Here is a 57,671-nt window from a genome sequence, read left to right on the forward strand (position 1 = left end):
GTCGCATTCGGGGCTATTTATCCACCTTGCGCAAGCAGAATATCAATCTTTTAGACGCTCTCGTTGGATTGTTCTCGGGCAATCCTGTGTCGCTTAAACCACAGCCTGAGTAGTTACGATAAATGGCTATCTATTGAACAAGCTCTATGAAAACGCTGACGATCGATGTTTCTGCGGCTGGACTGACGGATGATCAGTTCTATAGTATCTGTCGGAAAAATGAAGTATTGCGCTTTGAAATGACAGCGCAGGGAGATTTGATTGTTATGTCTCCGGTGGGTGGTGTAAGCGGCGATCGGGAAATGTGGCTAGGTGCTCAGGTGTGGAACTGGAATCATGCCACCCAGTTAGGCAAAGTCTTCAGTTCTTCTACAATTTTTCGATTCCCCAATGGTGCAAAACGATCGCCGGATGTGGCTTGGATTAACCAGGATCGTTGGAACGAGCTACCTGCTGAGGAACAGGAAAAATTTCCACCCCTCGCCCCTGATTTTGTCATTGAACTGCGATCGCGCACGGATGATTTAGTCATCCTACAGTCCAAAATGCAGGAATATTTAGACAATGGCGTGCGGCTGGGTTGGTTGTTGAATCCCCAAGATCAACAGGTGGAAATTTACCAACCGGGTCAGGCTGTCGAAGTGCGATCGCTCCCCACCCAACTGTCTGGCGGTCAAGTTCTACCGGGGTTTGTTCTCGATGTCTCGCCGTTTTAACGTTCTTACAAATACCAATGGGACGAAATTTGTATAGTCAAGCTCTATCTTCCGTAGCCTAGAGTTTAGTAAGTGTAGTTTTTCTAAAATTTAGAGTTTTAGAATGCTATCCCGATTTCTTTTAATGACCAGCGCCCTTCTCGTAGCGCTGCCTGCGATGGCTTTTCCTGGGGTTTACAAAACCTCGACTGGGCAAACTCGCTTTATTTTTAATCCTCCGCAAATTGAATATATAACTCGTATCCAAGGCCGAATTTGGATGGGAAATGCTAAGGTGTCCGGGGTTCCTGTGCCTGAGACTGGCATTTACCAATGGCAAGGAACGTTTCAAGATTTTCGGACAGGCGGGGGTGCTGAACAAATTTGCACTGGTGAGATTCGTGTGACTCAAAATCTTCCCGCACAATCATTTTCTGCCACTTGGAAAGTTACCGGCGGCAAAGCTTGTCCAGCGATCGGCGCAACAACAACCTTATCGTTGGTAGATGCACTGCCCCGTCCCAATGCCCGTGGCGATTTTACGCCGGAGATTGTCAACCAGTGGAATGGTGGAACCCAATCGAGTACTTGGAAGGGGTGGCAAGTCGTTTCCGCCGATGGTGCTTTGAATTGCCGAACGAGTCCGAATGGGCCAATCAAACTGATTTATCAGAAGGGGCAAGGGATTCAAGCCCTCATCGATCGATCTGGCTTGGCAATGACGATGTCCAAGGGTGCACCTTGGTTGAAAACGACAGATAACTGCTTTGTCCGAGCCAATGCCCAATTCATTCAACCGACGAATTCTTTTTAATGACGAATTCTTTGCAACATTGAGGGGCGATCGTAGCTGGCAATAAAGACCTACGATCGCCCATGGCGTAGTCTAACGGCTAGTCTTAACCGCCGTGCTCCAAGAATTACTGAATTGCTGGAAAATAGCGGCATAGGTTGCAGATTGATGACTTGACTCATTCCATAACTTGCGGCATTGAATTCCGTCATTTGGCTCAGAGCGGCGGCGGCATAATCCTCCTCAATACCTTGATCAGGGCAGAGGTCGCAAAGGGTGAAACAGAAACATATGGGGATCTACGAAACGATAAGGGGCCGACCTTTTGCGGACTCAAATTGCAGACTCAAATTGCAGACTCAAATTGCAGACTCAAATTGCGGAATTAGCCTGTCCAATGCCCTAGGTTCGCGATCGCGGGATTGATGCAAGTCGAATGGGCAACCTTTGCAAGACGCTGTACCCACTGTGCGACCTGAGGCGGTTGGGTTGCGGTTCTGCAATCGATCGTGCCTAGGGGGATATTCCTGTAAATCTGAGTGAGCAGGATCTCGCAAACCATGCCAAGATCTAAAGATTCGCTAGATTTAGGATTTGTTAGACCCCAGTCAAGGCCATGCCGGATTCGCCCCTTTCCATCGCTCAGCACTATCACGAACGCACCAAGTACAGCCCAGAAAGCCTTCAACAAGGAAGTGCGATCGATTGGGACAAGCAACCTGTACCATTCAAGGACTATCCGATCGGCGTCGCCTTTGACCTCAAACCCTACCTACAGGAATCTACGATCGCAGACTATGTCCATGATCCCCATGAGTTATTTTGGTACCGTCTGTCTCGCTTTTTCGTGTGCAGCTATGGTTTGACTGGGATGATTCCCAATAATGGGGAACCGTATTATCTACGGGCGGCTCCCTCGGCGGGGGGGCTCTATCCCGCAGAAATGTATCTAATTTCGCGGGGCACACCTCAACTGCCAGCGGGTTTGTATAACTACCAAGCCAAAACCCATAGCCTGCTTCACTTCTGGGAAAGTGAACTGTGGACGGCTTTGCAATCGGCCTGTTTTTGGCATCCCGCCCTAGAAGGGACACAACTGGCCTTAGTCATTACGGATGTGTTTTATCGATCGGCTTGGCGTTATCAAGATCGGGCCTATCGGCGCATTTGTCTGGATACTGGGCATTTACTGGGCAACCTAGAATTGGCGGGTTCCGTTACTGATTTTCGGCCTCACTTGATTGGTGGCTTTGCCGATCGGGCTATGAATGATCTGCTGTACCTTGCCCCAGAACAGGAAGGTACCATGGCAGTGGTGGCTTTGGCCGATCGCCGATTGGTCAATCAAAATTTACCCCTGAGCAAAACCGCCCTCCCCAGTCCGACCCAAGCGGACTATCCCCGCAAAATCCCCGATGGTACGCTGCTGAGTTATTTGCACCAAGCCTCGGAGATTGAAATGTCCGAGGTTAAAGTAGACTGGACAGCTCCATCAGCCGAAGCAGATCGCGTTGATAAATATAACTTTCCCTTCTGCCTCAAGGTGCCCATGGCAACTACGCCAATTCTTTGGGGGCCAGAGTTGACGGGATTAGAAGATACGCTGTTGCACCGTCGATCAACCCGAGACTATAGCGGTGAACCGATTACGTTGACGGATCTTCAAGCGCTCCTTAGCTTTACCTACCAGCCTCAACAGTACATTGATCAGCAGTTGGATCGATCGCCGGATTTTTTTGATTTGAATTTGGTTGAGACATTTATAGCAGTCTCCGGTGTGGCCGGTTTAGAGGAAGGCTGTTATTACTACGCGCCCAAGGCTCAGGAACTGCGGCAAATCCGGTTTAAAAACTTTCGCCAGGAACTCCATTACCTCTGCTTAGGTCAAACCTTGGGACGGGATGCCGCAGCGGTGATTTTTCATACGGCGGATTTATCTGCTGCGATCGCGCAATACGGCGATCGGGCCTACCGTTATTTACATTTGGATGCAGGCCATTTAGGCCAACGCCTCAATCTTGCAGCAATTCGCCTTGGTTTGGGAGTCAGTGGCATTGGGGGCTTTTTTGACGATCAGGTCAATGAAGTGTTGGGTATTCCGGCGGATGAAGCGGTTCTGTACATCACCACCCTAGGACAACCCTGGCAAAAAACTCGGGAAAAACTTTGAAAAAGCACGGAGATATACATACTTTTTTGTAGAGGAATTACGGTTCTTCTGGGATTGATACGTTGTTTTGCGATCTTCGGCTCCCAGCGATTAGAGGCTCTTAGAATAGGGCTATCCAAAAACGCTACATCTTTGGGAGATATCGAGAATGCAAAATCCCAATCAAACTGTTCACCATGATGAGACAGTTAGTAACCTTCTCATTGTGTCTGTAATCCTGTTTACAGTGTTTACCTGTGTATTGTTAATTGGTTTGTTCTAATTGTTTTTTGTTTTGGTTGATTTGTTTTGATTGACTAATTGTCAGTGTTACAAGGCTTAAATAGTTTCTAGAGGATCGATCGTGGTATTTAAAGGGGGTGAATCATCCTTCGGTGGAGACGATCGTGCTAGAAAGGAGGGTCAGTCTTTTGCCCAAAGCTGATAGAGCGGTTCAAGGAATACTACGCTTCCCGGAAGGTATCCCATTGAGCTTTTCAGCATGCTTCCCTTGCATCAACGACGATTGAACTTTTTGGCAAAACTCCTCTGAGCCCCTGGCAACATTTGTCAGGGGCTTTTGCTAATCTTAAGCTGCTGATCTCAAGTTTTGGTTGACCTAGGGTTAATTGGGGCTAGGGTTAATTTAGGCTGAGGGGAATGACGTTAACAACGGCTTAATCACGGTTTAGCGTTGGGTTCGATCGCGCAGATAAAAGCCCAGGTGATTGGCAACGGGGCGTTCAGTCATGGGGATTTTATTATGAATCGGGGCGTTGAGCAGCCTAGGTTGTGGTGATGCTGCGGCCACCATCGTTGTAGACCCCCCACCATCTAAATTCACTGCGGTATCGGCTCCCAACTGCTGGGCGAGTTCTGCCGATTCTTGTAACGTAGAACCATGGCTGTAACCGGGTTGTTTGCCATCGGATAAAATCAGCCAGAGGGTGCCCCCCGATCGATCCAACGCTGCCAACAATCGAGGATAGCGCTGCTGATCCTGATAGGCAATGGGTAGCACTTGGCCCGATTGCAGCAGCAGGAAATTTCCGGCAACGGCATTCCACGTTCCGGCAGGACAGGCATGGGTACCCGGAATTTTGCCCCGATGCTGGCGATCGAAACAAATCACCTGACGATCGGGGACAGGTGGGGCGTATTCATGACCATTGGACATGGCTTGGCCGGACGTAATCACCCGATCTCCTGCTTGAGGGAAGTAGTCCCAGGGAGCTTCTTCGCGAAAGGGATAAAAAAAGCTGGCATTTACTGCCAATTGCAACTGGAATTCCTGCAAAAATGCTGAAGTGGTACGGGCTTGGGTTTTCTGGGGGCCGGTTCCGGGGAGGCTCGGTGTCACCAACACGCCGATCTGGCCTGATTGTAAATCGATCCGGGCAATGTGAAATACAACAGGTTGAGCAGTGTTTAAAAATAATCGCTGATAGGTGATACCGGGAGCGATCGAACCCGTGGTGGATGAACGATCGGGGCGCTGAAAATAGCCCCAGTTATGCCACCCAATGGGAATGAGTAATAGTCCAATGATCAAACTCCCCAAGCCCCATTGCCAACGGTAATTGGTTAAAACTTGCAATCAAAATGCCCCCTTCATAACTGTGCGATTGGATGACTTGCGATTGGATGACTTGCGATTGGATGGCTTGCAATTGGATGGCTTGCAATTGGATGACTGTGCTGTGGGGAATCACTACAATAAAAACTAGATGACTGTTCCAAACAACATTTGAGGAATCTACTGCATGAGTGACCGACTGCATGAGTAATTTACCGCGATTTTACATCAATGGGATGCCTTTATGATGCCTGAATCCCATTCCTCATCGTCTGATGCGCTTTTACGATGGCCGACTCTGCTATTGAGCAGTGGATTGACTATGACGATCGCGATCGCCTTTGGTGATGGCTTGTTTCGCATGATTTATGGGGCTTTGGGGCAATCCGTTGGCGATCCGGCTTGGAACTATATTCAAGTTTTGTATGGAGTCCTGGGGGTGGGAAGTTTGGCGGTGGGATTAGGACAGGGCTGGGCCTACAGGAAAAAATTACGAGTCCCGCGATCGAAGGCTGGGTGGATTACTCAAGACGTAGCCGTCTTGGCCGCAGGGGCGCTGTTTGGATTTGCCAATCTGGGACGCGCTCTAGCTTTGGTCTACTCCAGCCTAAACCAGCCGGAACTTGCGGTGCAATGGGAAAAAGATGCTAAAGTTGCGATCGTGGGGGCCTGTTTAGGGGCAGTCCTGGCTTTGGGGTTGCTCTGGGGGCGTCGTCGTTGGGATCGCCAACTCCGATTACAGGTGGTGTTTGGCGTAATGACCTATGGTGCTGCCTTTTTGTGCAGTGCGATCGCGGGTAATTTCCTCAGTCTCCAGCAGAGTTTGCTGGGCGGCAGCTTACTGATGTTGGCAATCCTGTACTTTTTTTGTACGATCGTTGCGCTTCGAACCTGCTTCCGACTGATTTACAGTCAACTCATTCAAAGGAACTTGCCAGATGCTCAACGGAAGCAATCTTCCTAGTGTTTGATCACTGTTCTTGCCTCTAGCCTTTTGATTGATTAAAAACTATGAATCTCATCCTTTTGCTGACTGTCCTTGCCATTTCTTTTCTGGTTTTTACCATTCTCATTAAAATTGTTCAAACCACGATTAAAACTGCAATTACGATCGCTCTCGTTGTTCTAGCCGTGCAATTTATCTTTGGCATTGGCCCCAATGGATTTCTCCAAGTTGCTTTCCAAGCCATTCAAAATATTTTTCAACAGAGTCCCAGCGGCCAGTAGTCGGTGTTGTAAATTTTTGATTGGATTCTTCGCTAATTCTCGATTAGACAGGTCGTTTGGTCAAAATGGACTTAACGGCAGGCGGTAATCTCCGCATAATTTTTCCATTTTCTCGATCGACCGCCACTAGTGTCACATTGGCAGTGACATGCAAAGTGGTGCGATCGAGGGATTGTAATTCGTAGACCCAGTTAATTCGCACGCCCTGCATATCCACTAGCCGCGTCCGAATTAAAATCTCTTCACCCATACGAACCCCACGATGGTAGCGCATGGACAGATCCACGACCAATAATTCACAGCCCATATTGACAATCTCTGAATATTCAATGCCTAGAGCGCGTAACGCTTCTACCCGTGCTTCCTCCATCCAAGTTAAATAGGTGCCGTGCCAGACGACGCCGCCATAGTCGGTGTGATGGGGATGCACTTTGACGGGGTACTCAAACCAGTCGTTGACCGAGAGATGGATGGCCTCTTGGCTCAGGTCGCTGGTGGGTAATGCAGGTTGAGACTTTGCCATGGGAAATGATTGAGATAGCAGATTAGTGTGAAATTATGTTCGTATGGAAAAGTATTTTATAGAAAGTTTTGTTACAGCTAGTTAGTACAAGCCGTTGATTGTGATCCGATTACAAGACAATCGCAGGCCGATTGCAAAAAGCGTTACATTATAGAACACTAAACATCAAGAATTATATCTTGCCTTTCTCAGCTAATCCGAGAAAATTCTGAGAATTCCTCCAGGCTAGTTGAGAATAATCAGGGAAACCTCTTAAGATTTGCACATAATCACGATCGAGAACCCTGAAAATTGTTAAGACCTGTTGCGAGTTCTATTGTGATAGTTGATAGTTCTTTATGTGCTGGGACATTCTTTCGGTCAAGTTGCGCGTTACACTCAAAAACTGTGGGCTGTGGAGATTCGATCGCGCAGCGAATTCATTACAATTCGTTTTGATGATTGATCAATCTCCAGAATGTACGGTCTATCCTAAGCATTAAGAGGGTCGCGGGGTTCAGGATTGAAGTTCCATCGTGTTTGATGATTAGTTGTCGAATGATTCTCTAGGGATTCCCTAGAAATGACCTGGCAATTAACTAATAATGCTGTGGATTCAATAAATGTAACGAGATGTAATACATCTTTGCCAGCATTCAAGCTTGATGTGAGCCAAGACTCACGGGTCTTTTGGATGTTTGCTGGTCAGGAAGTCCACTCTCTCACAACTGTTTCTTTCACAGTCTCTTTCACAACTGTTCTGAACTGCTTGCGCGTATCAGTGAGGTCATAAAAACCATGATTGAAAGAATTTTACTGGCTGACTCGGGAACTGGTCACTCCGAAGAAATGCTCAAAGCACTGCTGGCGATTCCATCCGTTCAGCGGGCCTTCGTGACGATTTTGCATGTGGTACCCCAGGAGCGATCGGCGGAGTCTATGGAAACGAAGCGCCAGGAAGGCGAGGCGCTGATGGCCAATGTGGTTGAACGATTGAAACTCGATCCCGCAAAAGTAACCACGATGCTGCGGATGGGGGATCCGAAAGGAATCGTGTGTGAAGTGGCTGAAGAAGTCAACACCGATCTGATCATCATGGGCTCTCGGGGATTGAAGCGGCTGACCTCAATTTTGAGTAACTCCGTGAGTCAGTATGTGTTTCAACTGTCATCTCGTCCCATGCTGCTGGTGCGGGATGACCTGTATGTCCGTCCCATCCAACGAATCATGGTGGCGATCGACAAATCCGATACGGCTAAGAGATGCCTGGATCTTGCGATCTTTCTACTGCGGGATATTCCCGGTGGACGTCTGCACTTAGTCCATGCCGATGCCAATGCGAAGGAAGATTTGAGCGGGGCGGCAGCGGAGAAAGACGCAATTCTGGCAGCGGCCTTGGCACAGGCAAAACGGTATGACATTGATACCCGTTGCTGGGTCGCTGCTGGGTCAGCCGGTCAAGCGATTTGCCGGACGGTGGAGGATGTCCGGGCGGATCTGCTGCTATTAGGATCGCCCGATCGTCGGCCTTCGATCGCCAAGAGCTTACCGGATCTCGATCGGCTGTTGGGTAGCTCGCTGTCGGACTATGTGCGGGTGCATGCCAACTGTCCGGTGCTGATGGCACGCACCGCAGGCTAGGCCCGCTCCTGATGGCGGTGGGTTATTGAATTGGTAAACCTCTCAACCTCAGTTGTTCAGGCAGATAGAACGATTTCGACGATCGAAATTTAGGGCTCTATCTGCCTTTTTTAATGGGATTTCGATGAATGGGTGGTGTGGCGCGATTGATTATTAGAACCGTGTTTCAAATTCCAGCACAGCCCGATTATCCCCCGAAAAATCGGTCGAACCCCGTAGCAGTAACTGTTCATTAATCCGATAGCGCAGACCAAACTGAGTGGGTTGATTGCCAGAGGTCAGAATGCGTAACACGGAGGCGGAAACAACGGGGGTACCATCGGCGGTGCGGAAAATATCGATCCCAGCCTCCGCCGCGAGTCCCAGCGTCGTAGATTTTTGCCGCTCATCCCCAGTAACTAGGGTGGGGAACAGGCGAAACTCACTGAAGCCGAGGGCATTGCCGATCGCCCCCTGAATATTTGTCAATAGGGCAGACCCCGCCAGGTTCGCGATGCCCAGGGGACTGTCGCCCCGACCCAGCGTATTAATAAATCCCCCGCCGAGGAGGGCGACAATTTCCGTAGGGGTACGGCTGGGGCTACTGGTCAGTTGCAGATTTTCCGATAGTTGGCTGGCGGGGCCTAGGACGCGGGCTTGAATCCGAATCGTTTGCAGACCGCCCAAGTTGGTCGCGATCGTGGGCGCATCATTAATTTCCGATGTGATGTTATTGGTGGGAATACGATTGCGCGTGACTTCCGGCACGGATGCAATCAACCGCACATCCAGCGTGGGATCCAGCCCTTTTTCAGGACTAAATTCCGCCCGATTTTTGTAACCGCGAGCGAGCACAAATTGGGTGGTAAATAAATTCACCTGCCCTGCTTGCAAATCGATGCGGCCATTGGGTTGCAGGTCATTCAACGGGCCGTTGAGCAGTAAATTTCCCGTGGCCACAAAGTTTAAAATGGGCGCTTTGACAATGCGAATATTATTGCCCAGAGCAAGTTTTAAATTACTAAATTCAAAGGATTGCTGAGGTTGTGCAGTGGGATCCGTTGCACCGTCAGTGGTGCCCGCCGTGGCCACCGCTTCATCGGAGAGCAAGACTTGTCCATCGGCTAGCCGGATTTCCCCACCGATTTTGGGGGCGAGGGCGCTGCCGCCTAGAACAACTCGCCCATTGACGCCCCCTTGGTACAGTCCTTTCAGGCTAATGGCGATGCGGCTGAGATCGATCGTCAGTGGCGGTTGGCCATTGGCGGCGCGGACTTCTTGGTTGAGATCTGGATCGGGCAGGGGGTTGAAAATGGGTAGTGTTCCCTTCGCCACCACTTGGCCTCGGCTGAATTGGCCCGTGAGATTCTCTACATCAATGTGATCTAGGTCAAATTTAATACGACCGTTAACCTCCGTCAGCGGTTCCGGCAATGCCTGAGCTTGAATTTTAGCTCCGTTTAAAACAATTTCGCCCACAGCCTTGGGTTGGAACAACGTACCGCTGACCGTTAGATTGACCTGGCCTTTGCCCCCAGCCCAACTGACGGGTTGTCCCAACAGATTCAGCAACGCTAAACCATCATCTTTCACCCGAACTTTCAGATCAATCTCCGAGGAACTTGGGGTAACTTGAGCGAAGGGTAAGTTTAATGGAATGGGAACATTCCCAGAAATCAGTAATGGTTCCTCTGAGTTGGTCAGAATGGTATTGCTAAAATTAAGACGACCGTCAATGTAACTGAAGTTACCTCGCGCTGCTTGAATCGGATTGCCATTGAGTAAGCCCTCTGCGAGATTGAGCGATCCAATCAAGTTGGGATTGTCCTTGGTGCCGGACAGCGAAACCACCGCATTCAATTTGCCATTAATGCCCAGGGGCTGTCCCCCGATCGCTAAGGGGGTAGGAATAAAGTTTTGAATTTCCTCAACGGGGAGGTTCTCAATTCTCAACTGACCCGTTTGTTCTTCGCCGCCGAATTGCACAGAAGAAAGGGTAATGCGCGTGTCGCCCGATCGAATTTGGAAGGGTCGCAACCCAATTACGCCGTTGTCAAATTCCCCTTGCAGAATCACTTCCTCGGCAACGAGCTTACGATTTTCGATCGTCTCCAATTGCCCTTTACGATTAACAGCTAAGTACGTGGGATAGGGATGCCACTCCACATTCTTTGCCTTCAGGTCAAATTCCGCCTTGACGCCTGATTTGAGGGAGGCTGACACTTTGATCGTGCCGCCGAATAACCCCCGCACATCAGCCAACTCCGGCAGCACCAAATTCTCCCGTTCAATGCCCAATTGGGTCAGCCATTGATTAATTTCTGCAAAGCGCTTGAGTTGGTTTTGAACCGAATCATCCGGTAAGCCCACGGAGGTCGGTTGCAGATCAGTGGCCTTGCTGTAGTTGGGGGGTTGCAGTCCCCGCCCTAAATCACTCAATTGGAAAATTTGCGCCGTGCCCAGCACATCCTGGAGCCGTCCGTCGGCAATTTCAATTTCGCCTTCAAATTTGGGATCCGATCGCCAATCCGCCGTGCCTTTGACTGCATATTGACTGGTGCCAATGCGTTGTTTGTTTCCATCCAACAACGGCAACGACAAGACACTTTTCTCTAAAACTAAACGGTTATTGGCAATGAAAAAGGGTGCGGATAATTTTTCGCCCACCAATGCACCGACCTTGGGATTGATCGCAATAATTTCTCCCCGTTGGCCGTCGATCGGGTTGCCCGTGCCCAGTTTCGCCGTAAATTGCTCCGCCCGGAAGGTGCCCGCTTGCAATTGGCTTGCCTGAATTGTGCCACCGTTAATGCGGCCTTGGGCCAAGTTGACCGCCCCAAAATTCGCCTGCACATCGGCGGCGGCAAAGAGGTTTCCTAGTTTTGGCTGGGCGATCGTCACGGTACCACTGCCTACGGTTTGCCGGGTTAAATCCACCCCTTGTAAGTTAGCGGTTAACTGCTGGCCTTGGAAGTTGCCCAAACGGGGTTGGGCGATCGCGATCGTTCCCGCATCCAACGTCTGCCGCTGTAAATTCAAAGCCACATTACCGGACAGCAATCCGCCCAGTTGCAGATTGCCCAATTGCGGTTTTAAGGCAGCCAGGGAAGATTCCAGCCCTAGGTTACGCAACTCGGCCAAGGGTACTTGCTGTATCGCCACTTGGAACAGTGAACCGGATTTACGCCCCTCAATTTCCATCGTCCCCCGCTTAACGGAAGCCGTCAGCGGTTGGAATTGCCCATCTAGCAGGAGTGCCACCCGATCGCCCGATCCTGCGAGGTTTAATTGCATTCCTCGACCCGTTTGCAGGTTGATTCCCCCCACCATTGGCGCAAAGGCAATGCCATTGACGACTAAACCGTTAACGCCGACGTTGCCGATCACCGTTGGAGCGGTGGGTGAACCCGTGAGGCGACCGTTAAAATCTGAAGAGCCTGTAATCTGCGCGATCGGTGGCAGGGCCAGGGGGAGATCGGTAATTTGTACGCCTTGGGCCTGGACGTTGAGATCCAAGCCCGTCAGTTCAGGTTTACCCGTCAAATTGGCAAAGACGGCCCCCGATGCCCGGAATCCCGGTGCCGTGGCTTGCCGCACGTTAACCTTTTGTCCATCCCAATCAATCTGCGCCACGATCGGCTGTTTAATGATTGAAATGCCCTCGGAAAAGCGAGTGTCACCCGTCAAACGCAGGGCTTCCGGTCGTAGGTTGGCCAATGCCCCCGTCAGTTGCAGCCGACCGCTGAAAATGCCCCGCAGGTCGGACGAAAAGCGATTTAAGGCGATGCCTTCGGTGAGAATATTCAGCGCTAATTTACCATCCGCGATCGTGCCGTCAATGTTGGCAATGCCGCCTTCCACCTGGGCGATCGTATTTTGTAATCGAGTGATCGCCCCTTGGATAATCACATCGCCACGGGCCGCGTAGGTCGCATTCGGGGCTTGCCATTGCATAACGGTGAGGGGATTCGTGAGTGCGCCAGTGACTGTGATGTTGGCATCGACGTTGTTAACTGCAATCGGTAAATCACTACCGCCACTGTAAATTCGCCCGATCGGATCGCCAGGAACGTTCTCGGCACGAAACGCGAGATTCAGCCGACCGGGGGCTTTCAAGTCGATCGTGCCGCCACCCGTGACTTGTCCGCCCGCTTGGGGCACAGCCAAGACATCGGTTAGCTGCAATTGCGCCGTTTTAGCGTCTAAACGGAAGTCAGCTTTAACCTGTTTTGTTGGCACCCGATCGGCCACGACTAATTTAGTATTGCGCGTAGTGCCCGTCAGAATCGGTGCCTCGATCGGCCCGGTTAATTTCACGTCCGCAGCCATTTCCCCGGTGACGGGTAGGGGAAATTTGATGGCAAAGGTTTTGAAGAAGGTGGGAATCGTGACTGCGGCGACCTTGGCGTTGAGGTTAAAGCCTTTTTCCAAATCCAACGTCCCTGCTGCGGTCACGGGAATCTGACCACCGAATAGGGCCTTGGTGGAGCCGAGTTTGATTTCCGTGCCTTGCAGTTGCAGTTCGCCCGTGGCTTTGCTGATCGGGTAGGGCAGATCGGGAACTTTCAAGGTCACATCTTTGAAGGTGGCGGTTCCGTTCAAGCTCGGTAACTTTTTCCCCGGTCGTAGCTCGATGCGAAGATTCCCATCGCCGCGCCCCACCGGAAGATCGATCGGTAACCGAATCAGGTTATCGACTTCGCTGAGCAGGTAGTTCTGGCCGCGCACCTGGAGGTTGGTTTCCACGCCCACCTCTTTGATGCTGCGGGATTGGCCTTCTAGTTGAAATTTACCTTCGCTGCGAGATTCACCCGCGACTTCGTAGGAAAATTGGCGGTTATTGTCAAAAATCTCAACTTTACCGTTCAGATCGTTGAGGTAGATCGATCGGCGCTTTTTCCCTTTTTCCGGGGAGGGAGAGAGTTCAACCTGGGCATTTTGCAGTTTAATTTTGGACAATTCCACCTTGACGGGCGGTTCTTCCTTCGATTCCTCAATCTCGGTTGTGACCCAGACCCCCGGCTTCGTTTCATCCAAAAATGCCGTTGGGCTAATCAGCGTTAAATTTAATTTCAGCTTGCGCGTCCAGAGGGTTTTCCAGAGGTCAAAACCCACTTCGATCGCTTCCACCGTGGCGGTGTCGGCATCGGTGGGGGTGGCAGGCAATGCACTGGGGCCAATCCTGAGTCCCGTCAATGAATACCGTTCCAGCTTTCCGACTTGAATGGGGCGCTTGAGTTGGCGACTCAGTTCCCGCTGAACTAGGGGCGTTAAATCTTGTTTGATGAAGCGATCGACGGCCCACAGCCCAACGCCAGCAACGGTGACTAGCCCTAGGGGAACGACAAACCGCCGCCAATGCCTGCGTCGAGGTTGGGGAACGTGGTCCTGGCCTGGATCGTCGTGGGTCATAGGAACGGTGGGGGCTGGCTATCGGCAAGCTTCATGTTGCCTATATATAGTTAACATACCTGACGCCATTTCGCTGGATGAGTTTCGCAGAAGACGGGAAGTCCACCTGGGGAGGGAGGGTTTTGGCCTGACCGATCGGGGCTAATTGGCGAGAAATCTGCTCTTACGGATCCGTCTCTTGCCGATCCATCCATCCTTCTGTCCCCGTCATGAAGTAACCTGATAAAGAAATCTACAGAAATTTTGAGTGTCGGTTAGCTATGCGTGTCTTCGTTTTACTTTTCAATGCCGGAACAGATAACGAAGGACTTCATTCGATCGATCTGGGTGGCCAGAACATTGTTTTGATGTTTGAGGAGGAAGATGATGCGACGCGCTATGCATTGATGCTGGAGGCGCAGGATTTTCCGGAGGCGTCGGTGGAGGCGTTTCCCCAGGAGGAAATTGAGGAGTTTTGTCGAGATGCGGGTTATGACTGCCGCTTGATTCCGCAAAATTTCCGGCCTGCTAATGAGTTTGAGCGCTTGCTGTTGGCTCCGCCGGAGCAGAATCGTGATGGTTTTGATTGGTCTGCGGAAGGGCCTGGGGCGGAGCCGACGGGGGCAACGTCGGATGATCCGGAGGAGATGAGCCGGGACGAGCTAGAGGCCATGCGGCGACGCCTAGAGGGCTTGCTGTAGGTCAGGGTTTCAGGAATTCAGGAATTGCGGTAGGCCGGGATGGTCGTTGGGAGAGGATGGGCTATGGAAACGCGCGGACATTTGCTGACGGAACAAATTAATCCGAAGAGTGCCAACTTGGATCAGTTGTCTGCGTTGGAAATTGTCGATGTCTTCAACCAAGAAGACGCCCAGACGATCGCGGCAATCGCCCAGGCGCGGGAGGCGCTGGCGGAGGCGATCGATCGCATTGCCAATGCGTTGCGCCAGGGGGGACGGTTGTTTTACATTGGCGCGGGAACCAGTGGTCGCTTAGGGGTGCTGGATGCGTCAGAATGTCCGCCCACCTTTTGCACGCCGCCGGAGATGGTGCAGGGTCTGATCGCAGGGGGCGCAGCGGCCTTGGTGAAAAGCTCGGAAGGGCTGGAGGATCGGGCCGATGATGGTGCGGCGGCGATCGCGGAACGGGAGTTGGGCGATCGGGATGTACTGGTGGGCATTGCCGCTGGGGGCACGACACCCTATGTCCATGGTGCGCTGGCGGAGGCAAGGCGGCGCGGGGCCACGACGATGTTTATGGCTTGTGTGCCCCAAGAGCAGGTGCAGGCGGCGGTGGATGTGGATATTCGCCTGCTGGTGGGGCCGGAGGTGCTGGCGGGGTCTACGCGGCTCAAGTCGGGGACGGTGACGAAGATGGCGTTGAATATCCTTTCGACGGGGGCGATGGTGCGGCTGGGCAAGGTCTATGGTAACCGCATGGTGGATGTGGCGGTGACGAATACGAAGTTGCACGATCGGGCGTTGCGGATTTTGACGGATTTGGCGGGGGTCGATCGGGCGACGGCAGATGAGTTACTGGTACGCAGTGGGCAGTCGGTAAAGTTGGCGCTGTTGATGCATTGGACGGGATTGGAAAGGGAAGCAGGAGAAGCATTGTTAGCGGAAACCCAGGGGGATCTTCGCAGTGCGATCGGGCAACACGAGCAAGCGAGTCCTTGAAACATCAAGCTTGCACGAGAAGGGCAAATCTAAGCAGTGTTTCGTTGTTAATTTTTTGTGTAACCTTTGTAGCAATCTTTGCGCTGTACTTAGGTATCTGCACTGCACGCCAAGAAGCTGTCCTTTGTTCGTTTCTAACATTAAAGTATTTCTTCAGTTACAACTATCCAGAATTTAGCTTCTTCATTATTTTCTTAGGGCATATTGCATAGGAAATGTCTTTATTAATGGGGACAGAGTACTACGCTTGGGTACGATCGCTCCAACACAATCTTTCAAAGCAATTTTCAACTATACATGGTGGACAAAAAGTACGTTTGTACTTATATTGAAGGGGGTGATTCCGCTACCTAATTTTTTTGTGATCGCTACTCAAAAAAACTAACTTCTTGCATCAGTTTTCAGATTTTTTTTGTCCTATTTATGGGAAGTGATCTTTCCCAGGAGATTTCCTATGCTGAATAGTAATCAGATGGGTTCCAACCAACAACAGTCAGGTACTAATTCTGAAATGCTTAAATTACTTAGAAAACCACTTTCGACTCATACCCCAACTTCTCGCCAAGAAGCAATTAAGCAAATTGAACTTGAAATTGCTCATGTTCAAACATTAGAAGGAAAAGAAGCCTTAGAACTAGTGGGAGTAAATCCTAGAGAGTTTCTAGCACTTCTTTACGAAACTCGTAACTATCTTCTGGGCTGAAAAATCCATATTTTAGCCTTGGCTCCAGTCTTAGCGAGAGGTTCAATAACTATGAACAAATGTGATGCAATTTTTCAGGAAATGCACCAAAAGATTCTGACTACTATGGAAAGTAGTATGACAGTTCCTCCTGAGTTACCAATTTATGCTCAATTCCAACCGTATATATCTCGAGGCACACAATTTTATCTGAGTGAGGAAGAACGTTCTTATTGTATTAACGAGCTAAAAACTATAGTGAGTAAGTATAGTAATGATTATGAATTTGCATCAGCATTACCTTTCTATAAAGCCGCTCTTTCTGTTTTAGAATAGAAATTATTAAGAAGAAGTTTTATTGAAATCTTGACGAATACGCTGAGCTATTTGTTGTCGTTGTTTTAATTGAAACTCCATATTTTGCTCTGAAAGAAGGTGTTCAATGATAAAAACAGAGCGGTCTCTTGATTGTAATGCACTTGCTCTTAATCTATCAATTCGATCACGTTCTTCTTGGTTTAAAGTTTCATCGTGTTTCTGATCATCCCTCTTAAGGCCTTGATCTATCTTTGCAATAATCTTTTCATACCTACTAATAGTTCTTGTAATACCTTCAGATATTACTCTAGATTTCGTTAATGCCTCTTGTTCTAAATATTTTACTTTCTCAGCATGCATCGATTCAAAGAAATTACCATTTTTGCTATCCTCTAAATCAGAAGCTTGATCATTGGAAAAGTCATCTAGAACAAGGTTTTCAGTTTTCTCATTTTTCTGTAAGGCGTTGCATGCAATTATTACACTGTTTGCTGCTACAAAAAGAATTAATAATTGAATAATCATTACTCCAAATAGCATAATCTCTTCCCCCTAAAATAGGCTATGCAAAATCTATTCAAGTTTAAGCGCTCTCAAGTTCTTTTAAGCGACTATTAATCACTTGAATTTCTTCATAATCCAATGTTGATGCTTTAGTAATGTAATTATTTACTCTGTCGACCAACAGTCTTCTTATTTTTTTATGTCTCTGTTGATCGTCACTAGACAGTTCTTGTTTCTCAATTTCACCTAAAAGTTGTTCAAGCATACTACATAAAGATTTTAATTCCTCTTTCAATTGGTTGTTAATATCTTTTTCACCCTCAACATCTTGAAGAAGATTACTTAAGATGCAAATTCCTCTACTCTTTTCTTGCAAAGCAATTGGATAGCTTAGGTGGCTTCCTTCTAAAGCCATTTCTGACGTAATAGTTGTCAATTCATACTCTAGCCACTGAATTATTCGATTCAGACTATTAACTTGGTGATGGATTGCTACAACGATTTTCTGTTGCTCCTGCTGTTCTCGTTTAAATCGATCTTGTTGTCGATACACTTTCCTTAATTCCAGATTCAGCAATTTTTCCATTGCATTTTTTACGAGTTCTCGATCTTGCTCTCTAGAAAATATATTTGCAAAAAAATTAATGCCAAATACAGCTAGAGCAATTGTTGCAACTGTTCCTAATAGTGCAAAAAATACTGTGATTAGTAAATCCTTATTGTAGTTCTTGGAAAATTCTAACAATTCTTTCTCTGTAGATTTTGAATCAGTTATATTTTGAGATCCTTGAGCTTTATCTAACTGTAGGGTCTGCAGTTGTTGGCTAAAAGCTAGAACATCCTGTTTTAGGTCTTTAGATTGCTCTAATATTTTAGATGCTTTGACTATTTGATCAAATAATTGGTAATTTTCTTGCTCAATCTTTTCAATTTTAGCATTTAACTGTTTAACTTGATTGTTAACAGAGTTAATCTGATCGAACAACACAATACTTCCCGAAATAACCATTGCCAAGCAAAGAGCGGTTAATTTCCACAGTGAGTTTTTCCCAGTCAAACGTTGGAACACGTTGTGATAATGTTGCGCTAAGCTCATCACTATGCACCTAAATATTTTCTATTCTTCTAGTAAATCATGAATCTCTAGTTCTTATCTTGGCAAAAATCTACGATATGTTTTAACAATTCGGGATGGGTCGATCGTGCTGCTTCAATCCGTGAAATCATGGAAGCGGCTGTATTTTTATTAACATTGATGATTCGAGCAAGCTGGCGCACCGTTACACCACGTTTGGCATGGAGAACTAGGGAAATCGCCTGAAACCAAAGGTTTAAGTCTAAATGGGTCTTGTGGAATAGTGTCCCTACAATCACACTGTATGAATTAAAACATTCATTGCAATGGTATCGTCTTTCCTTGTGAATAGGAGTTGAATGTGTCGAGCCACAGTATGGGCATCGAGGTGTTCCTTGCCACCTAACTTGCTCCAGGTAGGCAAGACATTCTTCATGATCCCATGACATACTGCAATACCCCAAAATTAAGCTTTACTTGGATTAAAAGCTCAACTTCAGGATTGCGACATTTATTAGAAGCAATAATCAATTTCTGCTAAACCAGCAATCACTCTCTCTGATCTGCAATTCGCTGAGTCTCCAAAACGTCTATTTCAGCTTGCAGCAATCTAGTGTTTTTGTTCTTCTTCTGTTACAACGCCCTAATGTCTATCTACCATTTGTGAACCAAATATCTCTAACTACGGTTTGCTGCAAACTGACGAATCAGCTTGTAGTTAGATTGTGATATCAAGTTTTTGAGCCATGACAGGGAACCCTAAAGATATTCAAAGGAATCCCGTGCTCAAATTTGTAATCATTTACAACCATCTAGTCCCTATGAAATTTCCCATTGTTGCAACGATCGTGGCGTTAGGCTTATTCACCGTTGGCTGTGGTGGAGAGCGTTCCGCATCCAATGCTAATAGTAATAATTCCCCTCAGCAACCAGCTGCGACGGAAAATGCACCCTCCAACAGTGCTGCTGCCAACAATGCCGCTGCGGTGGCCGCCCCCAACCCCGCCTCCCCGGCTGCCTCTGCACCGACTGCGACTAGCCCCGCCTCTCCCAGCAAAGTGGCTAACCAGTCTCCGCAAAGTGCCCCAGCCTCCTCCCCAGAAGGCACAAATGACAATACCTACTTTGTGAATACCAACGATGGCTCGGCGTTGAATGTTCGGGCTGATATTTCAACTAACGCGACGATCGTCGGTTCAATTCCCAATGGCACCCAGGTTTTAATGCACATCAGCGATCGTAGTGGTGAGTGGCTTGAGGTTTCGGCTCCTGGAAATATTCGAGGCTGGGTCTCCGCCCAATACCTGGTCGATCGCAATGGTAATACGGCATCTCCTTCTCTAACAGCAGCAGCGCAGCGGCTGGCCAACAGCACACGAGCCAATCAAGCCGCAGAGGCCCAATCCGCCAATTCGTCAGAACGTACCTACCGTGTGAAAACGGTGGATGGGACAGCCTTGAACCTGCGAGTGAAACCTCAGTTGGGGACTGAAGTTGTAGCTAAATTATCGAACGGCGCGATCGTGACCGAGGTCGGTACCGTTGGGCAATGGACAGAAGTGGTGACTTCGGATGGGTTGCGTGGTTATGTGGCCACTGACTATTTGGTCGAAAACTAGTGGGTCGAAGACTAGGTGCTCAAAGACTAGCTACTCGAAAACTAGCTACGCCTCTAGAGCCTGCTAGCATTGAAGGCGGTCTAATAAAAAAAACGACCGCCCTGCTGGAAATCAGCCTTGCGATCGTGTTCAACTTTGATCCTCTGAATATGCTTCTATAAGATACTCAATTTGTTGAGTGAGTGCTTCCCCCGATCGTCATCAAAATCTATGACTAAAGTCATGCTTCCGAAAATCAACCCAAGCGACACCTGACTTAAGCGACACCTCTAGGGGAACTGCGGTAGGATGGCAAAAGATTCCTACACAAAATTTTTCCTCCGTCTTGAGGTCTGTTGAGCAATGTCACCTTCCGCCTCCATGACCGAACGGGTGTCCACCTCACCCTCCATCCGCCGCATTCTTCGCTATGTCGAGTGGACGGTTTTGATCGTCATCTTGGTGATCCTGCTGGTCACGCCCTCGCTGACTTCCTGGAATTGGTTGCCGACTTGGATGATATTTCCCTTCCTAGGGCTGGTAACTGCTATGAGCTTTGGGATGCCCTTAGATCAGTCTGCATGGCAACGCCGTAGCTACGTTTTTATTGAGTTTTTATTAGTCTTTGCCTGTCAATTGGCGGGGTTTAATTTTGATATTTTATTGTATTTATTGATTGCTAAAAGTTGTTTTCTACTGAGTCGTCGTGACGTTGCAATTACCGTTCTAGGAATTGGTTGTTTTTGGCTGCCATTCCAAATAATGCTGTTCCCTAAAAATATTGAATTCATTCAACAACTGAATAAACCTCAAGATATTAATAAACTGGTCTTTAGTAGTGTTATTAATTATACCGGCTCCTATATCACGGCAAGTGTCTTTGTGTTGCTGTTTAGTTATGCGATCGTCGCTGAGTACAAAAGCCGCCAACGGGCAGAAACTCTAGCCCAGGAAGTGGAAATCCTGGCTGCGACCCTAGAACGCACTCGCATTGCCCAGGAAATCCATGACTCCCTTGGCCACACCCTAACGACCCTTGATATTCAACTGGAAGTTGCTCAAAAGATGCGCGATCGGGATCCGCAAGTCTCCCTGCAAGCGGTGGATACGGCCAAACAACTTGCCAGTCAATCCCTGCAAGATGTCCGCCATGCCCTGCAAACCCTGCGATCGTCCACCGTCAATCTCAACGAAGCCGTCATGGCCTTGGTGGAACAAACCCGTCAGCATAACTCCTTTACCATTCAGGCACAGCTTGATCTGCCGCCCTTACCCCTCCAAGCCAGTCATCAACTGTACTGTGTCATTAAAGAAAGTTTGATGAATGTCCATAAACACGCTGCGGCCAACCATGTTGTTCTCAACAGTCAAACCACCGCAGAGGAAATTTATTTATCCTTTTCCGATGATGGAGTGGGGTTTAATACAAGCTTGCCCTATTCAGGGTTTGGCCTGCGGGGAATGCAGGAACGCATTGAATCCTTGGGTGGCAAAATTCAGATTAAAAGTAGCCCTAATCAAGGAACTGAAATTACGATGATCCTTCCTCGTAGCAGTCTCTCCGCAGAATCTCCCTGTTGTTCTATGAACTGGTTGGCTGGTATTGCCCAAAGGGCTGATTGTGCTTCGGCTAAAAAAAATATCTCCAGTATTCTGATGATCATGGCAGGAATAACTAATTACTGGTTGTAAGCATTGGATTGATTTGTAAGCTGTTTCTGAATTAGTTTATTTAAGTATGATTCGTCTGTTATTAGTAGATGATCAAGATTTATTTCGTCAAGGGTTAGCTGCACTGTTGACGATCGAAGAGGATTTGCAAGTGGTTGGTCAAGCGGGAAATGGTCAAGAAGCGATTGACTTTTGCCGCGCGTCCCAGCCCGACGTGATTTTAATGGATGTGCGGATGCCCATTTGTGACGGGGTACAAGCCACTCAAGAGATCCACCAGCGCTATCCTTGGATTCGCATTTTGGTGCTGACAACGTTTGATGAAGATGAATATATTTGGCAATCCTTGCAAGCGGGTGCGATGGGCTATCTACTAAAAAGTACCCCATCGAACCAAGTCGCAAACGCAATTCGTTCTCTCCATCAAGGGCATAGTCAGCTTGGCCCCACGATCGCGCCTAAGGTCTTTGCCCAAATTAATCCCACTCCAGCCAGTAAAGAATCCCATCGTCACTTATTTAGTGAACGGGAGCTTGATGTGCTGATGTTGCTAGGCCAAGGCTATAACAATCGCGAAATTGCGCAAACGTTACACCTAACGGAAGGAACAGTCAAAAATCACATTACGCGGATTTTAAGCCAATTGGGAATGCGCGATCGAACCCAAGCAGCGCTTTGGGCTCAAAAGAACTTAATAGACTAATTTCATGGTGCAACTAGTCAGAGAAAATTAAATGATTGCCTGTCTAACAAATTCTAAAGACAATTTCTAAAGACAATTACCTAGGATGATGTGACTAGAACAGGATGACTTCACTTGAGTAGTACCATTATAGTTAGGACGAATCGCTGTAATAGTGATAGACCAATATGGAGCAAATGAATCACTATAGAGCAAATGAATCACTACGGTAGTGGCAAGCCTTTTTGTAGGATTGTAGTTGCACCTAATGGATCGGCGTTATTAAAGCGAGTATCCGCAACTACTTTAATTAAGTTGTCTCCCTTATTCTGATTGCTAACACTAGGATTTTCCGGGGATAGAGGCTGGATCGATCGGATAATAATGCCTGCTCGAATAAATGCAAATGCAACAATTTTAACGTCCTCAATGCTGACTTGAGAACCATACAGAATGGTATTAGGGGGTTGAGTTGATGGCAATATAGGCTGAATTTGCTGGTCAAAACCTAGCTTTGTAAATACTGTTTTGAAATGCTGAGCATCAATTCCGATCGGGGTATATTGCAATTGAATGGGTTGTCTGCGATCGAGGATGGGTTTTGCATTATTTTTGTTGGCAGGCTTCACTGCTTCCGCCGCAGTTGAACGAGGCAATGATGCAGTTTTTTCGACATCTTTCGAAATTTTCTGCGCTGTTCCAGCGACAGCATTATCTTGACTCTCATTGACTTGTTGTTGCAACTGCTTGAGGGTTTTCTGGTAGCAATCGTCGGCTAACTTTGCCTGCTGAAATTCCTGAGCCAGTACCTCTGGGGGGGCTTGCTGTAAGGTTTGGATTTTTTCATCGGAAAATCCTAGTTTCTTCAATTCCTGGCTTGCTGTTTGGGTGTCGCGGGCTAATTGTGCCCGTAATACGTCAATTTCCAGCTCTCTTCTAGCAATATCTTGGTTGAGTTGAGTAACTTCCTGCCGCGCCTGTTGCACCGTGAAAAATAATGTTAGCCCTGCCAGTACGATCGTTCCTAAGGAAACCACCGTACTGGTTTGGATAATTCGTTTGGCCCGCAGTCCAATCTCTGTAAGGCGTTGATTTGCAGATTCTACAATACGACTTTTAGTAATATATTGATGTTGAAGTTCCGTTGGTTTGGGATCTTTATTTTCTGATTCTGCATACCATTGTTCACTAGCTTCTAGATCCTTACCCCGCAGTAAAAAGCTGTCATCCCGATCGCGTTCCCATTCGATCGCCTTAACCAGCAATCGAGTATGTTGTTGAACATGATCCCAATCCGTTTCGATCGTTCGGGTGAGATCCTGAAATGCCTGCTGAAAATCATCGGACTCTCGGAAGAAGAGCCAATTGTGGCGGCTGACGGCAGGATGAACGAGTTGGGCATCGAATTGGTCATCTCGAACGACTGGAATCAAACGCTTATTGCACTGTATGGCATGATCAATTTCCTGTTTACACACCGTAGAGACAATGGAGTGAGGCGTTAGGATAAACAGAAAAATATTGGCAGATTCAATGCCACGCTCGATCGCTTGCCACCAATCTGCAGCGATCGGAATATCTTCCCAGTCAATCCAAATATCGCGCTGCTGCTGTGCCAAGGCTCCATGGAGTTGCTGGACAAAAGGCTTATCCTTCCGGGAATAAGAGATAAAAACGTCAGTCATGGTGGGGGCTCCAGAGCACAGAAATCATCCAGGGGGCAGAAACCGAAAAACCAACTCAAAACCACTGTAAAAACTAAAGTGGGCTACAGGAATCATAAAAGACATTTCTAACCCGGTGTGCCAGTTTGAAATATTGGCTCATTATGCCCTTGGGCTGTTGATGATTGTTGATAGTTGTTGATGATTGTTCATGAATGCTGCGTGAATGCTGCCGCTAGAACCGACTGACTTGTTTTGCGACGGGCCTGTCTAATGCTTGCCAATCACCCCTGCGATTCTTAATGGGATCGGGGCAGTGGCGCGATCGATTGATTTTCCTATCTTGCGTTGGGTATTGTGGGATGTATTGTGGAATGTGTTCTTCCAGTCGAGTCTATGCTGTCTTTTCTTTCTGGTCTCATTGTGGCTCAAGCAACCCCGGCTCCCACCCCACGGGAAATTTTACGGCCCCAAGAAATGCGCAGTTTGCCGGGGCAATTGGATAATATCCCCGTTTTTAACAGCAACAGCCCGGAATTGGTGTTGAAGGAAGGTATTCTTCTGTCTACCTTTCCCAAGGCGGGTAAGCGAGTCCCCGAGGCCCACCTCAACTACGCTTTTTCGGGACGCTTTGACCTGTTTGCCCACCACATTGCCAAAGGCACACCCGATAACCTGCGAACCCTCTACCTCGGAATTTTGGTGCAAAATCCAGGTTCCCAGCCTGTGACGATCGATCTGTTGCAAGCCGCCAGTTACCTGAGCCAGCCCGATGCCCCTTTCATCGATCTGCCGCCCTACGTCAATACGCCCGAAGGCAAGGTCTATTCTGGGCCTGGTAGTCGCATTACCCAAGATGTCTTGAGAGGTAAACGCCAGGACATTTTTCCACCGACGCTGACCTTGGCACCGGGCGAGAGTCAAATGTTGATGAATCTGCCCATTCCGGTGAAAACCTTAAATCCTCCCTTAAATGGCCGATCTAGTCTCCTGAAATTACGCAGTACTGGCCCCGTGTATATTGCGAGCCTGGCACTTTTTGCCAAGGATGACGCCAATGGCCAAGAACGGCCTCCCACCCTGTCAGAATGGGCTGATCTACTCCAAACAGGTGAACTCTCTACTCCGCGAGATCGGGTTCCCACGCCGATCGAGCAAACCACGGGGCAGGTCATCTACGGTCGAGTCGCGGGTGTATCTTTGGGCGCAGAATGGAAAGGGCTCATTACCGATCCAGGTCAGACAACTTTAACGATCCCCCAACCCGGAAATACGTTCTCCTATGGTCTCAGCTTGCTGAATCGTGGCACCCTAGGGACTCAGCAAAATCAAAGCGCTAAAATGCTGGTTCGCTATCCCGATACTGCCTACCAATCCCACGGCAATTACACAGTACGCTATAGCCTAACCTTGCCCTTGGTGAATCCCAGCGATCGCACGCAAGCAGTTGCAATTATGGTGGAAACGCCTCTCAAACGCGAAGATACTCAACAGGGTTTGCGCTTTTTTAACCCCCTCCCTCGACAGGTCTTTTTCCGGGGGGCGGTGCGCCTTCGCTATACCGATGATGATGGATTACCGCAATTGCGAGATGTTCATTTGGTGCAACGTCGTGGACAGGCTGGGGAACCCTTGATCCTCATGAATTTACGATCGCAGGAACGGCGTTTGGTTCAGTTTGATTTTCTCTATCCTCCCGACGCGACGCCCCCACAGGTTATTACCGTGCAAACCCTCAATGGGAACTAACTCAGTGATTGGCTTCCTGAATCCTGACTGACAAATGATGTTTAATGAACGGTTTGTTATGAATTGATTAATTACTGGATAGTAGGCTGACCCAATCATTAATCTTTGGCTGAATCGATCGGCTGGAAAATCGATCGTAACTTTTGTAATGCGGAGGTAATGCCTGCCAAGTCGGCTTCATTCAATTGATCGAACCGTTCTTTCAAGAACATCATGTGTTCCGGAAACACGCGCTGAAAAACACGGTCACCCTCTTGGGTTAACTTAACGATGAAGCAGCGACGATTGTTCGGAGGAACTTCACGGCGCACCAAACCTTTGGCTTCCAGACGATCGACAATTCCTGTGAGGGTTCCCTTCGTGACTAACGTTTTAGCCGCTAGCTCGTGCATCATCATGCCTTCGGTATTGCCTAGGGTGCAGATCACATCAAATTGGGGAGATGTTAAGCCCAGCGAACGAATGTGGGGCTCGTCAACAATGCAAAACGCTTGATAGGTCCTTACTAATTCGCGTAGAACAGCCATAAAGGGAAATCTATGTCCTTGTTTTGAATCTGTCAAGTCCCGAGTCGAATGATCGATGGCTGAATCCTCTGCACGTTTTGTCATCATCATTATTACCAGCACACTCCTTCAAGAGACGACTTGCACTCCCTGAAAACACGAGGGGAAGCCAATGATCAATTGATGGTGCAATTGATACATCAGCTGTTGATATAGATTAGTAAACCTTATCACACCTCGATAAAGTCCTTCTAAAGTTCAGTACAAGTTTCTTTCTAGTGAATTAATTAAGTACCAAATAGTCCTCAAACTGAAAATTCTAATTTGGTTGTAACTTCTAACTGGGTAATTTTTAGGTTTAACTTTTAATTTCTTCAGTTAATTTCTTGAGTTGGGTTCTTCTATGAGCGTCTTAAATAGATTGACTTTCACCCCGTCTAAGTGACCCTAGGTTGCGGATGTTCAACGCAAATCATTTAAATCGCCTTTCTTCCCTCCCAAGCAATTGACTACTACCAAGACTGATAGGAGGGAATTAAGAATGTTGGGAGGAATGCCCCCTATTATTTTTAATCAATTGTCGATCGACGCAAGGGAATGGCATCTGAATCAACTTATAAATGCATGGCATGACATAGGGTAAAACTAGTATCGCCAGAGTTCAACTGGTCAAGGAACTCAGCTTTCAAACTAGACTTAAATCAGTGCCATTTAATGAATAAATCAACTTTGTTGATAATGAAACAATTAGATAACAGAACTACCAGAATGATGAAGCGAGTGTTTTCGGGAAAATAGGCAATTTCGCAGCAAATAATCCGTATTAATTCATATCTTGAAAATATCTTCTTTAAGCATTGATTTGCGTACCTTTAAACAGTATATCTCCCTACTATAATTTCGCGTACTAGAATTTGAGCCTCCTGCTATTCACGACAACCCAAACTCTCCCTTGTATCAGCCCCTGTAATAGGATTTTTGCCCGTAGCTCGATCGCACAATTGTTTCACGACATAGCGATCGACAATGGCATCGGTAAAGTCGGCATTGGTTACATCCGCTTCATCCATAATGGTCAAGGTCATCGTTGCTCCCGTTAGGACGGCATTGTGCAAATTGGCTTTGTAGAACGTCACTCGATCGAGGAGGGCATCGGTTAAGTCAGCATTGCTGAGGTCAGCCCCTAACAGATTGGCTTTCGTAAACATCGCGCCCTTGAGGTTTGCACCTTGGAAGATGGCATTACGCAGCTCTGCGCCCACAAAGACCGCCCCTTCCAAATCTTCTTTGGAGAAGTCTCGGCCTGTTAGATCTGTGCTGGAGTAATTAATGGTTTTGGATTGGGCCAGGGCCAACGATCTGCCGTCTAGTAAAACGAGGGCGATCGCCAAAAGAAAAATCACCCCCGCCATCAGGAGTCGATGGAGCCATGAGCGCCCAGAAAAAAAGCCATTACCCGACGAAAAGCCTGCAAAAATTTCAGTGAAAGAGTGAGTACGAGACATAGGAGCCCTCGAAACATGCTGCTTTCATTATGGCGGGAATTTCCAGGTGCTAAGGTGTTTTCCGCGTTTAAACGGGTATGTTGCAGCTTATTTTGGGGCTGGAGCAATCTAGATCGTTAAAACAGTATGGTGCATACAGCGTTAGCGGGATTGGCTGGCTTTGTCTGAACCTGTGGTTTTGTGGGAGTTCCAGTCCTCCCCAATCCGGAGCGTTAAATCAGACTCCAAATCCCCGGTGGAACTGGCGTCTACAGTCCCCATCCGCAGCATCTGTTTTAGCGTCTCCGCTGATTCTAATTGGCCACCTTGCACAATGATTTGAGTTTGTTTTTGTGTCTCTGACCAGGGTTCGATCGTAAAAACATTGGTATAGCCCAACTGGAGCAATTCCCCAATCACCTCTTTGCTCGCCTCGGGATTACTGGAGGCATTTTGAACCGCAATGCGCAGGCTAGCGATCGAGGTTTCTTCGGACGCGCTAGTACCTTGATCGAAGTACTGCTGCATGACCCGATCACGTCCAGCATCATTCATGATCCAATAACTGGCACGAAATTCGTTGGGCCCACTAAACCGTCCTGGCAACATCACCATCTTGACGTTTTTTTGATCCAACTTGAGGCCAAAGTTAACCAAGGCCAGCATTTCCTCAAAGCTGAGGTTGGTATCGATGTGCTTTTGCATCGTGCTTAAAATGCCTGGAACACGGGGAAACACCAATGGCGAACTAATTTGCGATCGCAGCGCCTTCAGTAGTGTTTGCTGCCGCTGAACCCGGCCAATGTCCCCAAAGCTATCGTGGCGAAAGCGGGCAAACTGTTCTGCTTGGTCACCGTCCAAGGTTTGCCAGCCTTTCTTAAGGTCAATGAACAGTTTTTGGGTTTTGTCCTGGTAGGACATGTCTTCAGGGACGTAAACCTTGACCCCGCCCAACTGATCCACCAGTTCCTTAAAGGCGTCGGTACTGACCCGCACGTAGCGATCGACTTCAATATTATTCAAGGTCTGGCCCACGACCCGTTTGGCTAAGGCTGGCCCCCCGCTAGCGTTAGCTTGGTTAATCTTGGTGACCCCAATGCCGGGAATGTCCACTTGGGTATCCCGAGGAATCGAAAGCAAGTTCACCGTCTGCTGCTCCGGGTCAATGCGCAGAAGGAGCATGGTATCGCTGCGGCCAGAAAAAATTCCATCGCTGCCATCCTTCGCATCTGGCACCCGATCGATCCCCATCACCAGTACCGTCACGGGGCGGGTAATTTGATACTGAAAACCACTTTTGAGGAGATCTCCCAGAAGGCGTTGACCCTCGTGGGGGGAAATAGCCCCCGGAAGAGGCATCGTGACAGCCAGGAAGGATCCAGCTCCGGCGGCGGCCACTGCTGTGAGGACTAACGATAGCCCTTGCACAATGGATTGAGTCAGGGGTGAGCGCCATTTAGGAACCATGGACGACGAGCTAGTTTGTCGGGCAAATGGGTTGGAATTTCCCCGATTAGAACGAGATTGGGAGGATGAATGGTTCGCCAATGGTTTCACAAGCCTCATACCACATTGAAAATCTAGCGTATCCAACGTATCCAACGTTCCGACTAAGCAACCCTGTCAATCCTAACGAATTTCTTTAGAATTATCTTGAACTTTCAGATCCGATCGCACACTCCAGTAATCTGTCCAAGCAATTTACCTGAGCAATTTACCTGAGCAATTCACTAGCGTTTTGCCTATGAATGTTTTGCCTGTAAAGAAAATTCCCCGGTGGGAGCCATTGATCCGGACATTGATCCGGACATTGATCCGGACAACGAGCTAGACGGGATTTTTGCTGGAAAGTTTCTGCAGGAATTCCCATCTTTGACGACAGCGACGACAGCAAATCAACGGTTAGGGGTTCCATCGGTTCAGCTTTAGATCTGAATACTGCTGTGCCCTCAAGGGTGTTACCCTATCACGATTGGTTACTTTCAGGATCAGTTGCTTCCAGGATCGGTTGCTTAGAGCCACAGATCTAGAAGAAACAAATCTAGAGGAAACAGATCTAGAGAAAGTGGTCGATCGTGACCTCCACAGTTCTCCGCATTCTTCGAACGGAATTGCTCCAGCGAGATTTAGAGAGGCCAGAAGGCAAATCTTAAAGACAAATACCCTAAAACTCAATGGTGCAATCCATAACGGCCCTTCACTGGATGCCTGAAGGATTTGCTAAAAAATGTTCCCCCGACTCATCCACCCACCCATCCACTTGGGATTTTTAGATTGGAATGTTAGATGAACGATACAACGGACGGACTCTAGGTCGGACTGAGGGATGGACTGACTAGTATTAAAATCTGTTTGTAAAATAATCTTTTGTCTTAATTTACAATCAATCTTTCCACAATCTTCATGCATCCTTTAGGCATCGATCGTAAGATGCGGAAACCTAGGGAAAATTATTAAATATCCTGGTGTTTGCTAGGCGTATGTCCCATCTTCCCTAAGATAGGGGCGAATGGGGGGGCAAATCCTGACTGCTCCCGAATCTTGAGGATGTTAAATCTATAGGGAGACGCTCAATCCAAGGCTGAATCCCTGTGATGGGTTTTAGGCTGTCTGTGTCCCATGCCCTGCCCAAGTTCTTAATCTTGCAACGTAACGTTGATTAACTATGACCCAACCCCTAATTTCCGTAATTTTAGCTGGTGGAAAGGGTGAACGTTTCTGGCCCCTCAGCCGGAAGCATCGCCCCAAGCAGTTCCTCAGCCTAGATGGTAGTGGTGAAAGCCTCCTACAAACCACGGCTTACCGCCTGCTCAAGCCGGCCCAAGGTTGGGCAAACCTCTGGGTTGTCACTGCGTCGCATTTGGCGGATGGGGTGCGGGAACAGTTGCCCGATTTGCCGCCCGAAAATCTGCTGGTGGAACCGGAAGGGCGGGATACAGCTCCAGCGGTGGCGTGGAGTACGCTGGAAGTGGCTAAACGCTACGGAGATCAAGCAGTAATCGGCTTTTTCCCTGCGGATCATTGGATTGATGATCCCGATCGCTTCGCGGAAACGCTTCTGGCAGCACAACATTTGGCGTTACAAGAGTCGGCGATCGTCACCCTCGGGATCCAACCAACCTATGCTTCGACGGGCTATGGCTATATTGAGCAAGGCAAGCCGATCGCCCAGTACGAATCCACCACGGGCAATACCTATCCCGCTAGCCAAGTGGTGCGCTTTACAGAAAAACCCGATCGGGCCACCGCCGAGGACTTTATTCAGCAAGGTTGCTTTAGCTGGAATGCGGGGATGTTTGTGTTTCAGGCCAAAACTGCGCTGCAAGAACTCCGCCAGCACGCCCCGGACATTGTCAAACCGTTAGAAGCGGGGGGGACTGCTGCCTACCCCGAAGTACCGAAAAAAAGCATCGACTATGCGTTGATGGAAAAAACCCAACGGGCTTGCGTGCTCCCCGTCACCTTTGGTTGGGATGATCTGGGGGATTGGGGCGCGATCGAACGGCTGCTGAAAAGTGAAAATCCCAATGTCGAGTTGGCGCACCATGTTGGCATAGACACTCGCGGCGCACTGTTCTACGCCACCCAAGAGGACGACCTGATTGTGACGATCGGATTAGAAGACACTGTGATTGTGCGAGATGGCAAAGTGACCCTGATTGTGAAAAAGGATCGCACCCAGGAAATCAAATCGGTGTTGAAGACCTTACAGGAAAATCCGGCGTATCACGATTTACTGTAAGGGGCTAGTTAATTAGAGGGGATTCATGAGAGAGCCATTTATTAGGGAGCCATTTATTTAGAGACCACTTATTGGTTGGCATCTGATTGACAAAGCACGCCCCAAATCGGTATTTAATGTAAGGCCATGCGCGGTAACGGGCATGGTTTTTTATTGTTAAGATGAACCGCCAAAGACAAACAGCTCACTGTTTAGAATGATAAAGAAAGCAAAATAAACATGAGTTGTCGGTTCAAGCGTTCTCTTTTGTGGGATTTTGGGTCTGGGTCTTACCCCAATCCAGAAAACTATTGATACCTTTAATACCTTGGGGTTTAGTTAAACAATTGGCTTATGACTTTTGAAGGAACCGCTCAATCGACCTTTGCGATCACAACACCTCTTTACTACGTCAACGACTTGCCCCACATTGGCAGTGCCTATCCAACCATGGCGGCGGATGCGATCGCGCGATTTCAGCGGCTTCGTGGCTATGACGTTCGATTCATCACCGGTAGCGACGAGCATGGCCAAAAAATTCAGCGCACAGCAGAAAGCCTAGGTCGCACCCCCCAAGCCCACTGTGATCAGATTGTCCAAGGCTTTGACTCCCTCTGGAAGTTATTAAATATTCGCTACGATCGTTTCATCCGCACGACGGAATCCCGTCACGCCGCGATCGTGCGGGAATTTTTTCAACGGGTCTGGGATAACGGCGATATTTACCTGAGCCAACAAAAGGGGTGGTATTGCGTATCCTGTGAGGAGTTTAAGGACGAAAAAGAACTGCTCGAAGGCCATCGCTGCCCCATTCATGTCAACAAAGAAGTGGAATGGCGGGATGAAGAGAACTATTTCTTTCGCTTATCCAAATACCAGGATGCCTTGGAAAAACTCTATGCTGAGCGTCCGGAGTTCATCCAGCCGGAAACCCGCCGCAATGAAGTCCTCAACTTTGTTAAACAAGGGCTACGCGACTTTTCCATTTCTCGGGTCAACTTTGACTGGGGATTCCCAGTACCTGCTGATCCCCACCACATTATCTATGTCTGGTTTGATGCCTTGCTGGGGTATATCACTGCCTTACTAGATGATGCCGATGAACCGACCCTCGAGAATGCCTTAAAACATTGGTGGCCCATCCATACCCACATCATTGGTAAAGACATTCTGCGGTTTCATGCGGTGTACTGGCCAGCCATGCTAATGTCTGCGAAGTTACCTTTGCCCTATCGAGTCTTCGGTCATGGATTCATCATTCGTGACGGGGTCAAAATTGGCAAAAGTACGGGCAATGCGATCGATCCCGTAGGGCTGACCGAGCGCTACGGTGCAGATGCTATGCGCTATTACTTCTTGAAGGAACTGAAGTTTGGGCAGGACGGTAGCTTTGAAGAAGTTCGCTTTGTCAACACTCTGAATGCTGATCTAGCTGATAATTTAGGTAACTTGTTGAACCGAACCCTCAAACTTGCGGTAAAAAATTGTCAGGGTGTGGTGCCAAATGTGAGCAGCGCGACGGTTCAACTAGACAATCCTCTGAAGCTGGAAGGTCAAGATTTGTGCGATCGCGTGACAGCATCTTACGACGCCTTGGCCTTCCATGATGCCTGCGAAGCAATTCTCAACCTTGTCCGGCTGGGAAATCGCTATATTGATGATCAAGCACCTTGGAAACTCTATAAATCTGGCGAAAGAGAAAAAGCGGATCAAGTGCTCTATGTTGTTCTGGAATCAGTTCGGTTGGCTGCCTATCTCCTGTCGCCTATTACACCCAGTATCAGTACTTCCGTGTATCAACAATTAGGATATTCGGTTGACTTTAGTGAAACTCCCTTAATAGATGTGTCGATCTCCTACTCGGCCCATGGAACATGGGGAATACTGGCAGGTAAGCAACCCCTTGGTGATCCCAAACCCGTCTTCCAAAAGCTCGAATTGCCAGAGATGGCCGCAAATAGTGATGCTAGCGGCTGATCCAGGAAGTTCCCTATGCGATAGGAAGTGGTGCTTTCTTTCATCCGGTTACGGTTACGAAGCATCAGATGACTCGCATAAAAATTGAGGTATAGAAACTGTGTTGAACAATAACGTTCACCCTGAGGGAGAGATCATATTCTCTCCAGAGCAGGTTCTCGAAAATCGTGGTCGAGTTGCTATCTTTATCGATGGCTCTAACCTGTTCTATGCAGCGCTTCAACTTGGCATTGAAATTGACTACACGAAGCTGCTCTGCCGCCTGACGGCAGGGTCTCGTCTGCTGCGATCGTTTTTCTACACTGGCGTCGATCGCACAAACGAGAAGCAGCAAGGCTTTTTGCTGTGGATGCGTCGCAATGGCTACCGCGTCATCTCTAAGGATTTAGTGCAGCTACCCGATGGATCCAAAAAAGCTAACTTAGACGTGGAAATTGCCGTAGACATGATGTCACTGGTGGGATCCTATGACACGGCTGTGCTGGTTAGTGGCGATGGGGATCTCGCCTATGCAGTCAATGCTGTGAGCTACCGTGGGGTTCGGGTAGAAGTCGTCAGCCTGCGCTCGATGACCAGTGACAGCTTGATTAACGTTGCCGATCGCTACATTGATTTAGACACCATCAAGGAAGATATTCAGAAGACCCCCCGTAGCTACACCTATCGCCCCCTATCTGGCATGGGTGTGCTAGCAGAAGAAGAAAGCGTGATGTAATTTCTGGCCCTGGGCATCAGTTGCGGACAAGCCTGAGTTCCGGTCAAACCTCAGTTGCGATCAAACTTGTGACAACACCGATCAGAGAGTGTGCTGTGGCTCCTAGGAGTAGCAGAGACTCTCTGATTCTGTTTGAAGGAGTCTGTGGTGAAACCAATTGGGCAGAACAGCGTCTATTCTAGGGGAGGTGCTATTGGAGGAAGGACATTGAGAGGATCCCAGGTATTGTGTGGGTTATTGGCAGGCGTCTTGCTGGTGGCGGGTTGCGCGCCAGGGGGGAATCGAACTGCAGATAAGCTCCAAAAAGATGCGCGGGATGCCCAATCCTTTGATCCCAGCTTGACGTTTAACGACTTGACCTTGGAGCAGGCCGACGAGCAAGGCAAACTGCTCTGGAAAGTCAAGGCTAAGCAAGCTATCTACAGCCGAGATAAAAAACTGGCTGCGGTGATTGCGCCCCAGGGCGAGTTTTATCAAGATGGCAAAGCGGTGTTTAAGATTTCCGGCGATCGCAGTGATGTGATTGAAGACGGCAAGTCGATCATCCTCAAGGGCAAAATTACGGCGGTGAACCTGAAGGATGGGGTGGAAATCAAAGGCAACGAGTTGGAATGGCGACCTTCGGAAGATGTGCTGCTGGTCAGAAATAAATTCACCGGAACCCACAAGCAGTTAAATATTGCCGCTAATGAAGGAAAATTCTATAGCCGTAGCCGCAAGGCGCAGATGAATGGGCAAATTGTGGCGGATGTGAAAAATCCCAAACTGCAACTCCGCAGTGAACAAATGACTTGGCTATTGGCAGAGGAAAAGGTAACTGCCGATCGCCCCGTGCAAATCGATCGCTATCGCAGCAACAACCAGATCGATCGGGCCACGGCGGACAAGGCGGAATACAACCTGAAAACTAAAATTGCCTCCCTGCAACAAAATTCTCAGGTGGTGATGGTGCAGCCGGTCTTGCAAGCGAAGAGTAATGTGTTGATCTGGAATACCGACCTGCAAACGATTACTGCGCCACAACCGTTCAATGTGGTGAATGCTACGGATCAGGTGACGATCAGTGCCGATCGAGGGGAAGTGAAGCTCCAGGAAAAAATGGCCTATCTCAACGGCAATGTGCGGGGTTTCAGTCAGAAAAATCAGGCCAATGTGGGAGCCGATCGGCTGACCTGGAATTTAGACACCCAAGAATTTGAGGCCGATGGCAACGTGACTTACCAGCAGGCCAGTCCGGTGTTTAACCTGGTGGGATCCCAGGCGCGGGGACGGTTACAGGATCAGCAGGTGGTGGTGACGGGTGGCCCCGCCAGCAGCGATAACCGCGTCGTGACGGAAATCATCCCCAGCACGCTCAAGCAGAATTAATTTGCTTCAGTTGCCTGTTGCTGCACTGGTTCCGCCGCGTGGGAAAAATCGCCGAATCCCTTATGATTAGTCAATTCAGAGGGATACGCCTTTGAACGGCTGTATCCCTTGCTGAATAAGGGTTTCAGCCCAAATTTTTCATAACACGGAACCAGTGCCTGATTTTGCGTTTTCGGTTGGGAGCGCGTTTCCGCCGTTTCTGTTTGGCTGCTTGCTTGATTTGGGCTTGAGTTTCGGCGAAGAACCGAGGGTTCTCAATCTTGGTGCCGTCACTCAGGGCAACGGCAGTCAAGGTACCAAAATCAATTTACCTGCATCTGGTTTTTGTGACCAAATATCGGCGCAAAATCATCACCTCGGAAATGATACAAACCATGGCTGAGGTGTTCCAGCGAGTCTGCATTGCCAACCAAAGCAAGATGCTAGAAATTAATGGAGAGCCAGACCATGTGCATTTGATGGTTGATTTGCATCCTGACAACAACATCTCTCAATTAGTGGCAAGCCTCAAAGGCGCATCCAGTCGAATTGTGCAGAAAATTTACTATGGCAAGCCCGTCTTTTGGTCTAGTTCCTACTACGCTGCCTCAGTGGGTAGCGTTCTGCTGGAAAGAGTGAAGCAATACATCCAAAATCAAAATGGGTTTAGCTGATTGTCGATTCCGCTGCGCTCCATCGACGGGCTATCCTTCCCCAATCTAAGAGGGATGGAGACTGCCGCCAATTTGTTCAATAAAAAAGGGAAAAAGTGATCTCTACACTCTTTCCCAAAGGTTAGATGGATTAAATTAAATGATGCTTTCTAGCCGTGGCTACCAACAGCAACGGGTTCAGCATCCTCCTCAGACTGCCGTAAGCTAGGGAAAAGGAAATGGTTCTCTTCAACGTACTGAGCCCCAAATAATCCTTTCTCTGCCCAGAAGTACCGATCGGTGGTATGCTCGTTACGTTTCACTAAAAGCAGGGCGGGGGGAAGAATGCCTTCAGCATGAATGAACCTGCGAGCTGCGGTAACGGGTTTATCGTCACCACAGTCAATGCTAAATTGAGGCACGCTTTCCAGGATTCTACGCCCTTCTTGACGTCGCCGACTCTTACGCTTGCGTCTCCTTGCCAAACCCTCTACCTCCTTATCCTAGCTGCCAAGTTGTAGTACTTGTTACAAAACCGTCGAAAGTATATCGACTTGAGCCTAAAATTTCAACTTCTTTTAATCCATCTATACAAAAGCTGATTGTTCGCGAAATGGCCGTTGCGATGGCACATATCTTTTCCCTGTAAGCTTACGCTGTTCTTAAGAACTGATACGAAGTGTAACAGAGGTTACAAAATATGAATTCAGCCAATACCTTTAAATTACTGGTTACAAATACTTAAGTCAATCCATTTCTGTTAAGAATTTAGGTTCGATCGGGTTAACTTCATGCTAATGCCAGCCAGCGCGGAATTTGTAGCGATTTGTCAGTCTCAGTTGCTGCTGCTGACCCAGTCTTTGGGCATCACCTTGGGAGCCGTCTATTTGGCGGAGGACTGGGCCGGGGGAGATACCCCTAAGTTAGTTGCGATCGCAGCAGTTCCAAGCCTAGAGGCAGCAACAGCAACTTTGCAGCGGTTAGCGCACACTTCCAGCGATTTGGGGTCACCATTACCGCCTTCGCTAGCCGGGCAGGATCTATCTCCCGAAGAAACGAACCGCCTGAGCCAACAGCCTCCTCAGCCCGCCCTAAGTTCCCCTCAGCCCCCTTTAGACGACTTGCTGGCAAATCATGTCTCTTTGACCACCTTGCACCCTCACCAACTGGTACTGCCCCTCGTCCATGATGAAATTGTGCTAGGTTTTCTCGTCACTGAGCGAAATGATCGCCCTTGGCTGGAAATAGAACAGCAAAAACTTGAGCCGGTTGCCAATACCTTGACCTTAGCCTGTGTGGTGGATCAACGGGCACAATGGCTAGATTATCAACAAAGACAGCAATTACATCACCGCCAACATCGCCAAGAGGTGATGGATAACTTGATCCACCAGTTTCGCAACCCTCTGACGGCATTACGCACCTTTGGTAAGCTTTTGCTCAAACGGCTGGCTACGACGGATGGCAACCGCGATGTGGCGGCCAGTATTGTGCGAGAAAGCGATCGCTTACAGGAGCTCTTAAAACAGTTGGAAGGGGCCATAGAACCACCGGAAGTCGTCGAGGTGGCATTACCACCTGCGATGGGTTCTTCCTTGATGCTTAGCCCTGCAACAGTGGAGGATAGGCCGGAGCCTATGTGGGACGTACTCGGCACCGGTGGCCTCCAAGTGGAAACCTGTTCTGTAGAGAGCATTCTGGAACCACTTCTGCTGTCTGCCCAAGCCATCGCCCAGGACAAAAATCAAACTTTCCAAGTAGACATCGCAAAGTCTTTACCTTGGGTGAAGGTCGATCGATCTGCCCTGCGAGAAGTGTCCAGCAATCTCATCGATAACGCCATCAAGTACACCCCCGCCGGGGGCACAATCCACGTTCGAGTTACGCAGGAAGCCCAACAGATAGCCTTCCGGGTGAGTGATAATGGCCCTGGCATTCCACCAGAGGACTTACCTCACTTATTTGAGCGGCACTATCGCGGGATCCAAGCCCATACCGAAGTCCCAGGCACGGGATTAGGACTTGCGATCGCCCAAGAATTAATTCATCAAATGAATGGCCAAATCCAGGTCTTTAGTCCACCTCAGCCGGAAGGATGGATATCCCAAGACCTGGATCAAGTCCCCGTCCACGGAACAACACTATTGGTCATATTACCGATCGTGGTGTAAAAAATCGTGGACGGGTTGCCTGGACAGTTAGATTGCTTCTGAATCTCTATTGAGGAAGAATTAAATCTTGACTCAGTTCTAGATTGAGATCAGTATTCGGCTTGATGGAGATTAACTCAACCTTATCTCCACCTAGGGTCACCCCAGCAATCGCACCGACCCCTGCGCCAGTCAGAACTTCCCAAGCTTTAATGTTGCGATCGCCCGTCACTGCAGCAATTCCGGCAGCCGCAGCCGCACCCAAGGCCGCATCTTTAACAATCGTGCCAGCGCTGGCTCCTTTCCGTACCACTTCCATCTCCGTGATTTTCTCAGAGCTAGCACTGAGCGCCATGCGGGTTCCATTGGCCATGACCAGTTCCTTAGAGATAAACTGCGCTGCACCGTCGGAAACCACGAGCTGACCTTCCACTTGACTGCCAGCAGGAATAATCACTTTTCCACTGCTGGTGACAATATTCTGAGCAACAGTAACGGTCAGGTTAGAGGGCTGGGGTTCATTTTTCCCCAAGAGAATCCGATCGGCCTGGTCATAGCGCACAGGAATGGAGGTTCCAGCAGCAATCCGAATTTGTTGGGGGGTGGGGCGATAACCCACGATATAGGGCGAGGAGATCGTCGCCGTTTGTCCCGTGGTGTTGAGGGCTTGGTAAATGAAGGCTGCGACTTCGGCGCGAGTAGCGACGCGGTTAGGATTAAGTTGATTAATATCGGGATAGTTGACGACCATACTGCGAGTAGTGGCAGCAGCAACACTCGATCGAGCGTAATTGGGAATGCTATCACCATCTCGATAGGTTTGCAGAACGGTATCAGGATTGTCGGGACTAGTGTAACGTAAACCGTTGGATAGAGAGACGATCGCTTGGGCCCGAGGAATGTTTTCATTCGGACGAAATTCTCCACTGGGATAACCCGCTAAAAAGCCAGTGGTGTAAGCATTTTGGATGGCTTGATAGCCCCAATAGGAAGTTGAAACATCGGTAAAGGCAGTCGTTCCTCGAACGGAGGGTGCATTGAATGCCTTGCGAATCATGGCAGCAAATTGCGCCCGAGTCACTGCCTCATTAGGCCGAAACGACCCATCGGGAAACCCCTTAATAACATCTCTGGTAGCCAGCTCTTGAATAAAGCCAGCAGCCCAATAATCATTAGACACATCCGAAAATGCAATGGAATTTTGGGCATGGACCGACTGCACCTGAAGCATGGGAGCCGTTACACCAACCACCAGACCGAGAGCTAAAGACAGAGAAATACCGGATTGAAGAGAGCGAAGCATATTTAGTTAACTCGTTGAACACTGCATTTACTCCCTTGGACGGGGGGAACCTGACCAAGTTGCTTAACCTAGGCCACTTTGATAACTGGTTCAACTCTTCATTTTTTATGTATTAAAAAACACACTAGCATCTACGTGTTTTCAAGGAGGTAGTCATTTTTGTTTCCGATCGTCATTTATACGATCGAATAACCGCTTCAACCCACTGCTACCAAAGGATTGTCTAGCCTTTCTGTAAGGATCTATTAAAGCTCCAGTAAAGATGATGAAAATACGGATATCGCCCTCAACCGTTGGTTTTATACTGGATTTAACTAGAGAAAATTGTGAGTGAGTGAAAACCCTGTCTCAGGAATTATGCGGTTCTAACTTGTGTTCTCTTCATGTCAGGGTGCTACGGGATTGATGTTTGCTAATTCAAAAACTGAATTGAACTGGGAAAAATCATGGCGAGAATCCGAAAAGACCGGATGGGTCTGGATAGAGTAACCAGTGCTGGATGATCTGTTCTCCCAAGGAACCATTCCAGCGATTGTTTTTCGTCAGCCATTGAGGTTACCCAACCTAACGCGACCCTTTAGGCCCTGTCTACACTCAGCACTCAATCTGTACTCAATCTGTACTCAATCTGTCATCCATACTGTAGTCGCTATCTATAGGTTACGCACTTATAGGCTATACACCTGATCGATCAAACAGTTATAGGCTGCACATTTACAGGTTATGCATTTGTAGATTGCATATTTGTAGATTGCACATTTGTCCACGGGTGATGCCCGATTGACACGGGCGCTGACTGATTGACACGAATCCTTTCTCTTCGTGCCTGTACATCAGTCCTTTGGCATTCATTGAACTTTACAGGTTGAACTTTACAGGTTGCGCTTTCAATGCCTTTTGCACTTTACAGTTTGTGTACTGAATTTCTGGAGTTCCCCCGCTCAGTTTAGGCTAGACCCATGCTTTACCCCACGCGTTCTGTAACCGCCCATCTTTATGGTAGTGATCGTCACTGCTTAAATGCTCTGCCAACCCGGATTGAAACGCTCACTGAATTAGATATAGAAGTTCTGGATGCCTTGGGAATTCGCGGCTTGGTACTCGATTTGGATCAGAATTGGAGCGGTTCTCTCGATCGATCAGCCTCCCCTCAGGTGCGCAACTGGTTTCTCAAAGCTCAAGCAACAGGACTGCAACTCTTTGCCCTAGTCAATGAGGTCAATTCTGACCATCACTGGAGTCAGCCCCTGAATCTGCCAATTATTTACACCGCCAATCGTGCGTTGTTGTGGGTATTTCGCGAAGCCGTAACTTGTATGAATTTGACGGCTAAACAGGTGGTCATTATTAGCGATCGTCTCCCTTCAATCTGGTTAGATGCTTGGCTATCGGGTTGTGCTCCTGTGCAATTAGAGTCAGTCAGTCAGCCAAATTCCCTCCATGGGTGATTGCATTCCCGATCGGCGACAAAGCCTATCTATCCAAAGCACCATGCCCTAGGAAACACGATCCCCCAGAAGGTATTCCAGCCATCTAGGCTCCTTTGACATCCTGGGCTACACTGAGGGCTAGATTATGGTTAATTACTCTTAAAATTCTTTGCTACACGTGTTTCTATTCTTTCTGGGGCTGTCGATCGGCCTGCTAGCACTCCTCCTTTACCGGGCAAGGCTGATGGCCAAGCTAGCTCAGTTAACTCGGGCCTACCAGTTAACTGATGCCAGTCTCAACTTATCCCTCACGTCCCAGATCACCCGAACGATGCAGCGCTATCATAACCGCTGCGATCGTCTCCGGCACAATGTGGCCGATCTCCAACAAATTATTAATGCCCTACCCATTGGCTATCTGCAAGTGGATGAGGAAAATCAACTCACTTGGTGTAATCCTCAAGCATTAAGATTGCTGGAGATTGAACATTTTGATGGTTCCAGCCCGCGATTATTGCTAGAGCTAGTGCGATCCTACGATTTAGATGCACTGGTCGATCAAGCAAGACATAAACAAAAAAGTTGTGTACGGGAATGGATATTTAATCCCGTCTCTGTGGATGTGGCTAACGTGCAAGTCAAGCAGAGTCGGCCTTTGCGGGGATATGCCTTTCCCCTCCAGGAAGATTGCGTGGCGGTAATTCTAGAAAATCGGGAAGAAGCGACCCTCTTAGCCCAGGAGCGCGATCGCTGGACATCGGATGTCGCCCACGAGCTACGCACCCCGTTGACCTCAATTCGCCTCGTAGCGGAAATGCTGCAATATCGGGTCGATGCCGATTCACGGCAATGGATCGATCGCTTGCTGAAGGAGGTCATTCGCCTCAGCACCCTTGTGCAAGAAATCCTAGACCTCAGTCAACTGGAAGCCAACAAAAATCGGCCCCTCAAGCTGAGCCAAGTGGATCTGCCCCAACTCATTCAATCGGCATGGCTCAGTTTAGAACCTATTTCTCGCACCAAAGGCATCGAACTTCACTATCAAGGGCCAGAACGACTGATTGTCGAAGGAGATGAAAATCGCCTCCACCGCGTTTTGATTAATCTGCTGGACAATGGCATTAAATATACATTGCCCGATCGCCCGATTCACGTTGTAGTTAGCCCTCTGCAAGCCCCTGCGCCCGTCCCCACCTGGGGGCCAGCTAATCCCAGCACGATCACCTGGGTACAAGTCGATATTATTGACGGCGGGATGGGATTTCCAGAGATGGATCTCTCCGTCGTCTTTGAACGGTTTTATCGTGCCGATCCCTCACGAACTCGTCAATCCGTAGGATCCCAGGTCGTCCATTCTGAACCCAGTGCCACCGGCTCGGCCCCTCCCCCCCTTCACCCATCATCGGCCCCAACGACTGAGCCAACAGCCCATGGCCCCTCTGTTTCAGAAGTCAATTTTCCGAATCCAGTGATCCAACCGTTCCAACCCAGCAGTGGCAGTGGCCTCGGACTGGCGATCGTCCGGCAGATTGTGGAAATGCACCACGGCAACGTCACGGCCCAAAACCATCCTGATGGCGGCGCTTGGATTCAAATTAAACTGCCACAAAAGCAGACTTAAACCGCAAACAAGATTGGCCCTTACAAATCCCTGGCCTGGGACGGACAATTCCCTGGGGTACCGAGTACTAGAGGTCACCTGACCGAGCAGGGAACAATGCGTTTTTGAGGACGCTCTGCCAGCGCAAACTGCCTTGAGGGGAAAAGTTCTCGATCGTTGCTGCGCAGCCCGCCGATCTAGCCGTACCAGGAATTCATCGAACTCACATCACGTTATTGGGGACGCATTTGCACAAAGGTGGTTAGCCCTAAACCCCGATCGTCGGTTTGCAGTTGTAAAATCCGGGCTGTCATGTGGGATTGCTCTAAACGTTGTAAATCTAGGCGTTGACTAATGCCCTGAGCGATCGCATCAACAACCGCTTTGGGAGCAGGTTGACCATTGAGGGTAAGAGTCGTTTGGGTCAATTGGAGGGTTTTTCCAGCAATTACTTGAATATTGGTTTCCGCCACAATTGCCAGACGATCGGGATAACCTTGCTCCGTCAGTTCCGTTTGCAACCGTACTCGCCCCTTTGGTAAGAAATTGACCTGCGGATTGACTAAATCATAACGAGCCACTTGATCTGCTTCTTCCGGTTGCAAAAAGCGAAAGCTCAGATTTTTAATCCGATTAGTAACAGCAGGCGATCGCAACGCCCGGTTCAGATCAGCCTCAGTCAAAAAGAAATAAACACCCGCTTGGAGAGGTTTCGCTAATTTCGTGTTTAGACCTTTGAGAGTGACTGGATCCGTTTCTATTTCTAGTGTGTCTAGGCGCAGGCCCTCGATCGGAAACAGCCCCCGTCCCGCAATCCGTACTTTATTCACTTTGCCCTGCAAAATCTGATGGTTCGGTGCATTATCAATCCGCACCTCTAGTTGCTCCACCTGTTTAAACTGTTTACGGATCTGCTGCGCCGCCAAGCGATCGCCCACCACGCCCACCGGTGACACTAGCCCTAACAGGATAGATAGCACAATCGTAAAGGGTTCCATAATAGTTCATCTCCTTGTAGGGTTAGGCGGGACTGAGGGATTGATCTCAAAATTACACAGTTAAAACACGATCTGCGGGGGTGGGTTTGCCGAAATTGTTGGGTTTGCCGAATTGCTATAGCATAAACAGCGAGCACGCTTGTCAAGGCAAGTCCTGCAATTTCAGTTCTGCCATGCAAGCTTGGCAATTCTTGGCAATTCAAATTCTGCATTCAAGTTATCCTATGACAATCAAAGTTGGCGATGCGATTCCCGCAGTGACCTTAAAGTCACAAACTGGAGACACGGTGAATCTCCAAAGTTTCATCGGCCAGAAATGTGTGGTGCTCTACTTCTATCCCAAGGACGACACCCCCGGCTGCACCAAAGAATCCTGCGGCTTTCGCGATAGCTATACCGCCTTCCAAGAGGCAGGGGCCGAGGTCATTGGCATTAGTGGGGATAGTGTCAGTTCCCACCAGCAATTTGCCAGCAAGTATCAGTTGCCGTTTACCCTACTCAGTGACGAAGGCAATGCCGTCCGCAAAGCTTTCGGGGTGCCTTCGACCCTAGGGCTTTTGCCGGGACGGGTTACCTACGTCATCGATCGTCAAGGCATTGTGCGACATATTTTTAATTCCCAACTCAACTTCCAAGGCCACATTGATGAATCGTTAACTATTATTCAAGATTTGGCCAAAGCTTAAGCAGACAACCGTTCTTCCCCAAACAAGTTGGATCGAACCTTGGTTATCCGGGTTTGTTTGGGGGCGATCGATGCATAATATTTCTCAAATTGAGTGATAGGATTGTGCTGGCGTTACGCTGAAGTGGTCCCATGAGTTTGGGTCGAGTTCTAATTATCGAAGACGAAGAACTCATTCGTGAGACCGTCGCCTTAGCATTGACGGAAGAAGGCTATGAAGTCACCGTAGCGAGCGATGGCCGCGCAGCCTTGGAAATTCTTCAGGCTTCAGCCCTCGTGGGTGCAGGTGGAAATGCTAACGTTTATGGGAATGCTAACCAGACAACGACTCGCGAACAGCCAGATTTAATTATTCTGGATTTAATGCTGCCCAATATCAACGGTCTAGATTTGTGTCGGTTGATTCGGCGACAGGGCAGTAGCATACCGATTTTGATGCTGAGTGCAAAGGGGACAGAAACCGATCGGGTCGTGGGCTTGGAAATTGGAGCCGATGACTACATGACGAAACCCTTTGGGATGCGGGAATTAGTGGCTCGGTGTCGAGCATTGCTCCGTCGGCAACAACAATTTCAACCTACGGTTCCCGACGACACCCTCGTCTTTCAAACCATTGTCATGTATCCCCAGGAATGTCGGGTACTGGTCAAGGGCCAAGAGGTTAACTTATCTCCTAAGGAATTCAAGTTATTGGAATTGTTCATGCGCCATCGTAAACGGGTTTGGTCGCGCGACCAGCTCCTCGAACGGATTTGGGGTCATGATTTCATTGGTGATAGTAAAACCGTTGATGTTCATATTCGCTGGTTGCGAGAAAAGCTAGAAAACGACCCCAGCAATCCAGAATATTTGGTGACTGTGCGCGGGTTTGGTTACCGATTTGGTTAATGGTTTTCTCAGTGAATAAATACCCATTCTATCGACGGCTCATTCGCTGATCCCCATCCTGTTCTGACGATTTTTCTGAAAATCTTGACCCAAGGATGGGGCACTTACAATTTACTACTTTTTCCAGTCAAGTTCCCATCAAACGGCTTGCCTATGGAATAGGGCGTCCTTCAGGTCAGCGGGGGCAAAGACGCCGAATTCAGTCATAATGCCTGCAATGAAACGAGCAGGAGTGACATCAAAGGCAGGATTGTAATACGCCACCCCTGGGGTGCAAATCACCGTTTCGCCAATCTGATATATTTCGCTGGCATCCCGTTCTTCGATCGGAATTTCTTCACCACTGGCAATTTTGAAATCGATCGTGGACAATGGCGCAGCAACATAGAACGGTACGTTATGGGCCTGGGCCACTAACGCCAAACTATAGGTACCAATTTTGTTGGCAGCGTCTCCATTGGCCGCGATGCGATCGGCCCCAACGACCACCGCGTCGATCATCCCTCGCTGCATACAATGGGCAGCCATACTATCCGTAATCACCGTAACGGGAATCCCTTCCTGCACACATTCCCAGGCCGTCAACTTAGCACCTTGTAACCGTGGCCGGGTTTCGTCAGCATACAAGCGTTCCAACCGCCCATCCCGCCACGCCGATCGCACAACTCCTAGGGCTGTACCATAACCAGCGGTGGCCAAGGCTCCCGCATTGCAGTGGGTGAGCAGGCGTAATTTCTGAGGGGTGGGGGGCAACACTGCGAGGCCATGATCCCCGATCGCTTGGCAGGTGGCGAGATCTTCCTGGTTGATCGCTTGGGCTGTTTCCACCAGAACTTGCCGTAAATGATCAACTGTGCCAAGGGTTTGTCGGGCGGTTTTCATCATGCGATCAATCGCCCAAAACAAGTTAACCGCCGTGGGGCGCGTCGCTCGTAGCGTTGCAGCAATTTGTTCAAGTTCTTGCAAAAAGCGATCGCGATCCTGGGTTTGAATTTCCCGAGCACCTAGGCAGATTCCAAAGGCCGCTGCCACGCCGATCGCCGGAGCACCCCGTACAATCATCGTTTTAATGGCTTGAGCCATATCATCGGATCGGCTAATTTCAACAACGCTAAATTCGTTGGGAATGCGTGTCTGGTCAATCAGCGTGACACGATCGCCATTCCAAAGGACGGGATAAACTGGGTAGGCAGCCATAGCAAACAAGCTCAATGGAAGGTCAGGGCAATTATCTTACAAAATAGAAAGCCCGATCGAACGTTTACTAACGCTCTTTGTAAACCAGAGCGTTCTCTGTTCGCGCGATCGCTCAGTAATCACAAGAAGAGAGGATTTTTTGCAGTTGTTTTAGCAACGTGATATTGCCCATAATCTTTCGAGGCACTTACATCACAATTTACGGATCTGAGCCCTTAGCATCACTCATAAAAGCAAGCATTTAGAATGAACAACTTCAACCCATCGGCAACTACCGAGTTCGGTTGTAACAGTAGCACCATGGCAAGTAGGGAATTTCTCCTGGAAAATTGTTCCTTGCGATCGAGTTCTTGAACAATGTGTCCAAGACTGAAAGACTGAACCACTCCCCTTCTCAACGCATCGACCAAAACCAAATTTACGAAAATTAAATTCGCCCCCACTTTTGACTACCTGCACCACCGAAGGAGGCTGATTCCCATTCGCTAATAGCAACGTATCAGAATACATGCCTTTCCATTGATGATAGAAATCGAATCTGATGATAGGCTATCTAAACCCATCAAGACTCTCAGTTCAGCTCTGATTAATGAGAGTACTTTAGTGAAATCGTTTTCGTACGATCGTTGTTCTCCAATAGAAGCAGCATTAATTTTTGGTTAGAATGAGCTCATCTGTTCGATCTAGCGTTTGACTGAGAAGACCCAACTTAACTAATAACAGTCCTGCAAGGCTTGAATTCTCCCTGATTGAGATTTTACGAAGATTAGGAATTTTGGGCGTGACTTATCAATTCTGTGTCGAATGGGTGAAAATGTAATATTATTCAAGGGTTAATAGTAGACAAAGGATTGAGTTCTACGTTCTGTAGTTTTCCAATTTCAGGTTCTCTATTAATTTGGATTGATTGACATCACTATTTGCTCTATCTTGATTTCTCTCAAGTTTTGAACTCGAATAGTTTCAGATCAAGTAGAGAAAGGTTGAGATCAACTATATTGCGAGGTTAGATGCGATTGAATGGTTAGAAAGAGAAAGAATACTGAGCCGCTAACTGGAGAAGCTTTGTTGAAGCGGGTACGGGAATTGGAACATCTCAGCAAGGAGCAAAAAGCGCGGGAATGTGGCTATGTCACATTAACCAAAGCAGGTGCGGAACGGGTCAATTTAATGAAGTTTCAGAATGCTGTGATTGAAGCATCTGGAATCATCTTGGATAGTAAACAGGGGAATGCCGGACGCAGTGGCCGCAATGCCAGCTATCGCATCAGCGTTCAGTCCAATGGCAATTTATTGATTGGTGCAGCTTATACACGGCAAATGCAACTCAAACCTGGGGATGAGTTTGAAATTACCTTGGGCCGGAAGCATATCAAGTTGCACCAAGTGGATGCTGAAGACGAAGAGTAAGAATTGTGAGATGACTCTGATCTTGTGAATCGCCTGAATGGTGGTGGGCGGTGAGCAGTGGATAGTACAGGGATAGTATTCAGTATAAAAAAGAGGACAATACCTACTCCATTGTTTTACCAAAGTGCTCACCACCACCGAGTTAGAAAGCCCTTAATTGAATAAGAGTTGAGCACACTGTGTTAGTCCCACCGTGTTAGTTCCGCCGTGTTGTTTAAGTTTGTACCACAGTTACAATAGTAGTAGTTACCATGGAAAATATTGATTGGTCGATCGCGTTACCTGTCGGACTTGCGAGCGCAATTTTTTTGGGTGGTATGTTAATGATGTTTACCGGACTCTGGACTCAGCGAGGTAGGTAATTAAGGTGGCTGTTTGAGGCAAATCGCTTTGAGGTCAATTGGATCAAGCACGGATTGTTGGAGCAGGATTGTCCAACCGCTGTTTAATCAACCCAACACAGTTTTGCTAAGCCAGCATTCTGCAACCTCTGTCTTTTAACCAAAAGCGCTATCGAGCAGAATTGAGAACAGATTTTATCCATCATTCTCAATGCATCAACTGATGTTTCAAGATTGAGCAACTGATGCATTGAGAATAATGTATTGAGTGTTGCTTATCTAGAACTCAATATTGATCTAGGGTTCCTCTAATTTTATCTAACTCGAAATTACTAGATCATTTTAAACCTGTGTTGTCTACGTTTCGGATCATTTTCTAGTAACTATTGTCCAGATGCTATTTGCATTGACGTTGCAGGATTCACCATAATCGATCTTATTCAGCGATCGTGCCCTTGAATGCAAGAATTAGCCTCAACCGCCTCTAGACTCAACCATCCCTGTACTCAACCGCTTCTGTATGATGAGCGCAATATTGTGGGCGCAATCAAAACCATAGCCAGCTGAGAGACGGGAAAAACTGTAATTTATATTAGTGAAGTCTGAGGGGCACATCCAAAATTGGGAGCAACTTTTAATCAATTTTGTAACTGGAACCTTGACAATTTCTAAGGCGAATTTGAAGGAATCCACAAAAATTCTAGGTTTCCCTCCATCTGCGAGTAATTTGTGGCATGATGCAGAGAAAATTAATAATACTGATTTAAAAGCCAGTCCATTGCTGGGAATTGAGTTGTAAGTTTTAGGTAAATGACCAATGCCGTGCGTTTTGTGTCTGGGAGAAATCCTATTTGACTGCATCGCAGATCAACCAGGTCTGCCCATCGACCAAGTGAAATCATGGACATCCTATCCTGGTGGCGCTCCAGCCAATGTTGCCTGCGCGTTGGTCAAGTTGGATACCCCTGCTGGATTTATTGGCTGTGTAGGGCAGGATGAGGCAGGCCGCCTTTTAGTTCAGCTTTTAGAGACGATCGGCGTCGATATCACCGCCATTCAGCGCCATGAAACCGCACCGACCCGATCTGTCATGGTGGTGCGATCATCAGACGGCGATCGCCAATTCGCAGCCTTTCGGGACAACATCGACACTAGCGACTTTGCAGACACCCAGTTAAATGCGACCGAGATTCCCTTAGATTGGCTCACGACCGCTGATTATCTAGTCACTGGCACCCTTGGCCTTGCGGAACCCCACAGTGCAGCGGCGATCGTCCATGCCGTGGAAGCGATGCAGCGAGCTAACCGCAAAGTTTTCGTGGATGTCAACTGGCGGCCTGTCTTTTGGAAGGATGCCAGTTTCGCACCAGCCTTAATTAGGGATCTGCTCGATCGAGCGGATTACCTCAAGCTTACCGACGACGAAGCAGACTGGTTATTTCAAACCCAGGATTTACAGACGATCGCCGATCGCTTTCCCAAGTTGCAAGCCGTACTCATGACCGCTGGGGAAAAAGGATGTAGCTACTGGATTCGTGGTCACCAAGGGCATATTCCTGCCTTTACGATCGACGTTATCGATACTACTGGTGCAGGGGATAGCTTTACCGCAGGATTTTTGCACCAACTTTGTCAACTAGGTGATGCTGTTTTAGAGAATGCGGAGATGGCTCACCATATGGTCGTCTATGCCTCGGCGGTCGGAGCCTTAACCACCACCCGTGCGGGCGCGATCGCAGCCCAACCCACTGCCGCAGAAGTAGATGCTTTTTTACACCTTACGGAACGCATGCATGGCCATGGCACAGGAGATTGAACGAAAATTTCTGACCTGCAATGATCACTGGCGTGGATTAGCAGAGGGCGTTCTCTATCGTCAAGGTTACTTACGCAGTGAGCGAGGCCATGTCGTGCGGGTACATACCATGGGAACCCCTGTCCGCACCAGTGGCTTTATTGCGATTACCTCTGCTTCCACAGCATTGCCAGACACGGGGTATGAATTTTCCATCCCGATTCATGATGCGATCGCAATGTTAGAAACCCTCTGTATCAAGTCGCGCACCTGGGAACAGGCGGGCATCACCTATCGGGAGGGATTTTTAAGCACAGAAGCCGATCACACCATTCGGTTTCGCATTGCAGGCAGTCAGGGGTTCTTAACGATCAAAACCAAAACGGTGGGCCTCTCCCGCACAGAGTTTGAGTTTGAAATTCCCCGCGATCGCGCAAAGGAATTACTGGATGAGGTGTGCGAACAACCGCAAATTGAAAAAATTCGCTACAAAATTCCCCAAGGCGAGGTGATCTGGGAAGTAGATGAATTTCTAGCAAAAAACCAAGGGTTAATTTTGGCAGAAGTGGAATTGCAGGATGAAGCCCAGCAGGTGGTTCTGCCGGATTGGATTGGCCGCGAAGTCTCGGGCGATCGACGTTATTACAACTCCTACCTGGTCAAAAATCCCTTTACCACTTGGTAAAAGGTCAGTGTGCAAGGTCAGTTCCCAGTCACCCCACCCTATCCACTACATCCACTACTTTCTTCCTGGTTATTCGTCAGCGTGTAAGGGAACAGCGCATAAATAAAATCCCAATTGGGTAGGGGTAGGAGAGTAAAAGGGTAGGAGGGTAGGGGAATGAAGAGGGGATATTATTTCTTTGCAAATCCCTAAGGTGACGAATTTAAGGTAACCAAACCCCTAGCTGGCCTGCCATGCAATGTAGGGGAGACGATCGGCCACTTGGCGGGTGTTTTCTGCCTGGGCAACCAGTTGTCCAGTGGCATCCCATTGGCCAGTCACAAACATTTGCCGTGGCCCTTCGTTCATCGCGATCGGTGCAACAAACTCTCCGCAGGTGACTTGCATAGCCTCCAAATCCACCGTCAATGCACGTTTGGGATCGGCTTGCAATTGCGCTTGCAAGGTTTTAGCCACATCTGGCGTCACCGTCACACAGGGCACCCCCAATGCGATACAGTTGCCAAAGAAAATTTCAGCAAAACTTTCGCCCACGATCGCCTGAATGCCCCACTTAGCAATGGCTTGCGGCGCATGTTCTCGCGATGACCCACAACCGAAATTGTTATTCACGACTAAAATATTTGCGCCCTGGTACTGGGGTAAATCAAAGGGATGCTGCCCGTTCAGTTGTACCCGATCATCCGCGAAGGCATGTTCACCCAATCCATCAAAGGTGACACACTTGAGAAACCGAGCTGGAATAATGCGATCGGTGTCTACATCATTACCCACCAATGGCACACCGCATCCCGTAACCAACTTCACTTCGCTGACCATAGCACCTTCTCCGCAAATGTCCTCTGAACTTTTACTCTGAACTCTCAGGAATTCTAGTATATCGGCTCACGGGACAGCCTAAAACGCAGATTGAGCCAAACTGAGAACAACCCCAAAATTTGGTAGAGTGAAGGGCGTTTGCTGGGGGGAATCGATCGGTCATGACCGCTGTCGTACTGGGATCTATCGCACTGAGATCGGGCTTGTTGTTGAGCCTGCAAGGGATTTTGTTGATTCTGATTTTAGGATCGATTGTTTTCTACCTTGCTTGCATTGCATTCACCTGGGATTTCTTCCGTAAGGCTCCCGTCAATACCCATCAAAACAGAAAGCACCCGGTAGACAATCAGCCCGTAGACGACAGGGCTAACCTAGTAGCTAACCCAGTGGCCAACCAAGTTTCTATTTTGGTTCCCATTTGTGGCTTAGATGCAGGTGCTTGGGAGAATTGGACTTCCCTTTGCCATCAACAATGCGATCGCTATGAAATTCTGTTTGGCGTGGTCGATTTCAACGATCCAGCAGTCCTCCTACTTTACGAATTACAAAAAGCCTATCCCGATCGCGTGCGCATCTTCCCAGGACTGACACCGCGCGGCGCTAATCACAAGGATAGTACCCTCAGTTATCTACTCGAACAAGCCCAATACGATTGGCTGATCTTGGCAGACAGCGATATTCGGGTGGCACCAGACTATATCCAAACGGTGGTTTCGCCCCTATTAAACGGTCAAGTCGGGATGATTACCTGTGCCTTTATTGCCCGATCGCCCCAACATTTAGGAGCCGCGATCGCCTCCCTAGGCCGTTGCTGTGACTTCATTCCCAGTGCTCTGATTGCCCGTGCCATGGATGGGGGGCTACGGTTTGCGATCGGCATGACCATGGCACTGCATCGATCGACCCTGGAAGCGGCGGGGGGCTTGCATCTAAATCGAATTGGCTCCGACTATAACTTGGGTAAGCGAGTGGCAGCAGCAGGCTATCGGGTAGAACTGTCTCACCTAATTATGGAATCCGATACAGGCCGCGAACGTTTGCGAGATGTTTATCAGCGAGAATTGCGGTGGTCACGGACAATTCGCTTTAATCGCGGTAGCATTTATTACACAATCGCCTTTTGTTACGGACCCATTTATTGCCTTCCTTTACTCCTCTTGCAGGGATACCACGATTGGGTGATAATAGTGAGCATCGCTACACTCACTTTGCGTTATGGACAAGCTGCGATCGCAATTTTATCCATGGGCGCTCCCAAATTATTGAGTTGGCTATGGGTACTTCCTTTACGGGATGGCCTGAGCTTTATCGTTTGGCTCGTCGGCTGCTTTGGTCGGCAGGTTTTTTGGCGAGGTCGTAAATTACAGATTCAGGAGGATGGCTTAATTCACGAAATTTAAACCCTTTTTACCCAACCCTTTACAGGAAAGCATTTCAGTCAAAGCTCTTTGTTCCTTGTGATACCCACGGAATATGAAAAGAATGTTAAGGTTGAAGATCAAAGATATCTTTATATCTATAAAGTAATTTTTTAGTTTGTTTGCACTATAAGCCAGATTTCAAGCTTACTGGATTTCAGACTTATAGTCTTGACCCAAGAATTTAACAATTTACCCAAGAATTTAGCGTATTGACCCCAAAACAGGGTTATACCCGTTTGAATTTTTCAAAATAGCCAGTCTGCACAGGACTTATCTCATCATGGGAATTTGCGTATTATCCACTCACACTTCGCCCAGATGGATGTTGCAGGCCATTCAACGATCGTAAGTAAATTAAGTTAAAGCCCCTACAGGGTTCAACCCCTCAGATAAATTACGTTCATCTCCTTATACAATCCAATCGAAAGCATGGAGGCTTTGCCCATGACAGCATTCTTGTCGATGCCTCGCAGCGTCTATGTGCAACAGGGGAATTTACTAGATGCCTTACTTTTTCTTTCCAGAACACTTGCCCGGATGGAAATTCGTCATGTTGTCACGGGAGCTGCGGCCCTTGCCCTCTATGGCTATAGCCAACGGATACAGATGATTGATTTATTAGTCACATCTAGAGGATTGGAGCGTATTCAGAAAATTTTACTCAATCAGCGACTGACATTAGTAGACGCTGATTCTAACCTGTTTTGGGACATTCGCACCGGGTACAGCATCAAGCTACATCTTGTTGAGGAGTTTTCCAATTATCCTCACCTATCGCTAGACGAAATGAATGTAGTGACCTTGGACGAAATTCCAACCCTACCCTTAGAATTGCTACTTAAACAGCGGACTAAACCCAAAGTCTGTAGCGCCACTGCCGCTTAAAAGCACACTCAAGGACATTCAATGCATTTGATCAATTTAGTTTGATCAAGTTAATTTGATCAATGTTAATGATGTGCTAATCAAAAAGACTTTCTATTTCTAGGGATATCATATCAGAATCCACAAGTTATGGGAGAACTTTTTTCGATCGACTATTTAAGTTGAGCAATCCCCAATTTAACTTGCGTTAATTACAAGTTAAATGGCAAGTCAACAACCTTAATCACTAATGCCCAACCGCCGCACGATTAAAGGCTTGCAGCAGATAATGGGGGCGTCGTACCGTTATGAGATAGCCAGCATAGATGAGCAGTGCAGAAAGAATAACGATCGGAAAACACAAGGGCAAATAAAAGGCATGGCGACGATCGCGCTTCACCATCTTGCTGACTCGATCGCGGAAAATCGCCAATTTACCCCGATCACTGATGGTTGGATCATCGGATTGGTGCTCGGATCGGTGCAGCGTAAGAGCCTGGGAAGATCGAGTAGATTGCGGGTTCTCTGCCAGCAATTGCTTTTGCCAATACAAATCATGGCCAATCAATAAAAAGCGCCAAAAAAAATGATTCCAGCCATTGGGGGGAGCATGGAGCGATCGGGCTTGGGGATTTCGCCAAATTGTGTGTCCCGCAGCTAATAACTTCTGGGCATGGAGCACACAGTTCCCGCGATAGAGTGGCAGATTGGTCGGAATGGGATTGTCTAAGAGAAACGATCGACGAAACGCCACATTGTTTAAAAAGTATTGGGAAACGGGTTGCAATTCGGACGCCCCTGAATACTGGGGGAAAATGTAAGTCAGCGCCATGGCTGTTCGATAAATGCCAACGCCATTGGTTGTGGTTTCCCCAGCAACAACTTGCACGTCAGGATTACGAAAACTAGCCAGTAACCTGTGTAACCACTGGCGATCGTAAACACAATCAGAGTCGTAATAGATTACTATTTCCCCTGTTGCCCACTCCGCACCTAACATTTTAGCCGCATAGTATTCTGTGTTCAGAGGCGCAGATTTCACCAGTAACCAAGGGTATTGCTGTTGCAAGTTGGCGAGTAATTCCGCAGGCGTATCTCCACTGTCGATCAGCAAAACCTCATTGGCCAAGCTGGGCGAGGGATTCTGGGACGCTAGGGACGCTAATGACTTCATTAAACCTTGCGGATCGGCAGTGGCCAAATTCTCGGTTTCCAAAATCATCGAAAACGTTGGCCATTCCTCCGCAAGCGCATTGCTATTCATCACGGATCGCGCCTCCCCCTACACTTTCACACCTGCAACCACAGAAGTAGTTTCCCACAAAATTCTCATCAGCAGATAATCTATTTATCACTTTTTAAACATATAGCCAACTTAGAATCAGACAATCACCCCTAGGCTAATAACCATTGACGAAGGAAAATAATTCCAGCAATGCCAATCATGGTGATTAGCATCACCGTTCCCCCTGGTACGAGCAATGGGAGACTGGCCGATGATCGCTGGGCCGATCGTTGTTTCCAAGCCATCGCCGCTGGCAACAGACCCCCTAAAATAGAAATACTGAAGGTTCCGGTATAGTCCAATGCTGTCAGAAAAATTGCAGGATTAAACGTCGAAATCCCCAATGCAGGGAATAATACTAGTGAATACAGAGAAAGTCGTTGTTTGGGACGCTCTATTCTGATTTGAAAAGCATCCTGAAAGAAATCAAGCAGGCCATAGACAAACCCAACAAAGGAAGTCACGATCGCGAATTCAGAAAAAATGGAAACGATGACGCCAATGGCATTGCCTGCTCCGCCTTCTCGCAATAGTTTCAAGGGGTCGAAGCTACCCTGGATTGATTGCACCGTTGCTCGGCTTTCCGGTGAGAGGCTACAGAGAATCACTGCATTCCAGAGTAGAAACATTAGGAGTGGAATGCCTGAACCCACTACGATCGCGCGTTTAATTTTCTGGGAATCCCCTTCTAGTTGAGTGGTGATTACGGGAATGACATTGTGAAAAAATAATGCAACCAACATCACAGAAATTGCGGGGGGCAAGGCTGTCCAATCCTGGAACACCACTTGTTCGATCTGCACTTGCCCGATCGCCAGGATTAATAATCCCAAAAACGACAGCACCACGATCGCCACTAAGCCATTATTAACTCGTTCAACTAACTGCGATCGTCCCCAAAAAAGAATTCCCCCAAATATGCCCGTAAAGACAACGGTTCCTAACCACTGGATTGAGGCCAAGGTGGTCACCAAGTTCGCGATCGCGGCGATGGGAATGAACGGGCTCAATTTTGTGAGCGCTGACAATAGGATCTCGCCACCCTGAGCAATATAGGCCACTAACAGCGCATAGTGCAGAAATAGATAGACAACACCTGCAATCCTAGAGCCGCCTTTACCTAGGGTCTGTTCAATCATCGACAAAAAGCCCAGCGTTGGCACACCGGATTGGTGCATCATCTGCAAATTCACTTCCGCAATCAGCAATCCTGAAATGACGGCATACAACCAAGCCAGCAAGAGCGCGATCGTAGAAGGAATTACCCCAGCGGGCAAGGTCACTGCTGGCAAAGCTAACACCCCCGCTCCGATCGTGGTTCCTGCGACCAAGGCCGTTGCACCCAAGACACTTCCTGGGTGATGGCCAAGTTGCCCTGCAGTAAACGCTACATTGGAAAATAATCGGGTCGGAGGCATTGCAGTTGAAGGCATTGCAGTTGAAGGCATTGCAGTTGAAGGCATTGCAGTTGAAGGCATTGCAGTTGAAGGCATTGCAGTTGAAGGCATTGCAGTTGAAGACATTGCAGTTGAAGGCATTGCAGTTGAAGGCATCCATCATCACCATTGACCGAACAGGGCCGGTAGATTGCGGGTAGATCATAGATTATCCTGCGACTCAATCAATTTTGGGGTCTGATTTTATCGAGGTTTGTCCGCGATCGACCCAATTTTCTGTCTGCGATCGACCCAATTTCAGGACAATCCAGCCCCCCGTCACTTCTCAAACCTAGCTCCCAACAATACAGCTCATCCCATGAACGAATTAACGCTCCTATGAAAATTCTGGTTTCTTAAGATTTAACCCCCTTGTTTTCTGGCTGATTTATCGGAATGATTGAAGAGAAACTGCCGCTATTCCCATCCGCCTTATGTCCTTTAAGCTGCACCAACTCGATCGGCTCCAGCCCAATTCCCCCAACATAGAACAAGTTTTCGAAGCTTACACCACTGAGCTGATTCAGCAATTTTTGGCAGCTCCAGAAGGGCAGGATTGGCTTAAGGTGGGGATGGTGCCTGAGGAGGCCGTCGGCAGTTGGATCGACAATTTTCTGTACTTCAGCTTTTTCTATGGCTTCGGTGCCTTGCCTAAGCTGACCGCGCAAGGCGTAGAAACCCTATTAACTGAAATCTTTCCTCAGAAAATCTCGCTGTGCAACGCGGATGAAGCGGATAGCGCCATTCCTGAATTGATGGCTTTTTGGCAGTTTCTTCAGCGGCAATACAAGCTGACCCAAGCCCCTGCTATTTTGAAGGTTCTTAAGAAACTTCAGCCAAATTTTAAATCCATCATTAATGATTCCAGTAAATTTGGGCCTGCAAAAACCTTTGTGCAAGCGGGATTTGCGGCGGGTGTAGACATGACAGATCCCGAAGCTGTCCAAGCATTTCAAATCGAATTCAACCAAAGGCTCCAAGCGAACCAACCCATGGGCCAACCGATGCCGATCGCTCAGATGTTTAGCCAATTACTCAACTTGATGGAGGCTCCAGGCGTAGAGGAAGATTCAGATCTTGACGAAGATGATGATGAAAATGACGAGATGAACGATTTTTTCCTTGATGATTGGTTTAGCGGGAATGGGGATGACGAGGATGAGGATGAATTAGCCTTTGAGCAACAAATTCGCCAGCACAACTTTGAGGACACCATCAGTCGATTTGTACCCTTTTCAGAAACTGCGATCGCTCAACTCAAAGCCCAAGCCATTGACGAAACTCAGCCTGGTTCAATCATCCGAGATTTCCAGACTCTAATCAGCGAGATCGGACAGGGAGTTGCCGTCAGTGCTGCGCAGAAACAACTTCCCCCCAAGTTTTTGG

Annotated in this window: 51 protein-coding genes and 1 pseudogene (1 of these 52 running past the window's edge); 32 read left to right on the plus strand and 20 right to left on the minus strand. The window is 48.3% G+C overall.

Translation table 11 applies throughout. The features are described 5' to 3' along the window. Nucleotides 1-146: 146 nt before the first annotated feature. Together ACN4EG_RS08100 and ACN4EG_RS08105 are read left to right on the plus strand one after the other, a co-directional pair. Nucleotides 147-716 carry a Uma2 family endonuclease gene (locus ACN4EG_RS08100; RefSeq protein ID WP_431628832.1) on the plus strand — a complete coding sequence of 190 codons (570 nt, stop codon included), beginning with the start codon at nucleotides 147-149 and terminating at the stop codon, nucleotides 714-716. Nucleotides 717-819: 103 nt separating this feature from the next. After that, entirely contained in the window at nucleotides 820-1,509 is a 690-nt protein-coding gene (locus tag ACN4EG_RS08105) for a hypothetical protein (protein ID WP_431628833.1), read from the plus strand. A gap of 50 nt (nucleotides 1,510-1,559) precedes the next feature. Here the strand turns inward: ACN4EG_RS08105 and ACN4EG_RS08110 are convergent, their stop codons facing one another. After that, nucleotides 1,560-1,700: a hypothetical protein gene (locus ACN4EG_RS08110; RefSeq protein WP_431628834.1), complete on the minus strand. Its 141-nt coding sequence runs from the start codon at nucleotides 1,698-1,700 to the stop codon at nucleotides 1,560-1,562. A 173-nt stretch (nucleotides 1,701-1,873) separates the two neighbouring features. Then, the gene (locus ACN4EG_RS08115) at nucleotides 1,874-2,050 is read right to left on the minus strand and encodes a hypothetical protein (protein WP_431628835.1); all 177 of its coding nucleotides are present in this window, start codon (nucleotides 2,048-2,050) and stop codon (nucleotides 1,874-1,876) included. A 54-nt stretch (nucleotides 2,051-2,104) separates the two neighbouring features. On the opposite strand from ACN4EG_RS08115, the gene ACN4EG_RS08120 reads away from it, so the two are divergent. Further along, nucleotides 2,105-3,658, plus strand: coding sequence for a SagB/ThcOx family dehydrogenase (locus tag ACN4EG_RS08120; RefSeq protein ID WP_431628836.1), 1,554 nt, complete (start codon nucleotides 2,105-2,107; stop codon nucleotides 3,656-3,658). A gap of 667 nt (nucleotides 3,659-4,325) precedes the next feature. Here the strand turns inward: ACN4EG_RS08120 and ACN4EG_RS08125 are convergent. After that, on the minus strand, nucleotides 4,326-5,234 hold the full coding sequence (locus ACN4EG_RS08125) for a phosphodiester glycosidase family protein (protein ID WP_431628837.1): 909 nt from the start codon (nucleotides 5,232-5,234) through the stop codon (nucleotides 4,326-4,328). Between the two features lie 223 nt (nucleotides 5,235-5,457). On the opposite strand from ACN4EG_RS08125, the gene ACN4EG_RS08130 reads away from it, so the two are divergent. Together ACN4EG_RS08130 and ACN4EG_RS08135 are read left to right on the plus strand one after the other, a co-directional pair. Continuing rightward, entirely contained in the window at nucleotides 5,458-6,177 is a 720-nt protein-coding gene (locus tag ACN4EG_RS08130) for a hypothetical protein (protein ID WP_431628838.1), read from the plus strand. Between the two features lie 47 nt (nucleotides 6,178-6,224). Next, complete coding sequence (locus ACN4EG_RS08135) at nucleotides 6,225-6,440, plus strand: hypothetical protein (RefSeq protein ID WP_431628839.1); 216 nt, start codon at nucleotides 6,225-6,227, stop codon at nucleotides 6,438-6,440. A 43-nt stretch (nucleotides 6,441-6,483) separates the two neighbouring features. Here the strand turns inward: ACN4EG_RS08135 and ACN4EG_RS08140 are convergent, their stop codons facing one another. Further along, the gene (locus ACN4EG_RS08140) at nucleotides 6,484-6,963 is read right to left on the minus strand and encodes an acyl-CoA thioesterase (RefSeq protein ID WP_431628840.1); all 480 of its coding nucleotides are present in this window, start codon (nucleotides 6,961-6,963) and stop codon (nucleotides 6,484-6,486) included. Between the two features lie 777 nt (nucleotides 6,964-7,740). Here ACN4EG_RS08140 and ACN4EG_RS08145 point away from each other — a divergent pair. Next, the gene (locus ACN4EG_RS08145) at nucleotides 7,741-8,583 is read left to right on the plus strand and encodes a universal stress protein (RefSeq protein WP_431628841.1); all 843 of its coding nucleotides are present in this window, start codon (nucleotides 7,741-7,743) and stop codon (nucleotides 8,581-8,583) included. A gap of 153 nt (nucleotides 8,584-8,736) precedes the next feature. On the opposite strand, the gene ACN4EG_RS08150 is transcribed toward ACN4EG_RS08145, so the two are convergent. Further along, nucleotides 8,737-13,974 carry a translocation/assembly module TamB domain-containing protein gene (locus ACN4EG_RS08150; protein ID WP_431628842.1) on the minus strand — a complete coding sequence of 1,746 codons (5,238 nt, stop codon included), beginning with the start codon at nucleotides 13,972-13,974 and terminating at the stop codon, nucleotides 8,737-8,739. A 260-nt stretch (nucleotides 13,975-14,234) separates the two neighbouring features. Between ACN4EG_RS08150 and ACN4EG_RS08155 the strand changes: the two genes are divergently transcribed. The 4 genes from ACN4EG_RS08155 (at nucleotide 14,235) to ACN4EG_RS08170 (ending at nucleotide 16,650) form a co-directional block, all read left to right on the plus strand. Next, entirely contained in the window at nucleotides 14,235-14,654 is a 420-nt protein-coding gene (locus ACN4EG_RS08155) for a DUF3110 domain-containing protein (RefSeq protein ID WP_431628843.1), read from the plus strand. A 63-nt stretch (nucleotides 14,655-14,717) separates the two neighbouring features. Next, nucleotides 14,718-15,632: an N-acetylmuramic acid 6-phosphate etherase gene (gene murQ, locus ACN4EG_RS08160; protein WP_431628844.1), complete on the plus strand. Its 915-nt coding sequence runs from the start codon at nucleotides 14,718-14,720 to the stop codon at nucleotides 15,630-15,632. 454 nt (nucleotides 15,633-16,086) lie between these two features. Continuing rightward, nucleotides 16,087-16,335: a hypothetical protein gene (locus tag ACN4EG_RS08165; RefSeq protein ID WP_431628845.1), complete on the plus strand. Its 249-nt coding sequence runs from the start codon at nucleotides 16,087-16,089 to the stop codon at nucleotides 16,333-16,335. Nucleotides 16,336-16,452: 117 nt separating this feature from the next. Continuing rightward, nucleotides 16,453-16,650: a hypothetical protein gene (locus tag ACN4EG_RS08170; RefSeq protein WP_431628846.1), complete on the plus strand. Its 198-nt coding sequence runs from the start codon at nucleotides 16,453-16,455 to the stop codon at nucleotides 16,648-16,650. A 6-nt stretch (nucleotides 16,651-16,656) separates the two neighbouring features. On the opposite strand, the gene ACN4EG_RS08175 is transcribed toward ACN4EG_RS08170, so the two are convergent. The 4 genes and pseudogenes from ACN4EG_RS08175 to ACN4EG_RS08190 form a co-directional block, all read right to left on the minus strand. Next, nucleotides 16,657-17,172, minus strand: a complete 516-nt coding sequence (locus tag ACN4EG_RS08175) for a hypothetical protein (protein ID WP_431628847.1) — start codon at nucleotides 17,170-17,172, stop codon at nucleotides 16,657-16,659. 43 nt (nucleotides 17,173-17,215) lie between these two features. Next, a complete protein-coding gene (locus ACN4EG_RS08180) occupies nucleotides 17,216-18,232 on the minus strand; it encodes a hypothetical protein (protein ID WP_431628848.1) in 1,017 nt (338 codons plus the stop codon). Between the two features lie 47 nt (nucleotides 18,233-18,279). Next, nucleotides 18,280-18,510, minus strand: coding sequence for a hypothetical protein (locus ACN4EG_RS08185; protein ID WP_431628903.1), 231 nt, complete (start codon nucleotides 18,508-18,510; stop codon nucleotides 18,280-18,282). 27 nt (nucleotides 18,511-18,537) lie between these two features. Beyond that, nucleotides 18,538-18,660 (minus strand): annotated as a pseudogene (locus tag ACN4EG_RS08190) (transposase); the annotation flags it as partial. Nucleotides 18,661-19,032: 372 nt separating this feature from the next. On the opposite strand from ACN4EG_RS08190, the gene ACN4EG_RS08195 reads away from it, so the two are divergent. The 3 genes from ACN4EG_RS08195 to ACN4EG_RS08205 all read left to right on the plus strand — a co-directional run bounded on the left by ACN4EG_RS08195 (nucleotide 19,033) and on the right by ACN4EG_RS08205 (nucleotide 22,183). After that, on the plus strand, nucleotides 19,033-19,830 hold the full coding sequence (locus tag ACN4EG_RS08195; RefSeq protein WP_431628849.1) for an SH3 domain-containing protein: 798 nt from the start codon (nucleotides 19,033-19,035) through the stop codon (nucleotides 19,828-19,830). A gap of 342 nt (nucleotides 19,831-20,172) precedes the next feature. After that, a complete protein-coding gene (locus ACN4EG_RS08200; RefSeq protein ID WP_431628850.1) occupies nucleotides 20,173-21,501 on the plus strand; it encodes a sensor histidine kinase in 1,329 nt (442 codons plus the stop codon). Between the two features lie 46 nt (nucleotides 21,502-21,547). Next, a complete protein-coding gene (locus ACN4EG_RS08205; RefSeq protein WP_431628851.1) occupies nucleotides 21,548-22,183 on the plus strand; it encodes a response regulator transcription factor in 636 nt (211 codons plus the stop codon). Nucleotides 22,184-22,386: 203 nt separating this feature from the next. Here the strand turns inward: ACN4EG_RS08205 and ACN4EG_RS08210 are convergent, their stop codons facing one another. Then, nucleotides 22,387-23,847, minus strand: coding sequence for a toll/interleukin-1 receptor domain-containing protein (locus ACN4EG_RS08210; RefSeq protein ID WP_431628852.1), 1,461 nt, complete (start codon nucleotides 23,845-23,847; stop codon nucleotides 22,387-22,389). A 375-nt stretch (nucleotides 23,848-24,222) separates the two neighbouring features. Between ACN4EG_RS08210 and ACN4EG_RS08215 the strand changes: the two genes are divergently transcribed. Next, nucleotides 24,223-25,575: a DUF3370 domain-containing protein gene (locus ACN4EG_RS08215; protein ID WP_431628853.1), complete on the plus strand. Its 1,353-nt coding sequence runs from the start codon at nucleotides 24,223-24,225 to the stop codon at nucleotides 25,573-25,575. A 98-nt stretch (nucleotides 25,576-25,673) separates the two neighbouring features. Here the strand turns inward: ACN4EG_RS08215 and ACN4EG_RS08220 are convergent, their stop codons facing one another. From ACN4EG_RS08220 to ACN4EG_RS08230, 3 genes are all read right to left on the minus strand, one after another. After that, on the minus strand, nucleotides 25,674-26,102 hold the full coding sequence (locus tag ACN4EG_RS08220) for a MarR family winged helix-turn-helix transcriptional regulator (protein WP_431628854.1): 429 nt from the start codon (nucleotides 26,100-26,102) through the stop codon (nucleotides 25,674-25,676). 905 nt (nucleotides 26,103-27,007) lie between these two features. Next, a complete protein-coding gene (locus ACN4EG_RS08225; RefSeq protein ID WP_431628855.1) occupies nucleotides 27,008-27,586 on the minus strand; it encodes a pentapeptide repeat-containing protein in 579 nt (192 codons plus the stop codon). A gap of 141 nt (nucleotides 27,587-27,727) precedes the next feature. Beyond that, the gene (locus tag ACN4EG_RS08230; RefSeq protein WP_431628856.1) at nucleotides 27,728-29,032 is read right to left on the minus strand and encodes an LCP family protein; all 1,305 of its coding nucleotides are present in this window, start codon (nucleotides 29,030-29,032) and stop codon (nucleotides 27,728-27,730) included. Between the two features lie 309 nt (nucleotides 29,033-29,341). Here ACN4EG_RS08230 and ACN4EG_RS08235 point away from each other — a divergent pair, with 309 nt between their 5' ends. The 6 genes from ACN4EG_RS08235 to tnpA all read left to right on the plus strand — a co-directional run bounded on the left by ACN4EG_RS08235 (nucleotide 29,342) and on the right by tnpA (nucleotide 35,999). After that, nucleotides 29,342-29,494 carry a hypothetical protein gene (locus ACN4EG_RS08235; RefSeq protein WP_431628857.1) on the plus strand — a complete coding sequence of 51 codons (153 nt, stop codon included), beginning with the start codon at nucleotides 29,342-29,344 and terminating at the stop codon, nucleotides 29,492-29,494. 736 nt (nucleotides 29,495-30,230) lie between these two features. Continuing rightward, nucleotides 30,231-31,307, plus strand: coding sequence for a mannose-1-phosphate guanylyltransferase (locus tag ACN4EG_RS08240; protein WP_431628858.1), 1,077 nt, complete (start codon nucleotides 30,231-30,233; stop codon nucleotides 31,305-31,307). Between the two features lie 333 nt (nucleotides 31,308-31,640). Further along, nucleotides 31,641-33,263: a methionine--tRNA ligase gene (gene metG / locus ACN4EG_RS08245; protein ID WP_431628859.1), complete on the plus strand. Its 1,623-nt coding sequence runs from the start codon at nucleotides 31,641-31,643 to the stop codon at nucleotides 33,261-33,263. 100 nt (nucleotides 33,264-33,363) lie between these two features. Then, complete coding sequence (locus ACN4EG_RS08250) at nucleotides 33,364-33,978, plus strand: LabA-like NYN domain-containing protein (RefSeq protein WP_431628860.1); 615 nt, start codon at nucleotides 33,364-33,366, stop codon at nucleotides 33,976-33,978. 207 nt (nucleotides 33,979-34,185) lie between these two features. Then, nucleotides 34,186-35,346, plus strand: a complete 1,161-nt coding sequence (gene lptC, locus ACN4EG_RS08255) for an LPS export ABC transporter periplasmic protein LptC (protein WP_431628861.1) — start codon at nucleotides 34,186-34,188, stop codon at nucleotides 35,344-35,346. Nucleotides 35,347-35,609: 263 nt separating this feature from the next. After that, nucleotides 35,610-35,999, plus strand: coding sequence for an IS200/IS605 family transposase (gene tnpA, locus ACN4EG_RS08260; RefSeq protein WP_431628900.1), 390 nt, complete (start codon nucleotides 35,610-35,612; stop codon nucleotides 35,997-35,999). A gap of 149 nt (nucleotides 36,000-36,148) precedes the next feature. Here the strand turns inward: tnpA and ACN4EG_RS08265 are convergent, their stop codons facing one another. Continuing rightward, nucleotides 36,149-36,463, minus strand: a complete 315-nt coding sequence (locus ACN4EG_RS08265) for a DUF3155 domain-containing protein (RefSeq protein WP_431628862.1) — start codon at nucleotides 36,461-36,463, stop codon at nucleotides 36,149-36,151. A gap of 306 nt (nucleotides 36,464-36,769) precedes the next feature. On the opposite strand from ACN4EG_RS08265, the gene ACN4EG_RS08270 reads away from it, so the two are divergent. After that, a complete protein-coding gene (locus ACN4EG_RS08270) occupies nucleotides 36,770-38,149 on the plus strand; it encodes a sensor histidine kinase (protein ID WP_431628863.1) in 1,380 nt (459 codons plus the stop codon). A gap of 46 nt (nucleotides 38,150-38,195) precedes the next feature. Here the strand turns inward: ACN4EG_RS08270 and ACN4EG_RS08275 are convergent, their stop codons facing one another. Then, entirely contained in the window at nucleotides 38,196-39,431 is a 1,236-nt protein-coding gene (locus ACN4EG_RS08275) for an S-layer homology domain-containing protein (protein WP_431628864.1), read from the minus strand. A 959-nt stretch (nucleotides 39,432-40,390) separates the two neighbouring features. On the opposite strand from ACN4EG_RS08275, the gene ACN4EG_RS08280 reads away from it, so the two are divergent. Continuing rightward, nucleotides 40,391-40,879 carry a hypothetical protein gene (locus tag ACN4EG_RS08280; RefSeq protein WP_431628865.1) on the plus strand — a complete coding sequence of 163 codons (489 nt, stop codon included), beginning with the start codon at nucleotides 40,391-40,393 and terminating at the stop codon, nucleotides 40,877-40,879. Nucleotides 40,880-41,039: 160 nt separating this feature from the next. Next, nucleotides 41,040-42,482 carry an ATP-binding protein gene (locus tag ACN4EG_RS08285; RefSeq protein ID WP_431628901.1) on the plus strand — a complete coding sequence of 481 codons (1,443 nt, stop codon included), beginning with the start codon at nucleotides 41,040-41,042 and terminating at the stop codon, nucleotides 42,480-42,482. Between the two features lie 212 nt (nucleotides 42,483-42,694). On the opposite strand, the gene ACN4EG_RS08290 is transcribed toward ACN4EG_RS08285, so the two are convergent. After that, nucleotides 42,695-43,459, minus strand: coding sequence for an LmeA family phospholipid-binding protein (locus ACN4EG_RS08290; RefSeq protein WP_431628866.1), 765 nt, complete (start codon nucleotides 43,457-43,459; stop codon nucleotides 42,695-42,697). Between the two features lie 224 nt (nucleotides 43,460-43,683). Here ACN4EG_RS08290 and ACN4EG_RS08295 point away from each other — a divergent pair, with 224 nt between their 5' ends. Together ACN4EG_RS08295 and ACN4EG_RS08300 are read left to right on the plus strand one after the other, a co-directional pair. Further along, entirely contained in the window at nucleotides 43,684-44,145 is a 462-nt protein-coding gene (locus tag ACN4EG_RS08295; RefSeq protein WP_431628867.1) for a peroxiredoxin, read from the plus strand. A gap of 131 nt (nucleotides 44,146-44,276) precedes the next feature. Then, nucleotides 44,277-45,032: a response regulator transcription factor gene (locus ACN4EG_RS08300; RefSeq protein ID WP_431628868.1), complete on the plus strand. Its 756-nt coding sequence runs from the start codon at nucleotides 44,277-44,279 to the stop codon at nucleotides 45,030-45,032. A gap of 138 nt (nucleotides 45,033-45,170) precedes the next feature. Here ACN4EG_RS08300 and mtnA read toward each other — a convergent pair whose 3' ends face one another. Then, the gene (mtnA, locus tag ACN4EG_RS08305; RefSeq protein ID WP_431628869.1) at nucleotides 45,171-46,229 is read right to left on the minus strand and encodes an S-methyl-5-thioribose-1-phosphate isomerase; all 1,059 of its coding nucleotides are present in this window, start codon (nucleotides 46,227-46,229) and stop codon (nucleotides 45,171-45,173) included. Between the two features lie 1,020 nt (nucleotides 46,230-47,249). On the opposite strand from mtnA, the gene ACN4EG_RS08310 reads away from it, so the two are divergent. The 3 genes from ACN4EG_RS08310 to ACN4EG_RS08320 all read left to right on the plus strand — a co-directional run bounded on the left by ACN4EG_RS08310 (nucleotide 47,250) and on the right by ACN4EG_RS08320 (nucleotide 50,460). Then, complete coding sequence (locus ACN4EG_RS08310; RefSeq protein WP_431628870.1) at nucleotides 47,250-47,639, plus strand: AbrB family transcriptional regulator; 390 nt, start codon at nucleotides 47,250-47,252, stop codon at nucleotides 47,637-47,639. Between the two features lie 1,158 nt (nucleotides 47,640-48,797). Beyond that, nucleotides 48,798-49,796, plus strand: a complete 999-nt coding sequence (locus tag ACN4EG_RS08315; protein WP_431628871.1) for a carbohydrate kinase family protein — start codon at nucleotides 48,798-48,800, stop codon at nucleotides 49,794-49,796. Continuing rightward, the gene (locus ACN4EG_RS08320) at nucleotides 49,780-50,460 is read left to right on the plus strand and encodes a CYTH domain-containing protein (protein WP_431628872.1); all 681 of its coding nucleotides are present in this window, start codon (nucleotides 49,780-49,782) and stop codon (nucleotides 50,458-50,460) included. The genes ACN4EG_RS08315 and ACN4EG_RS08320 overlap by 17 nt, the downstream gene beginning before the upstream one ends. Before the next feature lie 219 nt (nucleotides 50,461-50,679). Here ACN4EG_RS08320 and leuD read toward each other — a convergent pair whose 3' ends face one another. Further along, the gene (leuD, locus tag ACN4EG_RS08325) at nucleotides 50,680-51,279 is read right to left on the minus strand and encodes a 3-isopropylmalate dehydratase small subunit (RefSeq protein WP_431628873.1); all 600 of its coding nucleotides are present in this window, start codon (nucleotides 51,277-51,279) and stop codon (nucleotides 50,680-50,682) included. A gap of 161 nt (nucleotides 51,280-51,440) precedes the next feature. Here leuD and ACN4EG_RS08330 point away from each other — a divergent pair, with 161 nt between their 5' ends. After that, nucleotides 51,441-52,679, plus strand: coding sequence for a glycosyltransferase (locus ACN4EG_RS08330; protein WP_431628874.1), 1,239 nt, complete (start codon nucleotides 51,441-51,443; stop codon nucleotides 52,677-52,679). Between the two features lie 465 nt (nucleotides 52,680-53,144). Next, nucleotides 53,145-53,585 (plus strand): hypothetical protein, encoded by a 441-nt coding sequence (locus ACN4EG_RS08335; RefSeq protein WP_431628875.1) that lies wholly within the window; start codon nucleotides 53,145-53,147, stop codon nucleotides 53,583-53,585. A 226-nt stretch (nucleotides 53,586-53,811) separates the two neighbouring features. On the opposite strand, the gene ACN4EG_RS08340 is transcribed toward ACN4EG_RS08335, so the two are convergent. Continuing rightward, nucleotides 53,812-54,828: a glycosyltransferase family 2 protein gene (locus tag ACN4EG_RS08340; protein WP_431628902.1), complete on the minus strand. Its 1,017-nt coding sequence runs from the start codon at nucleotides 54,826-54,828 to the stop codon at nucleotides 53,812-53,814. Nucleotides 54,829-54,959: 131 nt separating this feature from the next. Beyond that, nucleotides 54,960-56,267 (minus strand): amino acid permease, encoded by a 1,308-nt coding sequence (locus ACN4EG_RS08345; RefSeq protein ID WP_431628876.1) that lies wholly within the window; start codon nucleotides 56,265-56,267, stop codon nucleotides 54,960-54,962. Between ACN4EG_RS08345 and ACN4EG_RS08350 the strand changes: the two genes are divergently transcribed. Together ACN4EG_RS08350 and ACN4EG_RS08355 are read left to right on the plus strand one after the other, a co-directional pair. Continuing rightward, on the plus strand, nucleotides 56,242-56,418 hold the full coding sequence (locus tag ACN4EG_RS08350; RefSeq protein ID WP_431628877.1) for a hypothetical protein: 177 nt from the start codon (nucleotides 56,242-56,244) through the stop codon (nucleotides 56,416-56,418). The two genes, ACN4EG_RS08345 and ACN4EG_RS08350, sit on opposite strands and share 26 nt — an antisense overlap. Nucleotides 56,419-56,719: 301 nt before the next feature. After that, a protein-coding gene (locus ACN4EG_RS08355) for an IS1096 element passenger TnpR family protein (protein ID WP_431628878.1) crosses the window boundary here: on the plus strand, nucleotides 56,720-57,671 show its 5' portion. 1,085 nt of this gene lie beyond the right edge of the window; the window shows 952 of its 2,037 coding nt (coding positions 1-952); its start codon is at nucleotides 56,720-56,722; the stop codon falls past the right edge of the window.

Origin of the sequence: Alkalinema pantanalense CENA528 (genome assembly GCF_050753345.1) — a bacterium.
GTDB lineage: Bacteria > Cyanobacteriota > Cyanobacteriia > Leptolyngbyales > Leptolyngbyaceae > Alkalinema > Alkalinema pantanalense.

Coding starts and splice junctions, on each gene's coding strand:
- ACN4EG_RS08270 (WP_431628863.1), top strand. CDS start 36,770: ATGCTAATGCCAGCCAGCGCGGAATTTGTAGCGATTTGTCAGTCTCAG.
- ACN4EG_RS08200 (WP_431628850.1), top strand. CDS start 20,173: ATGTCACCTTCCGCCTCCATGACCGAACGGGTGTCCACCTCACCCTCC.
- ACN4EG_RS08135 (WP_431628839.1), top strand. CDS start 6,225: ATGAATCTCATCCTTTTGCTGACTGTCCTTGCCATTTCTTTTCTGGTT.
- murQ (WP_431628844.1), top strand. CDS start 14,718: ATGGAAACGCGCGGACATTTGCTGACGGAACAAATTAATCCGAAGAGT.
- ACN4EG_RS08240 (WP_431628858.1), top strand. CDS start 30,231: ATGACCCAACCCCTAATTTCCGTAATTTTAGCTGGTGGAAAGGGTGAA.
- ACN4EG_RS08225 (WP_431628855.1), bottom strand. CDS start 27,586: ATGTCTCGTACTCACTCTTTCACTGAAATTTTTGCAGGCTTTTCGTCG.
- leuD (WP_431628873.1), bottom strand. CDS start 51,279: ATGGTCAGCGAAGTGAAGTTGGTTACGGGATGCGGTGTGCCATTGGTG.
- metG (WP_431628859.1), top strand. CDS start 31,641: ATGACTTTTGAAGGAACCGCTCAATCGACCTTTGCGATCACAACACCT.
- ACN4EG_RS08110 (WP_431628834.1), bottom strand. CDS start 1,700: ATGACGGAATTCAATGCCGCAAGTTATGGAATGAGTCAAGTCATCAAT.
- ACN4EG_RS08130 (WP_431628838.1), top strand. CDS start 5,458: ATGATGCCTGAATCCCATTCCTCATCGTCTGATGCGCTTTTACGATGG.
- ACN4EG_RS08155 (WP_431628843.1), top strand. CDS start 14,235: ATGCGTGTCTTCGTTTTACTTTTCAATGCCGGAACAGATAACGAAGGA.
- ACN4EG_RS08140 (WP_431628840.1), bottom strand. CDS start 6,963: ATGGCAAAGTCTCAACCTGCATTACCCACCAGCGACCTGAGCCAAGAG.
- mtnA (WP_431628869.1), bottom strand. CDS start 46,229: ATGGCTGCCTACCCAGTTTATCCCGTCCTTTGGAATGGCGATCGTGTC.
- ACN4EG_RS08150 (WP_431628842.1), bottom strand. CDS start 13,974: ATGACCCACGACGATCCAGGCCAGGACCACGTTCCCCAACCTCGACGC.
- ACN4EG_RS08275 (WP_431628864.1), bottom strand. CDS start 39,431: ATGCTTCGCTCTCTTCAATCCGGTATTTCTCTGTCTTTAGCTCTCGGT.
- ACN4EG_RS08210 (WP_431628852.1), bottom strand. CDS start 23,847: ATGACTGACGTTTTTATCTCTTATTCCCGGAAGGATAAGCCTTTTGTC.
- ACN4EG_RS08165 (WP_431628845.1), top strand. CDS start 16,087: ATGCTGAATAGTAATCAGATGGGTTCCAACCAACAACAGTCAGGTACT.
- ACN4EG_RS08230 (WP_431628856.1), bottom strand. CDS start 29,032: ATGGTTCCTAAATGGCGCTCACCCCTGACTCAATCCATTGTGCAAGGG.
- ACN4EG_RS08300 (WP_431628868.1), top strand. CDS start 44,277: ATGAGTTTGGGTCGAGTTCTAATTATCGAAGACGAAGAACTCATTCGT.
- ACN4EG_RS08315 (WP_431628871.1), top strand. CDS start 48,798: ATGCCGTGCGTTTTGTGTCTGGGAGAAATCCTATTTGACTGCATCGCA.
- ACN4EG_RS08280 (WP_431628865.1), top strand. CDS start 40,391: ATGCTTTACCCCACGCGTTCTGTAACCGCCCATCTTTATGGTAGTGAT.
- ACN4EG_RS08320 (WP_431628872.1), top strand. CDS start 49,780: ATGGCACAGGAGATTGAACGAAAATTTCTGACCTGCAATGATCACTGG.
- ACN4EG_RS08220 (WP_431628854.1), bottom strand. CDS start 26,102: ATGGCTGTTCTACGCGAATTAGTAAGGACCTATCAAGCGTTTTGCATT.
- ACN4EG_RS08310 (WP_431628870.1), top strand. CDS start 47,250: ATGGTTAGAAAGAGAAAGAATACTGAGCCGCTAACTGGAGAAGCTTTG.
- ACN4EG_RS08105 (WP_431628833.1), top strand. CDS start 820: ATGCTATCCCGATTTCTTTTAATGACCAGCGCCCTTCTCGTAGCGCTG.
- ACN4EG_RS08195 (WP_431628849.1), top strand. CDS start 19,033: ATGAAATTTCCCATTGTTGCAACGATCGTGGCGTTAGGCTTATTCACC.
- ACN4EG_RS08115 (WP_431628835.1), bottom strand. CDS start 2,050: ATGGTTTGCGAGATCCTGCTCACTCAGATTTACAGGAATATCCCCCTA.
- ACN4EG_RS08290 (WP_431628866.1), bottom strand. CDS start 43,459: ATGGAACCCTTTACGATTGTGCTATCTATCCTGTTAGGGCTAGTGTCA.
- ACN4EG_RS08295 (WP_431628867.1), top strand. CDS start 43,684: ATGACAATCAAAGTTGGCGATGCGATTCCCGCAGTGACCTTAAAGTCA.
- ACN4EG_RS08205 (WP_431628851.1), top strand. CDS start 21,548: ATGATTCGTCTGTTATTAGTAGATGATCAAGATTTATTTCGTCAAGGG.
- ACN4EG_RS08170 (WP_431628846.1), top strand. CDS start 16,453: ATGACAGTTCCTCCTGAGTTACCAATTTATGCTCAATTCCAACCGTAT.
- ACN4EG_RS08340 (WP_431628902.1), bottom strand. CDS start 54,828: ATGAATAGCAATGCGCTTGCGGAGGAATGGCCAACGTTTTCGATGATT.
- ACN4EG_RS08145 (WP_431628841.1), top strand. CDS start 7,741: ATGATTGAAAGAATTTTACTGGCTGACTCGGGAACTGGTCACTCCGAA.
- ACN4EG_RS08335 (WP_431628875.1), top strand. CDS start 53,145: ATGACAGCATTCTTGTCGATGCCTCGCAGCGTCTATGTGCAACAGGGG.
- ACN4EG_RS08330 (WP_431628874.1), top strand. CDS start 51,441: ATGACCGCTGTCGTACTGGGATCTATCGCACTGAGATCGGGCTTGTTG.
- ACN4EG_RS08100 (WP_431628832.1), top strand. CDS start 147: ATGAAAACGCTGACGATCGATGTTTCTGCGGCTGGACTGACGGATGAT.
- ACN4EG_RS08215 (WP_431628853.1), top strand. CDS start 24,223: ATGCTGTCTTTTCTTTCTGGTCTCATTGTGGCTCAAGCAACCCCGGCT.
- ACN4EG_RS08345 (WP_431628876.1), bottom strand. CDS start 56,267: ATGCCTCCGACCCGATTATTTTCCAATGTAGCGTTTACTGCAGGGCAA.
- ACN4EG_RS08180 (WP_431628848.1), bottom strand. CDS start 18,232: ATGAGCTTAGCGCAACATTATCACAACGTGTTCCAACGTTTGACTGGG.
- ACN4EG_RS08120 (WP_431628836.1), top strand. CDS start 2,105: ATGCCGGATTCGCCCCTTTCCATCGCTCAGCACTATCACGAACGCACC.
- ACN4EG_RS08175 (WP_431628847.1), bottom strand. CDS start 17,172: ATGCTATTTGGAGTAATGATTATTCAATTATTAATTCTTTTTGTAGCA.